The sequence below is a fragment of the Mesorhizobium sp. M0152 genome (assembly GCF_040322415.1).
Taxonomy (GTDB): Bacteria; Pseudomonadota; Alphaproteobacteria; order Rhizobiales; family Rhizobiaceae; genus Mesorhizobium.
This window is the reverse complement of the sequence record NZ_JAMYTH010000010.1, coordinates 53,661-107,931: the sequence shown is the minus strand read 5'-3', so window position 1 is coordinate 107,931 and position 54,271 is coordinate 53,661. Positions and strand designations below refer to the sequence as shown.

The window sequence follows — 54,271 nt, the reverse complement described above, 5'->3', positions numbered from 1 at the left end:
CATGCGGCTTGCTCATCGCCGCGTCGTTGCATTCCTTCTTCATGGCTTCCTGCTTCTCCTTCGGCATGGCCATGAAAGCGGTCTTGAATTCCGCCATCGGCTTCATGGTCTTCATGCTGGTATCCGTGAAGAACGGCGCCATGTTGTCGGGCTCATCGAGAGCGCCGGCAAATGCCACGCCGCCGACCATGGAAAGAGCGAGTGCCCCAAGGCAGATGGTCCTGAAGTTCATGAAAACGGTTCCTTCCCTGTTGTTCGTAACGAACGCCGGAATGGCGGTCGTTGCTCACAGTTCGGAACCGATGCGGTGAATGTTTCTTCCCAAAGGCCAATCACGCGAACGTGATTGCCCGACTGCCGGCATTGCCGGAACGTTTTGCCAAAAAAGAGGCCCGGAATGATCCGGGCCTCAATGCGTGAACTCCTTTCGAGAGCATCACGACGGGATCTTTTCAAAGCGATTCCGGGAAAAGTGTGCAGCGGTTTTCCGTTCGGAACTGCGTAGAGATAGGGAGCCGGTGGGAGGAGGGTCCACCGGCCCGTAGGCAGAGCTGGCCTTACGGCACCACTTCGCCATGCTGGGAGATGTCGAGGCCTTCGACCTCTTCCTGGGTGCTCGGACGCAAACCGACCAGCGCCTTGACGATGTAGAGGATCACGAAGGTGGCGATCGCCGTCCACAGGATGGTGAAGACAATGCCGTAGATCTGCTTGCCGATGGAAGCGCCCGCCCCGAGGCTGTTGATCGCCGGGTCGGCGAGCACGCCGGTCAGCAGAGCGCCGATCACACCGCCGACGCCATGGACGCCGAACGCATCCAGCGAGTCGTCATAGCCGAACATGTGCTTGATCTTGACCGCCGAGATGTAGCAGCCGACGCCGGCGACGATGCCGACGATGAAGGCGCCGGTCGGGTTGACGAAGCCGGAAGCCGGCGTCACCGCGACGAGACCGGCAACGGCGCCCGAGATGATGCCGAGGACCGAGGGTTTCTTGGCGACGATCCATTCGGCGAACATCCAGGCCAGTGCCGCCGCGGCGGTGGCTACCTGGGTGTTGAGCATGGCGGCGCCGGCAAGACCGTCAGCCGCCAGTTCCGAACCGGCGTTGAAGCCGAACCAGCCGACCCACAGCAGCGAAGCGCCGATCACCGAATAGACCAGGTTGTGCGGCGCCATGTTGGTGGTGCCGTAGCCTTCGCGCTTGCCGAGAACCAGCGCGCAGACCAGCCCCGCGACACCGGCGTTGATGTGGACGACCGTGCCGCCGGCGAAGTCGAGCACACCGGCCGCGCCAAGGAAGCCGCCGCCCCAGACCCAATGCGCGATCGGCGCATAGACGACCAGCAGCCATAGCGCCATGAAGATCAGCAGCGCCGAGAACTTCATGCGCTCGGCGAAGGCGCCGGCGATGAGGGCAGGCGTGATGATGGCGAAGGTCATCTGGAACATCGAGAAGACGAATTCAGGAATGTTCGCCACGCCTGGCGCCCACAGCGTCGAGGTGGTGATGCCCTGATGGAAGAATTTCGAGAAACCGCCGAGATAGGCGTTCATGCCGCCGCCGTCGGAGAAGGCCAGCGAATAGCCGAACATGAACCACAGCACCGTCACCAGGCAGGTGATGGCAAAGCTCTGCATGACGGTGGCGAGCACGTTCTTGTTGCGCACCATGCCGCCGTAGAACAGCGCCAGGCCCGGGATGGTCATCATCAGCACCAACGCCGTCGAGGTCAGCATCCAGGCGGTGTTGCCGGTGTCGAGCACCGGAGTGGGGGCCGGAGCGGCCGCGGCCGGCGCCGCTTCCTGCGCGAAGGCGGCGACCGTGCCCAACGCTGCGAGAGCGAGCGAGCCCAAAAGGGCGGCGCGTCCCGTCGTCTTCAAGGTGGAAGGAATATTCATTGAACTCTCCATTGGAATACGTGTTCGCCGCTCAAAGCGCGTCGGTGTCTGTTTCGCCGGTGCGGATGCGCACCGCCTGGTCGATGCCGAAGACGAAGATCTTGCCGTCGCCGATCTGGCCGGTCTTGGCGGCAGCGGTGATGGCTTCCACGGCCTTGTCGACCATGTCCGCGCTGACCGCGACCTCGATCTTGATCTTTGGCAGGAAACTGACCGCGTATTCCGCCCCGCGATAGATTTCCGTATGCCCTTTCTGACGCCCGTAGCCTTTGACTTCGGTGACGGTCAGGCCCTGGATGCCGACTGCGGTAAGCGCCTCGCGTACCTCGTCGAGCTTGAACGGCTTGATGATTGCCATCACGATTTTCATAAGGTTTCACCCTTTTGCTGTTGCGGTCCCCCGCGTTTGCACGACTTCACCGATCCCAAGGAGAGCCGGAGAGTGCCCGGCACAATTCAAGCTCCGTGCCAATTGCCGAGGCAGGGTGTTAACTGATTGTAAACAATGGATTTGATGCCGCTGCAGCCATCAGATGTCTGGATCAGCGGCCAGGCAGTTGCCTAAAAAAGATGCAATTTTTAAAAAACGCCCATTTTACGGGCGTCCGGGCTGGGATCTCAAAACGCTCGTGCTCAAACAAGGAGCTGCGGCGAACAATCTCCATCCTGGGCCGCCTCAGCGCCGGAGCCGGATCAGCCCTTCCTGCGCCATCGAGGCGATCAGCGTGCCGTCGCGCGCATAGAGAGTGCCGCGGCTGAAACCACGCGATCCCGAGCTCGACGGGCTGTCCTGCGCATAGAGCAGCCAGCCGTCGAGCGCATGCGGCCGATGGAACCACATGGAGTGGTCGAGGCTGGCCGCCTGGATATCGGGGTCGAACAGCCCGCGCCCATGCGCGAAGGTCGACGTGTCGAGCAGCGTCATGTCCGAGAGATAGGCGAGCAGCGCCGATTGCAGCGCGCGGTCGTCCGGAACCGGTCCGGCAAGGCGGATCCAGACATTCTGCCGGGGCGGCAGCTTATCACGGCTTTCATAGTGCTGGAGATTGACCGGCCTGAGCTCCAGTGGCCGCTCCCGCGCCCAGAAGCGGCGCACCGCCTCCGGTACCCGCTCGGCCTTCTCGAGCAGCTGCCGCTGCGTCTGCAAGCCTTCCGGCGGTGGCACGTCGTCGGGCAGGGCGAACTGATGTTCGAGCCCCTTTTCGTCGACCTGGAACGAGGCTTCCAGCGAAAAGATCGCCTGCCCGTGCTGGATCGCCAGCACGCGGCGGGTGGTGAAGGAGCCACCATCGCGGATGCGGTCGACCTCATAGACGATCGGCACCTTGATGTCGCCGGGCCGCATGAAATAGCCGTGCAGCGAATGCACGAACCGGTCGGGCTGTACGGTGCGTTGCGCCGCAACCAGGGCCTGGGCGATGGTCTGGCCGCCGAAAACGCGCTGCCATTCCACCTGGGGGCTGCGACCACGATACAGATTGTGCTCCAGCCTCTCGAGGTCGAGAATGCCGAGAAGCTCGTCCATGGCCGCCGTCATGTTTTGTGACCTCGCCTCAAAATTGCTATGGCGGTTTCCGACAGGAACAACGAGCCGTCAAGGGCGCAGGCCCAGGCTGGCGCGCAAGGAGCAACGACAATGGAACGCAAGACGGACGCCAAGACCAGATCCGGGCTCGATGTTCTCGTCGCTGGCGCAGGCTATGTCGGCCTCGCCGCCGCCGTCTCGCTGAAGCAGGCCCGGCCGGGCCTTGCCGTCGCCCTTGTCGATGCCGCGCCCGCTGGCGCCTGGCAAAGGGATGGCCGCGCTTCCGCCATTGCCGCGGCCGCCTGCCGCATGCTCGACCAACTCGGCGTGTGGGCCGAGATGGCGCCGCAGGCACAGGCGATCACCGAGATGATCATCACCGATTCGCGCAGCGCCGATCCGGTCCGTCCGGTCTTCCTGACGTTCGACGGCGAGGTGGCGCCGGGCGAACCTTTCGCGCATATGGTCGCCAACAAGGTCTTGAACGGCGCCTTGCGGGCCAGCGCCGAAAAACTCGGCATCGACATCATCGAAGGCGTCGCGGTGCAAAGCTTCGAGACCAACGGCACCGGCATCACAATGCATCTTGCCGACGGTGCGACGCTGAAGGCAAGGCTGCTGGTCGCCGCCGACGGCGTCAACTCGAAGCTGCGCGACATGGCCGGCATCAAGACCGTGAAGTGGGAATATGGGCAGTCCGGCATCGTCTGCACCGTGGCGCATGAACGTCCGCACAATGGCCGCGCCGAGGAGCATTTCCTCCCCGCCGGCCCCTTTGCCACGCTGCCGCTCAAACCGGACGATGACGGCACCAACCGCTCGTCGATCGTCTGGGTCGAACGCGCGGAAGATGCGAAAACGCTCGTGGAAGGCGACGATCTCGTCTTCGAGCACGAACTTGAACAGCGCTTCGGCCTGAAGCTCGGCGAGATACGGGTCGCCGACAAACCGCGCGCCTGGCCGCTCGGCCTGACCCTTGCCCGCGCCTTCGTCGCGCCGCGCATCGCGCTTGCCGGCGACGCCGCCCACGGCATCCACCCGATCGCCGGCCAGGGCCTTAACCTCGGCTTCAAGGATGTCGCCGCTTTGGCTGAAGTGATCGTCGAGGCCGACCGGCTCGGCCAGGACATCGGCGCGCTCGACGTGCTCGAACGCTACCAGCAGTGGCGCCGTTTCGACACGGTACAGATGGGCATCACCACCGATGTGCTGAACCGTTTGTTTTCCAACGACATCGGTCCGCTGCGGGCCGCACGCGACATCGGCCTTGGCCTCGTCGAACGGATGCCGAGGCTGAAGGATTTTTTCATCCGGCAGGCGTCTGGACTTTCCGCCGGGACGCCCAGGCTGCTGAAAGGCGAGGCGATCTAAGGCAATCCCGGCCGGGAAGAGCGTGAACGGTTCTCCGTCTAGAGTTACCTAAAAGAACGAGATAACGCGGTTCGGCGTTTGAACGCCCCGAGTGTTGTCGCTCAATTCACTTCGAAGCCGAGCTTCTGCCGCAGCCGCAATATTCTCTGATCGGATATAACAAGGCGTTTCTCTCCGCCCTGGGCCGCGCGATTGACCATCCGCAGGAGATCGTTCCGCTCCGCCACGTCGAGACGCTCGCGCAGGAACGGCGCCAGCTTGTCGATGACGACAGTCGTGTCATCGATCTGTGAGGCCGCCCATTTGGCGTAGACCACCGCTTCGTCGGTCTTCTTCTTGTCGGCGATCTCGGAGATCACAGCGCGGATGACGGCTTCGCGCTGTGGCAGGATCGGCCCATCTTCGGAGACGATGGATGCAATCAGCGTCGCAGCGGCCACCACCGGATCGTCGATCGCCGTCAGCGGCGACAGGGCCGCCTGCCTGCGCAATTTCTTGCGGCGCACGGAGCCCTGGACCCGGCCGATGACGTCGGCGACGTCACGCGCGGCCTCGTTCATGGCCTTCATCCGATACCACCACAACGCCGCCGCCCCCACGATTCCAAGGGCAGCAATCAGGAAAGGCATGTCGAAATCCCCCAAAGCCCCGGCGACGATAGGAGAACTCTTGCCTTGCTTCAACACGCAAGAGTTCTCCCGGCGAAGAAACCTCGCCTCGCTCCGTCAGCGCTCCGACGGGCGGCGCCGTCGCAAACGGCGAGGGCGAACGCGTCTATGATCCCGGCACGTTGTAGACCGCCCGCACTTCGATGGTGCCGATTTCAGCCAGCGGAATCTCGTCGGCGATCTCCAGCGCCTTGTCGAGATCCTCCGCCTCGATCATGACGAAACCGAGCAACTGCTCCTTGGTCTCGGCGAACGGGCCGTCGGTAACCAGCCTCTTGCCCTTGCGTCTGCGAACGGTTTTCGACGTTTTCACCGATTGCAGCGCCTGCGCGATGATCAGTATCCCGCGTTGGTCCAGTGACCGGTCATGAGCCATCGAATCGGCGTCGAGCTTGGCCAATCGCTCCGGTGTCATTGCATGGAGGTCTTTTTCCTCGCCGTAGACCAGGCAAACATATTTCATGTCTATATCCCTTGTGATGACGAAACATAGGATGAGGCGATCAAGCTGTCAGCCGGGCCTTTGCCCGCCGCATGATCGAGAAGGCATACCGCAATCCCGATGACGACGATCGCCACCAGCAGCCGGCCGAAGCCGGAGGGCGGCAGGTGCGACCAGTCGATTTCGCGTTCACCGGCCTTTCGGCCGGTGCTTGTCCAATGGGCAGAAAACAGGTTGTTCATACGAGCCTCCATCCGGCCATCACTAGCGTGGCCGCCCGCAGGACGGCCGGGGCGGATCGAAGTCGACATTTTTGCACCCGCATTTTTTTAAAGAAATTAGGGCCACCGCCGCGCCACCATGCAGTTGCCCAAAGAGCGCGGTGGCCTTCGTGTCCGCGCGCGCTATAGTTGACCGGACGCCGGGCTCACCCAGGACAAAGTCACGACAACCAAGGAGGACTTCATGGACCGCACCGCAAATGCCGTCTGGAAAGGCAATTTGAAAGAGGGCAACGGCACGATCGACAGCCAGAGCGGGACGCTGAAGGGCACGCCCTATTCGTTCAAGGCGCGCTTCGAGGACGAGAGCGGCAAATCCGGCACCAATCCGGAAGAGCTGATCGCCGCTGCGCATGCCGGCTGCTACGCCATGCAGCTTTCGCACTTCCTGGCCGAGAACGGCACGCCCGCGACCGAACTCGACGCCAAGGCCGTGGTGACACTGGTTCCCGGCACCGGCATCACCGGCAGCGCCATTACGCTGGTCGGCAAGGTGCCCGGCATCGATGCGGCCAAGTTCAAGGAATTGGCCGAGAAGGCCAAGGCCGAGTGCCCGGTCTCAAAGGCGCTCGGCGCCATCAAGGTGTCGCTCGACGCCAAGCTGGGCTGAAGAGGCCTCTTCAAACGAAAGATTAGGTGCGCGCTTCGCCGGTGAGCGCCTCGATGCGCTCGCGCAGCCAGGCGACCTCCTCTTCAAGAGCGCTGATGCGCTCTTCGAGACCGGAGGTCGATGAGGCGGCCGACGGGATATGGTGCATGGCGCTGGCCGCGATCTGTGGTGTCCCGCTCAGCAGGTGCATGAAGCGCTCCTCGCGCTGGCCAGGTCCGCGCTCGATCAGCATGACCAGCGGCGGTTTGCGGCCGATCAGCAGGTCGAGATCGGTGCGCAGCGCGTCGATCGACGAAAACCGTGCCATGCGCTCGGCCCGCGCCAGCAGTTCATGCGCCGTCTGCGGTCCACGCAACAGCATCAGGCCGATCAGCGCGATCTGCGCCGAAGTCAGTGAGAAACGCTGTGCCACCAGATGCTCGTAGCGCTCGACGCGCGAAGCGAAGGCCTGCCGGACCAGACCCTTCTGCTCGAGTTGGCTCAGCGCCCGCCTGACCTCGACAAGCTCGACCGACATCACCGGCTCTCGCGCCGTCTTCTGGTTGGCCGCGGCATGCGCGCCGTTGAGCGTCATCGGGTAGACGTCCGGCGTCAGCTCCTTCTTCTCGATCAGGCAGCCGAGCACGCGGGCTTCGATGGGGGAAAGGATGGGAAGGTCATCACTCATTGGATCGGCTACTCAACTCCAGGAAATCGGTTTTCTGCGTACACTGCCGCAATGTCTCACGGTTACCGAAGCCTTCCGCCCATCGTCAGTTGCCTGTCGCTAAACCCTTCTCTCCACCATCATCTTCTTGATCTCCGCGATCGCCTTTGCCGGATTCAGCCCCTTGGGGCAGGTTTGCGCACAGTTCATGATGGTGTGGCAGCGATAGAGCCGGAACGGGTCTTCGAGATTGTCGAGCCGCTCGCCCTTGGCCTCGTCGCGGGAATCGATCAGCCAGCGATAGGCCTGCAACAGCGTTGCCGGGCCCAGATAACGGTCGCCGTTCCACCAGTAGCTCGGGCACGAGGTCGAGCAGCAGGCGCACAATATGCACTCGTAGAGCCCGTCGAGCTTCTCGCGGTCCTCATGGCTCTGCAGCCACTCCTTGGCGGGCTCCGGCGACACCGTCTTCAGCCACGGCTCGATCGAGGCGTGCTGGGCGTAGAAATTGGTGAGGTCGGGCACCAGGTCCTTGACCACTTGCATATGTGGCAGCGGGTAGACCTTGACGGCGCCGGAAATGTCGTCGCAGCCCTTGGTGCAGGCGAGCGTGTTGGAGCCATCGATGTTCATGGCGCAGGAACCGCAAATGCCTTCGCGGCAGGAGCGGCGCAAGGTCAGCGTCGGGTCGATCTTGTTCTTGATCCACAGCAGCGCGTCGAGCACCATCGGCCCGCAATCGTCCATGTCGACGAAATAGGTGTCCATGCGCGGGTTCTCGTCATCGTCCGGCGACCAGCGGTAGATGCGGTATTCGCGCAGGTTGGTGGCGCCGTCCGGCTTCGGCCAGGACTTGCCTTGCTGGATTTTCGAGTTCTTGGGGAGCGTCAGTTCGACCATGTTCGATCCTCAATACACCCGGGCCTTGGGCGCGATCTTGGCGAGGCTGATGCCGCCGTCCTTTTCCGCCAGCTGCGGCTCGGTGTGCACCGGGCGATAGGAGAGCGTCACCTTGCCGTCTTCGCTCACCCTGGCCAGCGTGTGCTTGCGCCAGCCGGCGTCGTCGCGGGCGGAGAAATCTTCGCGCGCATGCGCGCCACGGCTCTCCTTGCGAGCCTCGGCGCTGTAGACCGTGGTGATGGCGTTGGCCATCAGGTTTTCCAGTTCCAGCGTCTCCACCAGGTCGGAGTTCCAGATCATCGAGCGGTCGAAGACTTTTACGTCCTTCAGTTCGGTCCAGATTTCCGAAACGCGCTTGCAGCCGTTTTCCAGCGATTCCTGCGTGCGGAACACCGCCGCGTCTTCCTGCATCGCCTTCTGCATCTTCTCGCGCAGGCTTGCCGTCGGCGTCGAGCCATTGGCGTGGCGCAGCCGGTCGAAGCGATCCATGATCTTTTCGACCGAGGCTTCGTTGGGTGACGGGATTTGCGACTTGCGGTCGATGACCTGGCCGGCGCGGATCGCCGCCGCGCGGCCGAACACGACGAGATCGATCAGCGAGTTGGAGCCCAGCCGGTTGGCGCCATGCACGGAGGCGCAGCTCGCCTCGCCCACCACCATCAGCCCAGGCGATATCCGGTCGGGGGCTTCCGGCGTCGGACTGAGCGCCTCGCCCCAATAATTGGTCGGCACACCGCCCATGTTGTAGTGCACCGTCGGCAGCACCGGGATCGGCTCCTTGGTCAGGTCGACGCCGGCGAAGATCTTGGCCGATTCCGAAATGCCGGGCAGCCGCTCGTGCAGCACGGCCGGGTCGAGATGGTCGAGATGCAGGAAGATATGGTCCTTCTTCGGGCCGACGCCGCGGCCTTCGCGTATTTCCAGCGTCATGCAGCGCGACACCACATCGCGTGAAGCAAGGTCCTTGGCCGACGGCGCATAGCGCTCCATGAAGCGCTCACCCTCGGAATTGACGAGATAGCCGCCCTCGCCGCGCGCGCCTTCGGTAATCAGGCAGCCGGCACCGTAGATGCCGGTCGGGTGGAACTGCACGAACTCCATGTCTTGCAGCGGAAAACCGGCGCGAGCGGCCATCCCGCCGCCGTCGCCGGTGCAGGTATGCGCCGAGGTGGCCGAGAAATAGGCGCGGCCGTAGCCGCCTGTCGCCAGCACCACCATTTTTGCCGAGAAGCGGTGGATGGTGCCGTCATCCAGATTCCAGGCAACGACGCCCGTGCAGGTGCCGTCCGGCTCCATGATCAGGTCGAGCGCGAAATACTCGATGAAGAACTGCGCGTTGTTCTTCAGCGACTGGCCGTAGAGCGTGTGCAGCATGGCGTGGCCGGTCCGGTCGGCGGCGGCGCATGTGCGTTGCACAGGCGGACCCTCGCCGAAATTCATCATCATGCCGCCGAACGGCCGCTGGTAGATCTTGCCCTCTTCGGTGCGCGAGAATGGCACGCCGTAATGTTCGAGTTCGTAGACGGCGGCGGGCGCCTGCTGGACCATGTATTCCTGCGCGTCGATATCGCCCAGCCAGTCCGAACCCTTGACCGTATCGAAGAGATGCCATTGCCAATTATCGGGCCCCATATTCGCAAGCGAAGCGGCGATGCCGCCTTGCGCGGCCACCGTGTGCGAGCGCGTCGGGAACACCTTGGTGATGCAGGCGGTGCGCAGGCCCTGTTCGGCCATGCCAAGCGTGGCACGCAGGCCCGCACCGCCGGCGCCGACGACCACCACGTCGAACTTGTGGTCGACAAAGGTATAGCCCGCCGTGTTGGCTGATTTCGCGTCCTTGGCCAACTCAGCCTCCGAATGCCAGTTTGAGCAGGGCGAAGATCGAGGCGACGCCGACCGCTACCGTGAAAAATGTATTGAGCGCGATCAGCGCCAGCTTCGTGCCTTCGCCGTGCACGTAGTCCTCGATGATCGCCTGCATGCCGATCCGCATATGGGTGAGACCGGAGACCAGCACCAAGGCCAGCACCAGAGCCACCAAGGGATTGGCAAGCGCTGCCCGAACCTGGACGTAGCCGGTGCCGTTGAGCGCGATCAGGAATCCGACGAAGAACAGGATGAGCGGGATGTTGGCGATCGCCGTCAGCCGCTGACGCCAGAAATGTCCGGTCCCTTCGCGGGCGGAGCCCAGGCCGCGAACCTTCGCCAGCGGCGTGCGCATGTCGGTCTTGCCAGCGCTCATGGTCAGGCTCCCCGCGCCATATAGCCGGCGATCCAGATCAGCAGTGTGAGCAGGATCGAGCCGACCAGCGTTGCCCAAGCTATTCTCGAGGCGGTGTGCTTCTCGAGGCCGGCGCCGGTATCCCAGATCAGATGACGCACGCCGCCCAGCATGTGATGCATCAGCGCCCAGGTGTAGCCGAACAGGATAAGCCGGCCGAGCCAGCTGCCGAACGCCCAATTGACCCAATCGAAGGTCGCCTGAGAGCTTGCCGCCGCCATCAGCCAGACGGCGACCAGCAGCGTGCCGAAGTAAAGCGCGCCACCGGTGATGCGATGGATGATCGACATCGTCATCGTGATCGGCGGCCTGTACACGGTGAGGTGCGGCGAAAGCGGCCGTTCACGTCTGGCGAAATCGCGGGTGGCTGGTGATTTGCTCATGGCTCCCCCAGTTCGGCGTCTCCTGCCTCAGGTGGAAATGCGGCATCACCGCTTCCGGTTGCGACTTCGGACAGCCGGTTTCTAATGCTCTTTTTGCACCGCGTCAAAGCCGGAAAACCGTTTCGAAAACGTAATTTAGTCTGACTAAAAGGCAGGCTTGAGCTTCAATCGATTAGCGGCTGGCGGCCCGAAGCCGGCTCGATATCGCTGCAGTGCAGCATGTGCATGGCATCTGCCATTCCGGCCTGGCGGTTCCAGGTAACCGGTGTCGATCCAGCCTCCGTCACCAGCGCTTCGCCGCCATCGATCACAATCGCGTCATGCACTCGCTCGAAACGGTTGTTCTGGTTGGCGGCGGGGCCGGCAGATCCTTGCTGGCGCCCGTCGGGCAAGGGTGGTCGAAAAGGGCTTCCCCAGTCGAATATTAACCATGTTTGTCAAGACATCGCCGGGCGGCGCGCAAGCCTCTTAACAAAGGTTAAGAAAAGGTTAATTTCCGATTCGAGGAGGCATGCATGTCGCCCAAAAAGCAGGGCGGCGGTTTTGGGCCAACGACATGCATCCAACCAGGGACCAAAAACGCGTCGTGACGCGCTTTGGCCTAACACGGAGGACGCTATGCGTTCGAATTCGGGCAGATCGCGCCTTGCGGCGCTCATAGTGGCGGCTTCGGTCGCGGGCCTGGCGGCACCCGCGCTCGCCGGAGCGCGCCATCAGGACCGGGTCTACGCCGATTCTTTCGGCAATCTCGTCATCGACAGCGCCGCCGGCTACAAACGCATCCTCGTCGGCAAAGGCAGGCTGGCCAAGCAGCTGTCCGACTATACCGGTGCCGGCCAGCCCAAGGTGATCTACGAGAACGAAGCCGACGAGATATCGGGTTACGGCGATTGCTACCGCCCGCCGGTGTTCGTCAAGGGGCGCAGCTACATGTACGGGCTTTCCGACGGCGAGATGCCGGACCTCAGTCCCTGCCGCTAGAGCAATTCCAGGAAGTGTGAGACGGTTTCCCGGGAAAAGCGCGTAGCGCTTTCCCAAGGGAATTGTGTAAAACAAAGAGATAGAGCGGCTCGGCGTTGCCGTGAACAGGTGAAGCGCTCTGGCGCGGTTCAACGTCGAAGGCTTTTCTATCGGGTGTTTGCAGCCGTGATCTCGCGGGCGGCAGGTCCGGTGGAAACGCGAACGCAGTCGCGCCCGCGATTCTTCGCCTGGTAGAGCGCTTCATCCGCGCGCCGCATGAGGTCGGAAAAATTCTCGCCGGCATGGAGTTCGGCGACGCCGAAGCTTGCCGTGCAGCGATTGTCGAGCGGCAGCCCGTCGATGGGCAATGTGCCGAAGGCACTGCGTGTTCCCTCAGCGAACAGCCGGGCGGCGGCAAGGTTGGTTCCCGGCAGGATAATGGCGAACTCTTCGCCACCGATACGGCCCGTGACTTGGTGGCCGGCGGCGGCCTCGCGCAGCAGGCCGGCGAAGGTCTCGATGACCCGGTCGCCGGAGGCATGGCCAAAGCTGTCGTTGACGCTCTTGAAATGATCGAGATCGGCGATGACCAGGGTGACCGGCACGCATTGCCGCGTGGCGCCAAGCATTGCCAGCTCGGCATGGCGTGCGAAACCGCCCCGGTTGAGCAACCCGGAAAGCGTGTCCATCTCCGACTTCGACATCACTTCGGCGAGCACGTCGCGAACCAGTATGGCCAGCATCAGCAGCGCCAGCGCCAGGCCGAAGACGGTGCCGAGCGACTGCGAGACCAGCGCGTAACTGCTTTGCAGATAGGCCTGTGGGTTACCGCCCCAGCCGCCCAGCGCGTGCGCTATGAACGGCTTTGAGGCAAACTGGGCACCGCTGGCGGCCAGCACGGCCATCAAGATGCGGTCGAGCCGGCCGCGCCTTTGCCTGGATGAACAGACGATCGCCAGTCCGACGACCTGCATGGCGGCATAGGGAAGCTGGTAGGCCATCATGCGGGCCAGCGACTGGCGCGGCAGATCCTGCACGAAATGGACGGCAATGGTGGTGGCCAACAGAAAGAACAGCATCGGTGCCCACGGCGGAGCCATGCCGTATTTCCGCGCAAGCCCGCCATTGAAGGCGATTGTGGCGCCAAGAAACACCGCGAAGGCGGCAACGACCACGGGCCGTGCGTTGTCGAAAGCGGGAATGCTGAATTCGATGGCGAAATAGGCCATGCCCAGGAGATAGCCGAAGGCCAGCCACCGCGCAGGCACGCGGCTGGCATCCTGGAACGCAACAGCCATGAAGGACGCCGCCAGCAGGCCGGCGACCGACAGGTTGATCAGCAGGATGAAGTTGGCACCGCTCATGTCTTTTCGCACCCCGTGTCTCACCTAACATCGACGGGCGAAAAAGATGTTAACGCCGGCCGCGGTGCGGGATCAGCCGGTCTTGAACGGCTCCGGCACGAACGCCGTTTCCGGCCGTTCGTAGGACAGGCGCACGCCGTCGCGGCCGTTCTTCTTGGCCTTGTACAGCGCATCGTCGGCGCGGCGCGTCAATGGCTCCAGCGCCTCGTCGCCGCTGCGGGCCGCAACGCCGAAGCTGGCCGTGACCTTGGTGCCGGCGGGAAGCCCGTCGACGTTGCCGGCCGAATAGAGCGTGCGCACGGCTTCCGCGAACAATCGCGCCGCGGCAAGATCGCTCCAGGGCAGCAGCACCGCAAACTCCTCGCCGCCGATACGCCCGGCGACGCCGCGCGCACCGGCGGCCGATCGGAGCTTGGCGGCGAAGTCGGCGATCACGCGATCGCCCGCTGGGTGCCCGTGCAGGTCGTTGAGCGCCTTGAAATGGTCGAGGTCGGCCAGCACCAGCGCCACCGGGAATTTCGCCGCCGCGCAGCGTTGCAGGAGATGGATCGCGCGCTCCTCGAAACCGCGCCGGTTAAGCAGACCCGAAAGCGGATCGGTATGCGTCTCGGTCTTCAGCGCCTTCATCACATCCAGTGCCGCGGCGGTGAACAGGCAAAGCGCGATCAGCAATGACAGAAGCGCGTGCGACAGCAGCGCCGTCGTCCAGTAGGATGAGCCGTAGAACCCATCGTAGCTGGTGAAGGGTCCGTGCGCGATGACGACGACGAGGGTGCGCACGAAGAAGTTGAGCACCGACAGCAGCGACAGCACGAACAGGATCTTTTCCGTCGGGCCGTTGTCGCGCACCGGTCGCAGTTCGGCGGCGACCAGAAGGCTGAGGCCGCCGAATCCAAAATTCATCGCCAGGATGCGCCAGGTGAGATCGGGTTCGACGAAGAGAAACCAGCAAAATGATGCCAGGCCACCGCCTGCCAACACGCCTATTCCCGCATAAGGCACCTTGCGGCCATAGCGGGCAACGATGGCGCTGGACAGGCAACAGCCGGCGATGGTGAAGAAGGTGTTGGACACCAGCTTGGTAAGCGCCATGCCGATGGGCAAGGTGAAATACTGGAACAGAAAACCGAGTGCCGAAACACAGTAGCTGAGCGCCAGCACGGCGAGATACGGGCGATGGCGCTGATGGAACCACAGCACCAGGAACGCCGCGCCGAGCGCCAGCGCGATCGTCGGATTGAGCAGCGCTATCAGCAGACCGGTGTCCAATGGACCGTGACTTCCCCTCGTTTGACGTCAGGGGAGACCTTAGGGCGCAAGCCCAAACAAGCGGTTAAGCACCTCGGGTGCCGCGATATGTTGTCAGGGAACCCGGACCTTCCGCCAGCGTTCCTCAGTGCACAAGCAGGAGCAGCCCATGGCCGACACGATCCCACTGACCGACCACGATGCAATCCGCTCGTGGGTCGCCGCGCGCGCCGGCTTTCCGGCAATTGTCGATGTGTCGCCGGAGGCGGGAACGCAGCCCATGCTGAGGCTAGTCTTCGACCAGCGCGCCTATCAGGATCAGGACGAGCCGGAACGGCCGATCAACGCGGGCGGCTATGAACTCGTGGAATGGGACGAATGGTTCAGGCTCTTTGAAGAGCAGCAGCTGGCGCTCGTGGTCGCGGCCGACCAGCCTGGACGCCGCGAGGATTTCCACGAGCTCGTCCGGCGCGACGACAAGGTTTGACCCGGGCCGCGTGCGGCCCGGGTTCTATTCGACCTTAGAGCAATTCCAGGAAAAGTGTGAAACGGTTTTCCGTCCGGAATTGCGTAAAAACAAAGAGTTAGAGCGGTTCGTCTTTTCCGTGAAACGGTGAACCGCTCTAGGTTATTTCCAATCGCGGATGTCGACGAAGTGGCCGGCGATCGCGGCCGCCGCCGCCATTGCCGGCGATACCAGATGGGTGCGGCCCTTGAAGCCTTGCCGGCCCTCGAAATTGCGGTTCGAGGTAGAGGCGCAGCGTTCATGCGGCTTCAGCCGGTCGTCGTTCATGGCCAGGCACATCGAGCAGCCCGGCTCGCGCCAGTCGAAACCGGCGGCGAGGAAGATCTTGTCGAGACCTTCGGCTTCCGCCTGTTCCTTGACCAGGCCGGAACCCGGCACGATCATGGCATCGACATGCGGGCTGACCGTCTTGCCTTCAACCACCTTGGCGACGGCACGCAGATCCTCGATACGGCCATTGGTGCAGGAACCGATGAAGACGCGGTCGAGCGCGATGTCGGTGATCTTGGTCCCCGGCGTAAGCCCCATATAGTCGAGTGCGCGCTGCTTGGAGGTGCGCTTGTTCTCGTCGGCGATGTCGTTCGGGTTCGGCACGATGCCTTGCACCGACACGACATCCTCGGGCGACGAGCCCCAGGACACGATCGGCGGCAATTTCGCCGCGTCGAGCACGATCACCTTGTCGAAATGCGCACCCTCGTCGGACCGCAGCGTCTTCCAGTATTCGAGGGCCGCATCCCAGCCCGCGCCCTTCGGGGCCCGCGGCTTATCCTTGACATAGGCGAAGGTGGTCTCGTCGGCGGCGATCAGGCCGGCGCGGGCGCCGCCCTCGATCGACATGTTGCAGATCGTCATGCGGCCTTCCATCGACAGCGAACGGATCGCCTCGCCGGCATATTCGATGACGTAGCCGGTGCCGCCGGCGGTGCCGATCTCGCCGATGATGGCGAGGATGATATCCTTGGCGGTGACGCCTGCCGGCAGTTGGCCGTCGACGCGCACCAGCATGTTCTTGGCCTTGCGCTGGATCAGCGTCTGGGTCGCCAGCACATGCTCGACCTCCGACGTGCCGATGCCATGCGCCAGTGCGCCGAAGGCGCCGTGCGTCGAGGTGTGGCTGTCGCCGCAGACGATGGTCATGCCGGGCAGCGTGAAGCCCTGCTCCGGTCCGATGATGTGGACGATGCCCTGGCGGATATCGTTCTCGGAATAATATTCGACGCCGAAATCCTTGGCGTTCTTGGCCAGCGCCTCGACCTGGATGCGGCTTTCCTCGTTCTTGATGCCGAATTTGCGTTCGGGCGAGGTCGAGACATTGTGGTCGACCACGGCCAGCGTCTTTTCCGGATGACGAACTTTGCGGCCGCTCAAGCGCAGGCCTTCGAAGGCCTGCGGGCTGGTCACTTCATGGACAAGGTGGCGGTCGATGTAGAGCAAGCAGGTGCCGTCGTCCTGGCGGTCGACGACGTGATCGTCGAAAATCTTGTCGTAGAGGGTGCGCGGTGCGCTCATGTGCGTAAATCCGTCGATATGAGAATGGGAAGAGCAGAAGCCGGCAATTTCGGGCCGGCGAACGAGCTGGATCAGTCGGCCTGGCTAAGTCGGCTGGTCAGCGCACCGGACACCCGCGCGGAGAAGCGCGACGGCAGGCGTTTTCTGTCCTGCAGCACGAACCCCTTGTAAGCCGGATCGCCAAAAAGCTCTTCCATGGCGTGGCTCATACCAATGTTTTGGGTTTTCGGCAATTGCGGTGTGTCTTCGTAGCACTTGGGTACCTCGTCCTCACTTCCACACCTTCAGGGGAGAGGAAGGGTAACAAGGTGGGGGAACTCGCGCCTTCCTCTCCCCCGTCGATCGGGGTAGAGGTGTCGAGCGAAGCTCGACGGAGTGGGGGTCGATCTTTCATCGAAGCATGCTTCCACCTGACTGCCACTGCCTGAGTCTTCTTGCCTGGTCGTGTCTGTCTTTGCGGCGGCGCGTCTGGCGAATGGCTTCCCCCACTCCGTCGCTGCTGCGCAGCGCCACCTCTCCCCCCTCCGGAGGGAGAGGAAGCGCACCAAGGTCGGGGAACGCGCCGCTCAGATCACCTCGAACACGAACGTCTTCACCAGAGCGTTGGGCTCGGCGATCGCATAGCAGCGGAACCATGGGCCTTGCTCGATCTGCCGCCATTTCTTCGCCTGTTCCAGTTCATCGAACACGGCCTGAAATCCGCCGCTTTCGAAAACCTGGTCGCGCACGGTGAAGATGGCATGGCCGCCCTTCTTGGTGATGCGCACCAACTCGTGCAGGCTAGAAGCCGGCGCATGGCTGATGGTGAACACGCCGGTCGAGAAGAAGGCACGGAAATGGCCGTCCGGCCACGGCAGCGGCCGGCCCAGCATCGCCTGTTTCAGGTCGTTATAGGCGTTTCGGCTACCGGCGATCTTCAGCATGTCGCCCGAGAGATCGAGCCCAGCGATGTCGCCATAGCCCAGCGCTTTCAACGACGGGCCCGACAGGCCGGTGCCGCAGCCGGCGTCGAGCAACGGTCCGTCGCCCGCCGGCACATGGCGCGCCACCCAGGCGGTGATCAGGAACGGCAAGAGATAACCAAGCGAGGCGGTCTCGCTGTCATAGGTCGCGGCCCACGCGGCGTAAGCATCCGCCAGCGCTTCCGGCGTGTCGGCGCCATAGACGGAATCCAGCGCCGCATTGGCTTTGTCGATGATCATGAACCGACCCTCCGAGACTGTGTTGCAATCGTAACGCTGTCTGCGACTCAGGGCTATTCCTGGTGCTGATTTCGCAGCCTCCGCTCCAACGCCCTGAGCGCCAGCGATAGGCCGACCGTCAGGATGAGGTAGATGTAGGCGACGATCGAATAGGTCTCGAAGAAGCGGAACGAGCCGGCGGCATAGACCTTGCCCATCTGGGTGATGTCGGCGACGCCAAGCACCGAGACCAGCGAGGAATCCTTGACCAAGGCGACGAAATCATTGCCGAGCGGCGGCAGGATGGTGCGGATCGCCTGAGGGAAGACGACCAGCCGGAAGCGCTGCGCGCGCGTCAGCCCGAGTGCCTTCGCCGCTTCGATCTGGCCCTTCTCCACCGCCTGGATCCCAGCCCGGAAAACCTCGGAGATGAAAGCCGAATAGCCGATGGTCAGCGCCATGATGGCGCGCCACAACAGCGAGACGTCGCGCACCAGCAATTCACCGAGCAGGCCGGCACTTTGCAGCGGCGCGGTCAATGCGTTCCACGCCGCCACGAAAGCCGGTGCGCCGACGAAAGCGATCCAGAACAACAGCACCAGGATGGGCACGCCGCGGATGATCTCGACATAGAAACGGGCGACCTGCCGCAGCCAGCGCGAGCCCGACAGTCCCATCAGCGCGACGCCGAGACCAATCATCGACGCCAGCGCGAAGGCGATCACCGTGACGAAGATGGTGATGCCGATCCCCTTGGCGACGGTGGCGAAGACCTGGGCATAGAGATCGCTGGCGGCGATCGAAAGCGCGGCGACCAAGGCAAAGACAAGCGCGGCGGCCAGCCACCACGGGAAGTCGGGTTTGGCGGTGGACGGTGGGGGTGCCATCAGGCGTGGCCGGCCAGGTAGGTAGTGCGCAAGGCGGGCGCCAAGGCGTTCAAGCGCAAAGTCAGCGTGACTTCGCGCGCATCACCCCACATCGGCATCAAGACGAACTACTGTCCCATCTTGTAGTCGAGAAACCACTTCTTGTTCAGCGCATCGAACGTACCGTCCGCCTTCAACGCCGCGATCGCCGCGTTGACAGGCTTCACCAGATCCGACCCCTTCGGGAAGATGAACCCGAAATCCTCGGTGCCGAGCGGTCCGCCGATCAGCTTCAGCTTGCCGTCGGAAGCGTCGACATAGCCCTTGCCGGCGGTGCCGTCGGTCAGCACCACATCGACGTCGCCCGACTTCAGCGCCTGCACCGTCGCGCCGAACGTCTCGAACAGTTTGATGCGCGGGTTCTGCTCGTTGCCGTCGAGCACGCTGTAGACGGCGGTGTAGAAGGGCGTGGTTCCGGCCTGCGCGCCGACCAGCCCGTCCTTGAAGGCACCGAAGGTCTTGGCGTCGGTGAAGCGGCTCTCGTCGCCGCGCACCAGCATGAATTGCTCAGAACGCATATAGGGGTCGGAGAAATCCACCTTCTCCTTGCGGTCGTCCTTGATGGTGATGCCGGTCATGCCGATGTTGTACTGGTTGTCGGAAACCGCCTGGATCATCGCGTCCCAGGAGGTGTTCTGATACTCGACGGTGAAATTCAGCCGCTTGGCGATTTCGTTCATCGCGTCATATTCCCAGCCGATCTGCTTGCCGGTCTTGGCATCGATGAACTGCAGCGGCGGATAGGCGTTCTCGGTCACCACCACCACCTTCTTGCCGCCGAGATCGGGCAGCGCCTGAGCGAAGGCGGCAACGGGCGCCAGGACAAGGGCAAGCAGGCCTGCCAACAGCAGCTTCGATTTGGTCATGACACATTCCCCAAGGATTGAAGGCGCCCGGCTAAAGACCGAGCTTGCAGGAAAATCCGGCGCCGACTTTAGCTTTCCGCAAGCGGCATGCAAGACGGTCCGCCGCGTCAGGACGGGTGAAAACGGATTCCAATGCCCTCCTTCCCAGGATTCCGGAACGACTTTTGCGATCCCCGGTCAATCTCGGCCCGGCGCATCGGTGCCGGCCTGACGCAATCCGTCGATCAGCCGCGTCAAGGTTTGATGCAGGGAGTTCAGTTCATCGCCATCGAGCGGTGAGTGGCAACGCATCGCCGTCGACACCTTTTTTGCGCCTTCCCGCAGTGCCCGGCCCTGCTGTGTCGGCTCGACCAACACCCGGCGTTCATCGGCGGCATCGCGCCGGCGCGTGACCAGGCCGTTCGCTTCCAGGCGCTTGAGCAGCGGCGTCAGCGTCGCCGAATCCAACCCCAGCGTCTCGCCGAGCTCACCGACGGTGCGCGGTGCGTGCTCCCACAGCGCCAGCATGGTCAGATACTGCGGATAGGTCAGGCCGAGCGGCTCGAGCAACGGCCGGTAGAGCCGGGTCATCAGCCCGCTCGCGGTGTAGAGCGCGAAGCATAGATGCTGCTCGAGCTTCGGTATCCCGGCGAAGTCCGCCAGGACGTCCGGAGGCGAATTTGTGGTTTTGGCGATCATGCTGCCTTTGCCGAAAGCGCCACTTCGACATTGCCCTTGATGGCGTTGGAATAGGGGCAGATCTGGTGCGCCGCCGATACAAGCGCTTCCGCCGCCGCCTGATCAAGGCCTTTCGTCTCTGCCGCGAGCGCGACGCCGAGCTTGAAACCCTCGCCATTGGGAAGAAGGCTTACGGTGGCGGTTACCGCGGCATCCTCGAGCGGCAGTTTCTGTTTGCGCGCGACGAAGCGAATGGCGCTTTCGAAGCAGGCGGCGTAGCCGATGGCGAAAAGCTGCTCGGGATTGGTGGCCCCGCCTGGCCCGCCGAGCTCTTTGGGCATCGCCAGATCGACCTTGAGCAAACCGTCGCTGGTCTCGCCATGGCCGGCGCGGCCACCGGTGACGTGAGCCTGTGTCGTGTAAAGTGCCATATCATGCGTCTCCAATTATCTTGTACACGATTATTTAGTGTACAGTATAATTCCCCGTCAACACCCGACCGCCGCTCGTGAGGACGGAAGCGTTCACAGTCTGGTGAAAACAAAAAAGGCGGCCGAAGCCGCCTTTTTCGAAATCCTTCGTCGAAAGCTTATTCGGCGGGGGTCGCTTCCGCCGCAGCCTTAGCGGCTTCGTCGGCGGCCTTCTTCTCGGCGGCTTCCTTGGCGGCCGTCTCGGCGGCCAGAGCCTGGGCAGCAGCGACCTTCTCGGCCTCGATGCGGGCCTTCTCGGCGTTCAGCGCGTCGCGCTCCTCATCGTTGAGCTTGCGGGCGCGCACGCCGGTGTTTTCCGAAATGCGGGCCGACTTGCCGCGACGGTCGCGCAGGTAATAGAGCTTGGCGCGGCGCACCTTGCCGCGGCGAACGATCTCGACGCCCTCGACCATCGGCGAATACACCGGGAACACGCGTTCCACGCCTTCGCCGTAGGAGATCTTGCGGACGGTGAAATTTTCCTGGAAGCCGGAACCGGCGCGGGCGATGACGACGCCCTCATAGGCCTGGACGCGGGTGCGGGTGCCTTCGGTCACGCGGACCTGGACGCGCACGGTGTCGCCGGGCTGGAATTCGGGAAGCTTGCGCTTGGCCTCGATCTTGGCGGCCTGCTCGGCCTCGAGTTGACGGATAAGATCCATCTCAAAAATCCACTTCTTGTTCTTTCGACAGTCAGAGCGCCCTGCGCTCGCCTTGCAGTTCCATCGACCGCTCGGCTATGCCTTTTGTCCAAAAGACATCGGGCAGGGGCGACTACACCGTCATTGTTGACGGGTCCGGCAAGTTTTCTCGCCAGTACGGCGGGCACATACAGCTATTTCACCAGTTTGTCACGCCTGCGCCCGAGTCTTTTTTGCCGGGGCATGGCCCCATGGTAATCCCGCCGTGCCGGTTGCGTGCATTCTTCAGGCTCCCTAAGGCTGACATAGCACATTTCTCCGTGGCGGCCTTCCATGTCAGTCTTCGATGCCATCCTGCTTTTCGTCGCGGGCTTTCTTTCAGGCGCCGCCAACGCGGTCGCCGGCGGCGGCACCTTCATCACCTTCGGCGCCATGACATTGGTCGGCCTGCCGCCGATCGTCGCCAACGCAACCTCCTCGGTCACGCAGTTTCCGGGCTACATCACCTCGACGCTCGCCTATTGGGGTGACATCCGGCATTTCTGGCGCGGCGCCCTGCTGCTCTGCCTGATCTCGGCGATCGGCGCGCTGGCCGGCGCGCTGATCCTGCTGGCGCTCGACAATCCGTCGTTTCGCGTCCTGGTGCCGTGGCTGCTGCTCGGCGCAACCGGCCTGTTCGCCGCCGGGCCATGGCTGAAGCCGTCGCCGAAGCCGGGGCACGAGGCGCCCGTCGGGTCGCTCGCCGGTTCGCTGGCGCAGTTCGTCACCGCCATCTATGGCGGCTTCTTCGGCGCCGGCATGGGTGTCATGATGCTGGCAACGCTCGGCCTCACCCAAGCCGGCGACTACCACCGGCTGAACGCCTTGAAGAACATGCTGGCCGTGGTTATCGCCGCTGTCGCGATCGTCGTCTTCGTCTCGGGCGGCGTGGTCGCCTGGCCGCAGGCGATCATCATGATCCCGGGCGGCGCGCTGGGCGGCTATGCCGGCGTCTGGATCGCCAAGCGCGTGCCGCAAAATCTGGTGCGCGGCTTCGTCGTCGCGGTCGGCCTGTTCCTCGCCTTCTATTATTTCACCAAGGGCTGAGCAGCCAGCAGGTCCGGCCGCCTCTGCTTGGTCAGCTTCTCCGACTCGGCCCGCCGCCACGCGGCGATCTTCTTGTGATTGCCCGAGATCAGCACCTCAGGGATCTCTCGCCCTTCGAACTCCTGCGGCCGGGTGTAGTGCGGATGTTCGAGGAGGCCGTTTTCGAAGCTCTCTTCCTCGCCCGACACGGCATTGCCCATGACGCCGGGCAGCAGCCGCACCACGGCGTCGAGCAGCACAAGAGCGGCCGGCTCGCCGCCGGAGAGAATGAAATCGCCGACCGAGACTTCCTCTAAATTCCGCGCATCGATCACCCGCTGGTCGACGCCTTCGAAGCGGCCGCACAGGATGACGGCGCCCGGCCCGGCGGCCAGTTCGCGCACGCGGGCTTGTGTCAGCGGCCTGCCGCGCGGGCTCATCAGCAGCCGTGGCCGCAAATCGCCTTCGGGCGAGGCATGGTCGATGGCTTTGGCCAGCACGTCGGCGCGCATCACCATGCCGGCGCCGCCGCCGGCCGGGGTATCGTCGACGGTGCGGTGGCGGTCGGTGGCGAAGTCGCGGATCTGGATCGCTTCCAGCGACCATGTGCCGGCTTCCAGCGCTCGCCCGGCCAGCGACAGGCCGAGTGCGCCCGGAAACATCTCGGGATAGAGCGTCAACACGGAAGCGGAGAAACTCACCGGTTGCCACCGGCGTCCCGCGGTCCTCGCGGCCTGCCCTTCGGATCGAAATCGCCTTCGCGCGGCGGCTCGCCATCCTCGTCCTCGACGAGCCCAGCCGATGCCGGATCGACGCGGACGAAGCCTTCGGCGATCGACACGTCTGGCACGGCCGCCTGTGTGAACGGGATCAGCACGCCCTTGCGCCCGCCCAACGTCACATCGAGGATATCGCCACCGCCGAAATTGTGAACCGCGACGACCTTGCCGATGGCAACACCCGTGTCGTCCCTGACTTCCAGTCCAATCAGGTCGGCATGGTAGAACTCGTCCTCCTCGCCGTCGTCGGGCAGCATCGAGCGGTCGACGAAAAGCTCGGTGCCGGCGAGCGCCTCGGCGGCATTGCGGTCGCTTATGCCCTTGAAACGCACCACGACGACCGTGTTGGCGGGCCTGATGTCGATGATCTGGAAGGCACGGCCGTCCCTGGCGTAGAGCGGGCCATAGTCGGCCAGCGCCATCGGCTCGCCGGTGAAGGTTTTCACCCTGAGTTCACCCTTGATGCCGTGGGCGGCGCCGATCACGGCCATCTGGACAGGGTTTTGGGGCTTGCTCATGATTTACCTTCGTCATCCACGGGCGGAGCAGGCACGAAGCGACTGCGCAGACCCGAGGATCCATTCCGTTACGGTGACCGAAACCCACGGCATTTCAGAAAGGTCCCGTTCCTGCAAACTCTCTATTGCGGACACTCCACGCGGTCTCCGCTGCAAAGTTACCAGTCGACTCCTAGCCCCAGCCGGTCGTCATTTCAATGACGCGCTCTTCACCGCTTCCTAACCTGAATCCCCGAAAATGCCGCCATGCAGGAATTCCTCATCCCGGCAAAGCCTGATCTCCAGGCGGCGCGTGAAAGCTGGCTGAAGATGCTGGCGCGCGAACGCCGGCTGTCGCCCGAGACAGTCGAAGCCTATGAGCGCGACACCAGGCAGTTCCTGCATTTCCTCACCGGCCATTGCGGCGGCTCGCCCGGCATTTCCGACATCGCCGATCTGCGGCCGGCCGACCTGCGCGGCTTCCTCGCCGCCCGCCGCAACGCCGGCGCAGGCGCCCGCACGCTTGGCCGTGGGCTGGCGGGCATCCGCTCGCTGCTGCGCTTTCTCGAACGGCGCGGCTTGGCCAACGCGGCAGGTGCGGCAGCCCTGCGCGCACCGCGTCAGCCCAAATCCCTGCCCAAGCCGCTGACGGCGAGCGACGCCAAACACGTCGTCTCCGTCGAGGGCCAGCTGGCGGAGGAACCCTGGATTGCCGCCCGCAACGCCGCCGTCCTGACGCTGCTTTACGGCTCCGGCCTGCGCATTTCGGAAGCGCTCGGCCTCACCGGCGCCGATCTGGCATCGGAAACGGACACCGTGCTCCGCGTCACCGGCAAGGGCGGCAAGACGCGGCTGGTGCCGGTGCTGCCGGTGGCGCTGCGGGCGATCGCCGAATATCGCCGGCTGTGCCCGTATCATCTCGACCCGAAGGGGCTGCTGTTTCGCGGTGCGCGCGGCGGTCCGCTCAACCCGGCCATCATCCAGCGCGACATGGCCAAGCTGCGCTCGGTGCTTAACTTGCCCGACACCGCGACGCCACATGCGCTGCGCCATTCCTTTGCCACCCATCTGCTCGGCCGCGGCGGCGACCTGCGCACCATCCAGGAACTGCTCGGCCACGCCAGTCTCTCGACGACGCAAATTTACACCGGCGTCGACACGGCGAGGCTGCTGGAAATCTATGAATCGGCTCACCCAAGGGCGTGAAGCATTTGGGGTTATGCGAGGCTTCCGGACTTCGTCATGCCAGGGCGGAGCAGGAGCGAAGCGACGTCGCGGAGACCCCGGCATCCATGCCGCGAACTGGGGCGAAGAGCGCAACGGAGGAGAATTCGGCACCGTAGCATCGCCCCCGGAGGTAGCGGCACAGGATCCCATGGTCTGCGCCGCGTCGCTTCGCTCCTTGCTGCGCCATAGGAGGACGATGGGATGGGCGGCTCAACTAACCATCAAAAACATTCGATCCAGCAACTCAAGCGATGGTCAAAACTGACTGAACCGGAGACAATTTCATTCTCCCGATTAACCGTTTTGCCGCTTTTCGGTCGTAGGAAAGCATGATGAAACGCGTCATTGCCATTGCCGACCGCGCAGCTTCCTTATCGCTGAAGCTGCTGGTTGCGCTCAACGTGCTGTTTTTCCTGTCCTTCCTTGCCGTCCTGCTTTTTTTAGCCGGCAGGGCTCATGCCGAAATCCCGTCCTGCACCGGCGCCGACATGCTGTCTGCCCTGCAGAAGAACGATGCGGCCGCGTATCGCAAGATCGAGGCGGATGCTGCCGCTACGCCAAACGGCAAGGGGCTGCTGTGGAAACTGGAAAAACCTGGCGAGACGCCATCATTCCTGTTTGGCACGATGCACATGACGGATCCGCGCGTCACCGTGCTGTCCCTGGCCGCGCAGAAGGCTTATGACGCCGCCGGCACCATCATCATCGAGACCACCGACGTGCTCGACAAGCAGAAGATGATGGCGGCGATGCTCAAGGAGCCGGACCTTATGATGTTCACCGACTCCACGACACTGTCGTCATTGCTGTCGCCGGACGACGCAGCGGCCATGAATGCCGCGCTCGACGCGCGCGGCATTCCGCCGGCAACCGTGGCCAAGATGAAGCCGTGGATGCTCTCGGCCATGATGGCGCTTCCGGCTTGCGAACTTGCCCGCCAGTCGGGCGGAGCTCCGGTGCTCGACGTCAAGCTGGCCGAAGGCGCCAAGGCCGCCGGCAAAGCGGTGGAAGGATTGGAAACGGCCGAGAGCCAGTTGCGGGCCATGGCCTCGCTGCCGCTGTCGTTTCACATGAAGGGGCTGGTCGACACATTGAAGCTGGGCGACAAGGTCAACGACATCAACGAGACCATGATCGTCCTCTACCAGCGCGGCGACACTGGCATGTTCTGGCCGCTGTTCCGTGCCGCCATGCCTGAAGAGCAGAATGACCCCTCGGGTTATGCGGCATTCGAGCAAACCATGATCACCAGCCGCAACAAGGTGATGGTCGACCATGCCGGGCCGATCCTGGCCAAGGGCAATGCCTTCATGGCGGTCGGCGCCCTCCACCTTCCAGGTCCCGAGGGACTGGTCGAGGATTTCCGCAAAGCCGGCTATACTGTCACTGCTGTCGATTGAGTCGCGTGGCAGCGGAGGACCCGGGCGCCGCGTTTTCGGCGTTTTTCTCCCTTAGCGTAAGGCTATTCAACGGTTGCGCGTTGATGGCGTTGATTGATCATTTTCATCCACGGAGGACACTTTTATGGCGAATCCATCAAACGACACCCCCAGGTCGAGTGGCGGCGGCAGCCCATGGCTGATTGCGCTGGTCGTCGTTATTCTGGCGGTTGTCGCGTATTATGTTTTCGGAAGAAGTGGCGAACATCCGGCACCTGCCGAGCCGCCGGCCGCCAGCACTCCGGCCCCGGCGCCTGCCGAACCGATGAAGCCGGCAGCTCCCGCGGCGCCTGCACCCGCAACTCCGGCTCCTGCAACGCCTGCACCGGCGCCCGCGCCTGCACCGGCGCCTGCTCCCGCGCCTGCCCCTGCGCCTGCCGCACCGGCCCAGTGATAGGCTCGATATCAAAGACGAACGGCCCGCTGAAGAGCGGGCCGTTTTGCTTTTGCGCTCTGAACGCTTTTAGATGTGGATCGGCTTGAAGAAGGTGGCCAGCGCCGCCTCCTTGACCGCTTCCGACATCGTCGGATGCGCGTGGCAGGTGCGGGCGAGATCCTCGGACGAGCCACCGAACTCCATTAGCACCGCCGCCTCGTGGATCATCTCGCCGGCGCCGAAGCCGACGATGTGGACCCCGAGCACGCGGTCGCTTTGCTTGTCGGCGAGTATCTTCACGAAGCCGTCCGTGTGCAGCATGGCGCGTGCCCGGCCATTGGCGCTGAACGGGAATTTCCCGACCTTGTAATCGATGCCGGCCTTCTTCAGCTCTTCCTCCGTCTTGCCGACAGAGGCGATTTCCGGGGTGGTGTAGACGACACTCGGAATGACATCGTAGTTCACATGGCCGGCTTGGCCGGCGATTGTCTCGGCCACCGCCACGCCCTCGTCTTCGGCCTTGTGCGCCAGCATCGGCCCGGCAATGACGTCGCCGATGGCATAGATGCCTGACACGTTGGTCCGCAGATGGCCGTCGGTCTTGACCCGGCCGCGCTCGTCGACCTCGACGCCGGCTTCCTTCAAGCCAAGACTGTCGGAAAAGGCGCGGCGCCCGGTGGCGATCAGCACGACATCCGCATCGATGGTTTCGGCGGCACCGCCCTTGACCGGCTCGAAGGTGATGGTCGCACCTTTTTTTGCCTTGGCGACACCGGTCACCTTAGCACCGAGCTTGAACTCGAAACCCTGCTTGGACAGCAACCGCTGGAACTGCTTGGAGACCTCGCCGTCCATGCCGCCCAGGATGGTGTCGAGGAATTCGACCACCGTGACCTTGGCGCCGAGCCGCGCCCAGACCGAGCCAAGCTCCAGCCCGATGACGCCGCCGCCGACCACCACCAGATGGCCGGGAACCTTCTCCAGCGACAACGCGCCGGTCGACGACACGATGACATTCTCGTCGATATCGACCTTGACGCCGGGAATGCCTGCGACATCCGAGCCGGTGGCGATGACGATGTTCTTGGTCTCGATCTCCTCGACCTTGCCGTCCTCGCCGGTCACCGAGACCTTGCCGGCCGCGACTACCTTGCCGGTGCCACGGAAGCTGTCGATCTTGTTCTTCTTGAACAGGAAGGCGACGCCGTTGACGTTGGAGGCCACGGTCGCATCCTTGTGCGCCATCATCTTTTTCAAGTTCAATTTCGGCGCTGATATTTCGACGCCGAGCGTATCGAAGGAATGGCCGGCCTCGGCGAACATCTCGGAGGCATGGAGCAGCGCTTTGGACGGGATGCAGCCGATGTTGAGGCAGGTGCCGCCGAAGGTAGCGTTCTTCTCGACCACCGCGACCTTCAGCCCAAGCTGTGCCGCCTTGATGGCGCAGACATAGCCGCCCGGTCCCGACCCGATGATAACGACGTCATAAGCCATGATACTGTCCTTCTCGATTGGGGCTCAGCGGCCGCCGCTTACATTCAGGATCGCGCCGGTCGTATAGGACGCGGCGTCGGATAAGAAATAGAGAACAGCACCCGCGACCTCATCCACGGTGCCGGCTCTTTTCATCGGCAACATGTCGCGGACCCGCTCCACCCTGTCCGGCTGCCCGCCGGAGGCGTGGATCTCGGTGTCGATGATACCAGGCCGCACCGCGTTGACGCGGATGCCCTCCAGCGCCACCTCGCGGGCAAGCCCGATGGTGAAGGTGTCGATGGCGCCCTTGGAGGCGGCGTAGTCGACATATTCGCCCGGCGATCCCAGCATCGCCGCGGCCGACGAGATGTTGACGATCGATCCGCCCGACCCGCCGTGACGGGTCGACATCCGTTTCACCGCTTCGCGGGCGCACAGAAACGGACCCACGACATTGATACGCATCATGCGCTCGAGCCTGGAGACATCCATCTCGTCGACGCGCGCCTTGATATCGACAATGCCGGCATTGTTGACGAAAGCGTCGAGCCGGCCATAGGCGCGATCGACGGCGCCGAACATGGCGACGATATCGGATTCGACGCCGACATCGCCCCTGACCGCAAACGCCTCGCCGCCGGCGGCCTTGATTTCGCCGACCAGCGCGGCGGCGGCGGTCTGGTTGGAGGCGTAGTTGACCGCGACGCGATAGCCGGCCTTCGACCCGAGCCGGCAGATGGCGGCGCCGATGCCGCGGCTGCCGCCGGTGACCAGCAACACCTTCTGTGTCCCGCTCATTCCTGGCATCCCTTCAAGGCGAACACATCCCACGGCACTTTGGAAAATCCGCCGCTTCCATAGGCCGTCGATTGACGCAGCGCCGGACCGAGATCGGGCAGGATCAGTGTCTTCGGCGCCTCCACGCCTTCGGCCGGCAGCAGCCCGATGCGGCCCCCGTTGGCGCCCTTGTCGTCCGACGTGTAGATGACACCGTGCCAGGACGTGCAGGCCGCAAGCTCCTCGCCGGTGACGTCGCCCTCCGGGCATTTGTACATCAGCGCGCCGTTCGGCCGCGACACGCCCTCGTTCCACATGACGATGCCGTTCAGCACCACATTGTTGTCGAGGATCATGCGGAAGCTGTTGGTGACCGTGACGGACGTGCCGGTCGGAGTGAACTCGATCTCGGTGCCGCTCTGGGGCTCGCCGTAGACGGCAAGCTCGATCGGGCAGGCTGCGTGGGCACTAGAATTCGCCGCCGTGAGAGCGACCAAACATCCGATCACGGGCGAAGCGACCACAGGCAAATCGGAGAAAAGCCAGACGAATCCGCGAAACAATCGGGGTACGGTATCTGGCCAACCAATCATTGCGGATCAGCTCCGCTCAGAGATCAAGTACCAGCCGTTCCGGATCCTCCAGGCTTTCCTTGACGCGGACCAGGAAGGTCACCGCTTCCTTGCCGTCGACGATGCGGTGATCGTAGCTGAGCGCCAGATACATCATCGGCCGGATCACGATCTGGCCGCCGACCACGACAGGCCGGTCCTGGATCTTGTGCATGCCGAGAATGCCCGACTGCGGCGCGTTGAGGATCGGCGTCGACATCAGCGACCCGTAAACGCCACCGTTGGAAATCGTAAACGTGCCGCCTTGCATATCCGCCACCGACAGCTTGCCGTCGCGGGCGGCGATGCCGAGCCGGCCGATATCCTTCTCGATCTCGGCGATCGACATCTGGTCGGCATCGCGCACGACCGGTACGACCAGGCCCTTTTCGGTGCCGACCGCGACGCCGATGTGGGCGTAGTTCTTGAAGATGATGTCCGTGCCATCGATCTCGGCATTGACCGAAGGGATTTCCTTCAGCGCATGCGTCACCGCCTTGGTGAAGAAGCCCATGAAGCCGAGCTTCACGCCATGCTTCTTCTCGAACACGTCCTTGTATTTGGCCCGCAGCGCCATCACCGCGCTCATGTCGACCTCGTTGAAGGTGGTCAGCATGGCGGCGGTCGACTGCGCTTCCTTCAGTCGGCGCGCGATGGTCTGGCGCAATTTGGTCATGCGCACGCGCTCCTCGCGCGACGCGTCGTCGCCCGAGGACGGCGCCCGCACGACAATTGGTGCCGGCGCTGTCTTGGGGGTCTCGGCCGGCTGCGACGGCGCGCCTTTGGAGATGGCGTCGAGCACGTCGCCCTTCAGCACCTGGCCGCGCTTGCCTGAACCGGAAACCTGGTCGACCGACAGATTGTGCTCGGCTATCAGCTTTGCCGCTGCCGGTGCCGGCGGCATGGTGCGCGGCTCGACCGCGCCGGCGTCGCCGGCGATCTTGGCGGTCTCGGCCGCGGCCTGCTTGCCAGTCGATGCCGCATTCGGCGACGAAGCCTGCGATACCGCTTGCGGTTTGGTCGCCGGGGCAGCGGCACCACCGCCGGCCGCGATCGACCCGAGAAGCGCGCCGACATTGACCGTGTCGCCCTCATTGGCGGTGATTTCGCTCAGCGTGCCCGCGGCGGCGGCCGGGACCTCCACGGTCACCTTGTCGGTTTCGAGCTCGACCAGCGGCTCGTCGGCGGCAATGGCGTCGCCGACCTTCTTGAACCATTTGCCGATAGTCGCCTCGGTGACGGATTCGCCGAGAGTGGGAACGCGGATTTCGGTAGCCATTGTGCCTGTCCGTTCTTTCGGTTCTGTTTTGTCAGCCCGGTTCTGTTTTATTCGCCAAGCGCGTCTTCGAGCAGGGCGGCGAGTTGGGCGAGGTGCTTGGACATCAATCCGGTCGCCGGCGACGCGGCCGCCGGCCGGCCGGTATAGCGCACCCGCTGATGCTTGGCGTCGATATGCGCCAGCACCCATTCCAGATAGGGGTCGATGAACGACCAGGCGCCCATATTCTTGGGCTCCTCCTGGCACCACACCATCTCGGCGTTGCGGAAGCGCGACAGTTCCGTGATCAGCGCCTTGGCCGGGAACGGGTAGAGCTGTTCGACGCGCAGCAGATAGATGTCGTTGATGCCGCGCTTCTCGCGCTCCTCGTAGAGGTCGTAATAGACCTTGCCCGAGCACAGCACGACGCGGCGGATCTTGGAATCCTTGGTCAGCTTGATCGGCTGGTTGGGCAACAGCTGGGCATCGTCCCACAGCAGCCGGTGGAACGAGCTTTCGCCAGAGATTTCCGGCAGCGTCGACACCGCCCGCTTGTGGCGCAGCAGCGACTTCGGCGTCATCAGGATCAGCGGCTTGCGGAAGTCCCGCTTCAGCTGCCGGCGCAATATGTGGAAGTAATTGGCCGGCGTGGTGCAGTTGGCCACTTGCATGTTGTCTTCGGCGCAAAGTTGCAGGAAGCGCTCGAGCCGGGCCGAGGAATGTTCCGGACCCTGGCCTTCATAGCCATGCGGCAACAGGCAGACGAGACCCGACATTCTGAGCCACTTGCGCTCGCCCGACGAGATGAACTGGTCGAACACCACCTGGGCGCCGTTGGCGAAGTCGCCAAACTGTGCTTCCCATAGCGTCAGCGCCTTCGGCTCGGCCAGGCTGTAGCCATATTCGAAGCCGAGCACCGCCTCTTCCGACAGCATCGAGTTGATGACTTCGTAGCCGGCTTGCGCGGCCGACAGATTGTTGAGCGGGATGTAGCGGGTCTCGTCGCGCTGGTCATAGAGCACCGAGTGGCGCTGCGAGAAGGTGCCGCGTTCGGAATCCTGCCCAGACAGTCGGATCGGGTTGCCGTCGAGCAGGATGGCGCCGAAGGCCAGCGCCTCGGCGGTCGACCAGTCGATGCCTTCGCCGGATTCGATAGCCTGGCGACGGTTTTCGAGGAAGCGGATGATCGTCTTGTGCGCCTCGAAATCCTTCGGCACCTCGGTCAGCTTCTTGCCGATTTCCTTCAGCGTCTTGACCGGGACGGCGGTCTTGCCCCGCCTTTGTTCGTCCTGGTTGTCGGCCGTGCGCAGGCCCGACCAGGCGCCGTCGAGCCAATCCGCCTTGTTGGGCTTGTAGTGTTGGCCGACTTCCCACTCGGATTCCAGATGCGTGCGCCAGTCGGCCTTCATCTGGTCGAGCTCGGCCTGGCTGATGTGGCCCTCGGCGATCAGCCGGTCGCCATAGATCTGCACCGTCGTTTTGTGGGTGCGGATGTTGCGGTACATGATCGGCTGGGTGAACGCCGGTTCGTCGCCCTCATTGTGGCCGAAGCGGCGGTAGCAGAACATGTCGACCACAACAGGCTTGTGGAACTTCATGCGGAATTCGATCGCCACCTTGGTGGCGTGGACCACCGCTTCCGGGTCGTCGCCGTTGACGTGGAAGATCGGCGCCTCGATCATCTTGGCGACATCGGACGGATAGGGCGACGAGCGCGAGAAGCGCGGATTGGTGGTGAAACCGATCTGGTTGTTGATGATGAAATGCAGCGTGCCGGCGACGCGGTGGCCGCGCAGGCCGGACAGGCCGAGGATTTCGGCGATCACGCCCTGGCCGGCGAAGGCGGCGTCGCCGTGCAGCAACAGCGGCAGCACCTTGGCGCGTTCTTCCAGCGGCACGATCTCCTCGCGGCCGCGGCCGAAAAGATAGTCCTGCTTGGCGCGTGCCTTGCCCATCACCACCGGGTCGACGATCTCGAGATGGGAAGGGTTTGCGGTTAGCGACAAATGCACCTTGTTGCCGTCGAACTCGCGATCCGACGAGGCGCCGAGATGGTACTTGACGTCGCCCGAGCCCTCGACCTCGTCGGGTGCGGCCGAGCCGCCCTTGAACTCGTGGAAGATGGCGCGGTGCGGCTTGGCCATCACCTGTGACAGCACGTTCAGCCGGCCGCGATGCGCCATGCCGAGAACGATCTCCTTCATGCCGAGCTGACCGCCGCGCTTGACGATCTGCTCCAGCGCCGGGATCAGCGCTTCGCTGCCGTCGAGGCCGAAACGCTTGGTGCCCTTGTACTTGACGTCGATGAACTGCTCGAAGCCTTCCGCCTCGACCAGCTTTTGCAGGATCGCCTTCTTGCCGGTGGCGGTGAAGGAGATCTCCTTGTCGGCGCCCTCGATGCGCGCTTGGATCCAGGCCTTTTCCTCGGGGTCGGAGATATGCATGAATTCGACGCCCAGCGTCGAGCAGTAGGTGCGGGTCAGGATCTCCAGCATCTGCCGGATGGTGCCAAATTCCAGTCCGAGCACATTGTCGAGGAAGATCGGCCGGTCGTAGTCGGCTTCGGTGAAGCCGTAATTCTCCGGCGACAATTCATTGTAGTCCTCGAGCGGCTTGGCGATGCCGAGCGGGTCGAGATTGGCGTGCAGATGGCCGCGCATGCGGTAGGCGCGGATCATCATGATGGCGCGCACGGAATCGCGTGTCGCCTGGTGCACGTCGGCGTCGGAAAGCACGACGCCGTTGGTGACCGCCTTGTCCTTGACCTTCTTTTCCAGATGCTTCTCGACAATGCCCCAATTGCCGTCGAGCGCCGACACCAGTTCGCCATTGGCCTGCATCGGCCAGGAGGGCTTCGCCCATGAGGCGCCCTTGGCATTGTTGCGCACGTCGCCGGCATCGTCCTTCAGCCCGGCGAAGAACTCCTGCCACTCGGGATTGACCGAAGCAGGATCATCCTCATAGGCGGCATAGAGCGCGTCGATGTAATCGGCGTTGCCGCCATAGAGGAAAGAGGTGAGCGAAAACTGGTCGTTGGCCTGATCTTGTCTTGCCATTTTTTGTGCGGAGCCTGGCTCCGTCTCCTGTTTTTGGAAGGGAGTAGGGGAATAAGGCAGTAAGGGAGTAGGGCATTTTTGCCGCTGCTATTTCCCTACTGCCCTACTCCCTTACTCCCCTACTCCCTTAACCTTTGATCGCCTCGACCAGCGTCGTACCCAGCCGCGCCGGCGAGGGCGAAACCTTTATCCCGGCCGATTCCATTGCCGCGATCTTGTCCTCGGCGCCGCCCTTGCCGCCGGAGATGACCGCGCCCGCGTGGCCCATGGTGCGGCCGGCCGGCGCCGTGCGTCCGGCGATGAAGCCGGCCATCGGCTTGCTTCGGCCACGCTTGGCTTCATCCTTGAGGAACTGCGCGGCGTCTTCCTCGGCCGAACCGCCGATCTCGCCGATCATGATGATCGACTTGGTCTCGTCATCGGCGAGGAACATCTCGAGCACGTCGATGAACTCGGTGCCCTTGACGGGATCGCCGCCAATGCCGACGGCGGTCGTCTGGCCGAGGCCGACATTGGTGGTCTGGAACACTGCCTCATAGGTAAGCGTTCCCGAGCGCGAAACAACGCCGACCGAGCCCTTGCGGAAGATGTTTCCCGGCATGATGCCGATCTTGCATTCGTTGGGGGTAAGCACGCCGGGGCAGTTCGGGCCGATAAGCCGCGAAGCCGAGCGGTCGAGCCGCGCCTTGACCTTGATCATGTCCATCACCGGGATGCCTTCAGTGATGCAGATGATCAGCGGGATCTCGGCCTCGATCGCTTCCAGGATGGCTTCGGCCGCACCCGCCGGCGGCACATAGACGACGGATGCGTTGGCGCCGGTCTTCTCCTTGCCTTCGGCGACGGTGGCGAAGATCGGCAGGCTTTCGCCCTTCGAGCCGGTCCAGGTCTCGCCCCCCTTCTTGGGATGGATGCCGCCGATCATCTTGGTGCCATGATAGGCCAGCGCCTGCTCGGTGTGGAACGTGCCGGTCTTGCCGGTCAGGCCCTGCACCAGCACCTTGGTGTTCTTGTCGACGAGAATGGACATGGATGATAACGCCTCTGAATTCAGCGATTACAAGAAAGGATTGACGGCTCGTACTGAGCCATAAACCTGGTTGTGGTTAAGGTCCTCGGTGTAGAAAATCGGCGCGCCGAGATACCCGGCCGCGGCGAGAAGCGCGGCGTCGTAGTAGTGAATTCCGTAACGGCGCGCGAGGTCCAGCCCAGAGCGGACATAGCTTTCATCGACGGGCACCAAAGGACAGGTCCCGAGGAGAACCAGCCACTGGTCGAGCAGATCATCGCCCAGAAGGGATTTCGCTCGCGACACTGCTGCGAATTCGGCCAAAGTTTGCCCCGACACGCCAAAGACGGTGCTCGATACCAGTTCTTCGGCGATTGGCGCGCGCCGTGGGTCACGATTCTTCTCCGAAGCCGCGTAGATCAGGACGTTCGTGTCGAGAAAGCAGTCGATCTTCCCGGTCGGCATAGGCGTCCCTTCGATCCCACTTGTAAGGGGTGTCGGCGCTGTCGCTCCGTTTCGCGGCCTCGTCCATGAGGCGCTTCATTCCCGCCTTGGCCCAGGCAATCCGGTCTTCCTGCTCGACCTCATGCGCAAGCAGCGAACGAATAAGGGCGTTGAGCGTGGTCTTGCGACGTCCGGCAAGGCCTCGCGCCTTTTCGAGCAGAGCCTCGTCCATGGCCAGGGTGACGTTCTTCATCGCTCGTCTCCACATAAATACACAGCCATTATATGTGTGATTATGTGTATTCCTTCAACCACCTTGCCCACGATCTCCATCAATCAGCCTTCCCCGAGGAAGGCGAGATGCGCTTGTAGACGCCGCTCACCATGCCTTGCCAAATGTCGCTGCCGGCGGATTTGAATTGCAGCCGCATGCGATAGGCATCGGCATCGTCGAAAACATACGTCACGCGCGCCGAGCCGCGCGGCGAGGACCGCTCCAGAACCAACTCGCTCCCGTTCCATGAGCCCGCGGCCGGCGACGCCGGTACAAAGCCCATCGAATCGAACTGATACATGGTGACGACGCTGTTTTGCTGGTCGAAGCCGAACACGCTGTGCGCGCCGAAGGAAATCGTGCCGTCGCGGCGCTGGCGGTAGCGCTGCACCACGAACAGACCGCCGAACTGTGCCTCTGCCAGTACTTCCGACGTCGCTGTGCCGCCATCGGCCCATTGCGTGTCCGCCACCTCTTCCTCGCCGCGCCACGCGCCGACCAGCGCCTGCAGGCGCTGGTGATCGGCTGAGAGCGAGGAGAAGGAAGCCGCGTTCATGGTCAGAGCCGCTTCAGATCGGCGACGGTGAGGTCGCTCTTGGCGTTGCCGGTGTTGAGCGTCGTCGCCGGCTCGAACATCAGCACCACAGGCTCGGCGGTCAGCGAGCGCGGCCGATGCTCGACGCCGCGCGGCACGACGATGAAGTCGCCCTCGCCGAGTTCGACCGGACCGTCACGGAAATCGATGGCAATGCGCCCGCGCAGCACGAGAAAGGCTTCATCCTCGTTCTCATGCGCGTGCCAGTCGAAGACCTCGCCGAACTTGGCGACTTTCGCCTGGCTGTCGTTCACGTCGCCGGCAATGTGCGGATCAAAGACCTTTGTGATCTTCGCGTCCGCGGCCTCGACCAGGTTTATCTTGCGCGGAGGCATCCGCTCAGCCCTTCACCGCCGCCACGATCTTCTTGGCTGCGTCGTCGAGATCGTCGGCCGAAACCACGTTCAGGCCGCTATCGTTGATGATCTTCTTGCCGAGTTCGGCATTGGTGCCTTCCAGGCGCACCACCAGCGGCACTTTCAGGCCGACTTCCTTGACCGCGGCGATGACGCCCTCGGCGATGATGTCGCACTTCATGATGCCGCCGAAGATGTTGATCAGGATGCCCTTGACCGCCGGATCCTTGGTGATGATCTTGAACGCCGCCGTCACCTTCTCCTTCGATGCGCCGCCGCCGACATCGAGGAAGTTAGCCGGCTCGGCACCGTAGAGTTTGATGATGTCCATCGTCGCCATGGCGAGGCCGGCGCCGTTGACCATGCAACCGATATTGCCGTCGAGCGCGACATAGGCGAGGTCGTATTTCGACGCCTCGATCTCCTTCTCGTCCTCTTCGGTGGTGTCGCGCAGTTCGAGCACATCGGGATGGCGGAACAGCGCGTTGTTGTCGAACGACACTTTTGCGTCGAGCACGCGCAGCCGGCCGTTCTTCATGACGATCAGCGGATTGACCTCGAGCAGGCTCATGTCCTTCTCGACAAAGGCCTTGTAGAGGATCGGGAACAGCGTATCGCCATCCTTGGCCGCGTCGCCGTCGAGCTTCAGCGCGCCGTTGAGCGCCTTCAGGTCAGCAGATGTGACGCCCTTTTCCGGATCGATGGCGACGGTGATGATCTTTTCCGGCGTGTCATGCGCGACCGCCTCGATGTCCATGCCACCTTCGGTCGAAACGACGAAGGCGACGCGGCCGACCGAACGGTCGACCAGGATCGATAGATACAGCTCACGCTCGATATCGGCGCCGTCCTCGATGTAGAGGCGGTTGACCTGTTTGCCGGCCGGGCCGGTCTGTTTGGTGACCAGCGTGTTGCCGAGCATTTCGTTGGCGTTGGCAACGACTTCCGCCACCGACTTCGCCAGCCGCACGCCGCGCTTGGCGTCCGGGCCAAGTTCAGTGAATTTGCCCTTGCCGCGGCCGCCGGCATGGATCTGGCTCTTCACCACATAGAGCGGACCCGGCAGCGCCTTGGCGGCGGCTTCCGCCTCGCTCGCCTTGAACACCGGCACGCCTTCGGCCACCGGTGCGCCAAAACCCTTCAGCAGCGCCTTGCCTTGATACTCATGGATATTCATATGGATCGTCTCCAGATCGGCTGCTGGGTTTACTTCGAGGCGAGCTGCGGCGCGATCTTGACGCAGGCCTCGGTCAGGCCCTGCACCGTCGCCACCGAGGAGTCGAACATCTTCTGTTCGCTCTTGTTGAGCTCGATCTCGATGATGCGCTCGACGCCGCCGGCGCCGATCACCACGGGAACGCCAACATAGGTGTTCTTGACGCCATATTGGCCGGAGAGGTGCGCGGCGCAGGGCAGCACGCGCTTCTTGTCCTTGAGATAGGCTTCCGCCATCGAGATGGCCGAGGCCGCAGGCGCATAGTAGGCCGAGCCGGTCTTGAGCAGGCCGACGATCTCGGCGCCGCCGTCGCGGGTGCGCTGCACGATTTGGTCGAGCTTTTCCTTCGAGGTCCAGCCCATCTTCACGAGGTCGGGCAGCGGAATGCCCGATACCGTGGAATAGCGGATCATCGGCACCATCGAATCGCCATGGCCGCCGAGCACGAAAGCAGTAACGTCCTCGACCGAGACCTTGAACTCCTCGGCCAGGAAATAGCGGAAGCGCGCGCTGTCGAGCACGCCGGCCATGCCGACGACATGGCTGTTGGGCAGCCCGGAAAACTTCTGCAGCGCCCAGACCATGGCGTCGAGCGGATTGGTGATGCAGATGACGAAGGCCTTCGGCGCATACTTCTTCAGGCCGGCACCGACCTGTTCCATGACCTTCAAGTTGATGCCCAGAAGGTCGTCGCGGCTCATGCCCGGCTTGCGCGGCACGCCGGCGGTGACGATGCAGACGTCCGCACCCTCGATGCCGGCATAGTCATTGACGCCGGTCAGCCGGGAATCGAAACCATCGACCGGCGACGACTGCGCGATATCAAGCCCCTTGCCTTGCGGAATACCCTCGGCAATATCGAACAGCACCACGTCGCCGAGGTCCTTGAGCCCGATCATGTGGGCTAGCGTGCCGCCGATCATGCCCGAGCCGATAAGCGCTATCTTGTTGCGTGCCATGTGAGGATGTTTTCCCTTTGTCTGTGACTGCGCCCAAATCTTTGACGACTTGATGACGGGGCCGAGGAAGAGGCCGGAATGCTGCGGGAGACCGTGAGATTTCGCCGCACCCAATAGCTCCAGCGCAAAGTAAATTCAAACGATTATTTTGGGGTGAGCATTTTCAATCGGTTAGAGGCATTTGGAGTTACGTAAACGTCAAAGTTTGTGAGCCGACTGAAGAGAACTTACACAACCAAGATGGAGATAAGAAGGCTCTTTGCGGCGATGACGCCCTTGTGATGCCGGTTGCCGGGAAATTCTTCGGCTGTCAGGCCGATCGAACGCACCGAAGCTGACCTGTCTTCAGGCCTGTGCCTGCTGAGCATCCGCCCTGGCCATCCGCCGCTCCGCCCAGTCTTCCAGCCAGTCGCGACTCTGCATCTCAACGAGTCGCGACGCCGTGCGTTCGAACTCGAAGACCTCGACGCCCCGCTTGGCCGCGTAAAGGGCCTGCGGCGCCGCCTCGGCGCTCATCACCAGCCGCGCATGATGATCGTAGAGCGTGTCGATCAAAAGGATGAAGCGCTTGGCCTCGTTGCGCTTGCCTTCGCCCAGCACCGGCACATGGTCGATGAAAACGGTCGAAAAGCGCCCGGCAATCGCCAGATAGTCTCGCGCGCCGAGCGGCTTTTCGCACAGATCGGCGAAGGAAAACCGCGCCGCTTCGCCGGCAGCAGCCGGCACGGCGACCTGCCGCCCCTTGAGGGTCAGCGACGTCCCGACCGTCGGCGCGCCTCGCGTCATCGTTTGCCAGGCCTGGTCGAGCGCCTGGTCCGCCGCGGCGTCGGCCGGTGTGACATAGACCGGCATGCGGGCAAGCTTTTCCAGCCGGTAATCCTTGTCGGCGTCGAGCGACAGCACATGCGCGTGGCGTTCCAGTATGGCAATGAACGGCAGGAAGAGCTGGCGGTTGAGCCCGTCTCGATAGAGATTTTCCGGCGCCACGTTCGAGGTGGCGACCAGCACCACACCGCTGGCGAACAGCGCTGAGAACAGCCTGGACAGGATCATCGCATCGGCAATGTCGGTGACCGAGAATTCGTCGAAGCACAGTACCCAAGCCTGCTCGGCCAGCGCCTTGGCTACCGGCGGGATCGGATCGTCCCCCTTGACCGTGCCATCCTTGCGCGCCTGCCGGTGCTTCTGGATACGGTCCTGCACCTCGGCCATGAAATCGTTGAAGTGGACGCGGCGCTTGCGCCTGACCGGCACCAGCTCGAAGAACATGTCCATCAGCATGGTCTTGCCGCGGCCGACGCCGCCGTGGATATAGAGACCCTTGACGGCTTCATGCGTCTCGCGCTTGCGGGCGAACAGCCAGCCAAGCGCGCTGGACTTATGCGCCAGCCGTTTGGCCGAGATCTCGTCGATCAGCCGGTCGAGCGCGAACGCGATCCGTTCCTGTGCCGGATCGCGTTCGATGGCGGCGCCTTCCACCAGATGGTCGTAGCGCTGCCTGACGGTCGCATGGGTCTGGAGGCCGTCACGCAGATGCATCTGTCACGTCGTTCTGGAGCAATTCCAGGAAAAGTGTGTAGCGGTTTTCCGTCCGGAATTTTGTAAAAACAAACAAGAGGAAGGTCGGTCTATCTTGTAAGCGAAATCGGCTGACCGTTGGAAATCTGGCCGTCGAACTTCGAGCCGCCCGAGGAATAAAGCCGCGCCAACGAACCGCCATTCTCGTCATAGAGCGTCAGCTGCTTGCCGGCGACGTTCCACGACTTGATGCCGTCGATCGGCGGCGGGCAATGCAGCGGCCCGGCGCGGAAGCCGGCGCCGAACTTGGTCTGCGGCGTCGCCACCTTGCAGCTCTGGCCCGAAACACTGGCGTTCCAGACGCCGGCGACGCTGGCGGCGTTGAGATCCGAGGCTCCGGCGGGCGCCGAACCGTCCGGCGGCAACGACGCTACCTGCGTATTCGCCGGTGCGGTCGGGAACTGCGATGGGTCGGTGGTGCCGGGCGAAGCTGGCGGCGGCAGCTGATTCGCGGTCACCTTGCCGGCGGGCGCGGCCTCCAGCGGTGCCGGCTGCTGGTCGTCCATCGACGAGAATCGTGAGGTCGAGCAGCCGCTTGCAACGAGCGCCGCCAGCGATACGGCCACCAGGCCGCTTTTCGAAAAAGTCATACCAACCTCCGTCGGATCCGGCTGGGGGGAAGCCGTCCGCGCAATATCACCTCCACCAAGATGGAGAAGGTGGCGAAATTTCAACCTGATATGGTTAAAATAGGGTTTGCGGCAAGAATGTTGCAAATTTATCGCACTCACCGCACCAGCAGCGCTGGGCACGAACACATATTCGCTGGATCCGACGACATAGCCCTTGCGGCTTGTCGATCGCTCCGGCCAGCACGATGTGGTGGTGAGCCAGCGCGGCTGCCTCTGCCGCATCGGGATCCGCGCCGGCAAACGCTTGCGCCAGCAAGAACACGGCTTATGTCTAGCAAACGCAACCCGCCGGAGCTTGAAATTGGCAGCGAGAAAGAAAGCCGCCAATCGCTATTACAGCGGCCCGCCGAGCGATCATTTCGACGGCAACCTGTTCTTCAACCCCGATGGCCAGATGCCAGGGCGTTTTTCCGACCTGCTGAAATGGCAGTTGAGCGGCCAACGCTCGAAGTGGCCGGCCACCGACCCGAGCCCCTTGCCGCAGGCAAAGCCGGCCAGGCGGGTGGACGGTTCCGACCTGAAGGTGACCATGGTCGGCCATTCCACCTTGCTGATCCAGACGGCCGGCCTGAACTTCCTCACCGATCCGGTATGGTCGCTGCGCACGTCGCCGTTTTCCTTCGCCGGACCAAAACGTGTCGCTCCGCCAGGTATTGCCTTCGCCGATCTGCCGCCGATCGATCTCGTATTGGTCAGCCACAACCACTACGACCATCTCGACCTCGCCACGCTCAAGCAGCTGAAGGCCGGCCACGATCCGCTGGTGATCACACCGTTCGGCAACGACACCATCATCGATGCCGCCGTGCCCGGCATGCGGCTGTCGGCGCATGACTGGGGCGACAGGGTCGAGCTCGGCAACGGCGTTTTCGTCCATGTCGAGCCGGCGCATCATTGGTCGGCGCGCGGCGCCCGCGACCGGCGCATGGCCTTGTGGGCCGGATTCGTCATCGGCACGCCGGCCGGCAATATCTATTTCGCCGGCGATACGGGTTTCCACGATGGCATCAACTATCGACTGATGGCCGAAAAGCACGGCGGCTTCCGCTTCGCCATCCTGCCGATTGGTGCCTACGAGCCGCGCTGGTTCATGGCGCCGCAGCACCAGAACCCGCAAGAGGCCGTGGAAGGCATGAGGCTGTGCAATGCTGCCCATGCCGCCGGCTGCCACTGGGGCACCTTCCAGCTCACCGACGAACCGTTCGACGAGCCGGTCCGCAAATTGGCCGAGGCGCTTGACGGGCAAGGCATCCCGCGAGAGCACTTTCGCGCCTTGCGGCCGGGAGAAGTCTGGGACGTGCCGGAAACGGCGACATCCTGAATTGAATCGGCCCGCGGTCAACGGAACCGAAAGCGCGACAGCCGCGTTTGTCATACGATTTCGAATCTGTCGATTGCGAGGCATTCCAATGATCAGATGGATCGTCATTCTTCTTATCATCGCCGCCGCGGCGAGCCTGCTTGGCATGCCGGCGCTGGCCGGAGCCGCCGCCACTGGCGCGCGCATTCTCATCGGCATCGTCCTGATCATCTTCCTGCTGGTGGTGCTTGGGGTCTTCGCGGTGACCTGAGAGAGACCGTTTGGAAAATCTGCACTTCGACCATCTGGAGGCGTCTCCAGCGCCTCTGATGCCCACCGATCGAACGTCCGCTGCGCTCCGGTTTTGGAAACCGCCACCATATGGCTAGCCGGAGTGAATTTCGAAGCCCTCTCCAAGGCGGCTGCGCACTGGTAATTCCTGCCCGTTTCCGCCATATAGCGCCAAACGGACACGGAATTCGCGGAGCAATGGCAAGCACGGCCCCTTTCGCCAAGATGAACGGCATCGGCAACGAGATCATCGTCGCCGATATGCGCAGCCGTGCCGATCGGGTGACGGCGGCGGCGGCCATTGCGCTGAACGCCGATGCCGCGACCCGCTTCGACCAGATCATGGCGATCCATGACGCGAAGACGCCGGGCACCGCCTTTTTCATCGATATATTGAATTCCGACGGTTCCGGTGCGCAGGCCTGCGGCAACGGCATGCGCTGCGTCGTCCAGGCGCTCGCCGCCGAAACCGGCCAGAAGACCTTCACCTTCGAGACCGTGGCCGGCATCCTCAACGCGCGCGAGCATGTCGACGGGTCGATCTCGGTCGACATGGGCACGCCGCGCTTCGGCTGGCAGGACATCCCGCTGGCCGAGGAGTTTCGCGACACCCGCATGATCGAGTTGCAGATCGGTCCGATCGACGCGCCGGTACTGCATTCGCCATCGGTCGTCTCGATGGGCAATCCGCACGCCATCTTCTGGGTCGACCGCGACGTCTGGTCCTATGAGCTCGACCGCTTCGGCCCGCTGCTCGAGAACCACCCGATCTTCCCCGAACGCGCCAACATCACCATTGCCCAGGTCACGTCGCCCGAAACCATGGTCATCCGCACCTGGGAGCGCGGCGCCGGCCTGACCAAGGCCTGCGGCACAGCCTCCTGCGCCGCCGTGGTTGCTGCCGCCCGTACCAAGCGGACCGGCCGCGGCGTCAGCCTGCTGACCCCCGGCGGCGGCACGCTGCATGTCGAATGGCGCGAGGACGATCACGTCATCCTCACCGGTGCCGCCGAATGGGAGTTTTCCGGCAGCTTCGACCCATCGACCGGGACATGGGCTCGCGATAACGAAAGCGCGGCCTGATGTCGGCTCTGTCCAAGGGTGTCGACATCGTGACCTTCGGCTGCCGGCTGAATACCTATGAATCCGAGGTGATGCGGCGCGAGGCCGAAACCGCCGGCCTCGGCGCGCTGGATGGCGGCGCGGTGATCTTCAACACCTGCGCCGTCACCGGCGAGGCCGTGCGCCAGGCCAAGCAAGCGATCCGCAAGGCGCGCCGTGACAACCCGCTAGCGCGCATCATCGTCACCGGCTGCGCCGCGCAGACCGAGCCGCAGAATTTCGCCGCGATGGACGAGGTCGATCTGGTCCTCGGCAATGAGGAGAAGCTAAAGGCGAATTCTTACCGCGCTCTGCCGGATTTCGGCGTCAACGACACCGAGAAGGCGCGCGTCAACGACATCTTTTCGGTGCGTGAGACCGCCGGCCACATGGTCGACGCCATCGAAGGCCGCGCGCGCGCCTTCGTCCAGGTGCAGAATGGCTGCGACCACCGCTGCACCTTCTGCATCATCCCATACGGCCGTGGCAATTCTCGCTCGGTGCCGATGGGCGCCGTGGTCGAACAGGTCAAGCGGCTCACTGGCAACGGTTATGCCGAGATCGTGCTGACCGGTGTCGACATGACCAGCTTCGGTGCCGACCTCCCGGGCGCGCCGAAACTCGGCAAGCTGGTGAAGACCATCCTGAAGCAGGTGCCCGACGTGAGGCGCCTGCGGCTGTCGTCGATCGACTCGATCGAGGCCGACGACGACCTGCTCGACGCCATCGCCACCGAGCCACGGCTGATGCCGCATCTGCATCTGTCGCTGCAATCGGGCGACGACATGATCCTGAAGCGCATGAAGCGCCGGCATCTGCGCGACCAGTCGATCCGCTTCTGCGAGGATGTGCGCAAGCTGCGCCCCGGCATCGTCTTCGGCGCCGACATCATCGCCGGCTTTCCGACCGAGACCGACGAAATGTTCGAGAACTCGGAAAAAATCGTTGGGGAGTGCGGCCTGACCCATCTCCACGTCTTCCCGTTCAGCCCCCGCGAAGGCACACCCGCCGCGCGCATGCCGCAGGTCCGCCGCGAACTGGTCAAGCAGCGCGCCGCCCGACTGCGCGCTGCCGGCGAGGCCGCCTATGGCAGGCATCTGTCGTCGCTCGCCGGAACGCGCCAGTCTATCCTGATCGAGCGTGACGGCCTCGGCCGCACCGAAGGGTTTACCCTGACCGCACTCGGCGCCGGCGTGCCGGGCGAAATCGTCGAGGCCGAGATCACCGGTCACGATGACGGCCGCCTGATCGCGGCGCCTGTTGCCCGCGCCGCCTGAGAACGCAAAGCATGGCTGGTTTTTTCAAGAAGATATTTTCGTTCGGCAAGAAAGAGGTTGTCGAGGAGCCCGTCGACGAGACCGCCCCGCTGCCGCCGATCAAATGGGATGCGCTGGATTCGCTGAAGCCGGCGGCCGAGCAGACCGTTCCGGAATTCCTGAAGCGCGAGGCGGAAGCCGCCCCCCATCCTGCGCCCGAGGAGCCGAAGCCCGAGCCCGCTCCAACGACCCCGCCGACAGCGGAGCCGACCGCTCCGGCCGAGCCGGAGCCTCTGCCGGCACCAGAGCCTTTGGAGGAGCCTACTCCCGAGACACCCGCCGAAGCGCCGGTAGTCGAAGAGATTCCTGCCGTTCCTGCGGTTCCGGAGCCCGCACCGGCTGAGCCGGAGATCGTTCCGCCCCCTCCTGAGCCCGAGCCGGTCGAAGTGCCGACGCCGCCGGCCACGCAGCCATCTTCAGAGGCTGGCGCTGCCCCTCATCCGCCTGCCGGCACCGTCTCCGCGTATAGTGACGGGGAGAAGAACGCTGAACGCGACGCCGCGACGCCTCTCGCGGATACCGAAGAAGAAGCCTCGACGCCGACGCCCCCCTCTCCCCGTCCTTCACGGGGAGAGGGTAAGGGTGAGGGGCAGCGCCGACGCGCGCAGAGTGCCGCTGCGATTGCCAAAGCCGAGTCAGCGCCCGAGGAAGCTCCGGCAGCGGAAATCGCGCCGGCCATCCGCCAGCCATCGCCGGTTGAAGCACATCCGATCATCGCCGAAATCGCGCCGGAACTCGAACCCGCGCCGGCCCCTCACCCTCCCCTCGATGGGGAGGGTCGCCGCGAAGCGGCGGGGCGGGGCGATGGCGCAGACGCCGATCACCCCCGAGCTGCGCTCGAGACCTCCCCTATCGAGGGAGAGGTAAAGCCCGAACCACAACCCCTGCCCGAGCCACAACCCGTGCCTGGCAAGGTGACCGTCACCAAGAAGGTCGAGCAGAAGGCCGCACCGCAGAAGGCGGCAGAACCGGCACCGAGGCGCTCCTGGTTCCAGCGCATGAAGGAGGGGCTTGCCCGTTCTTCCCGCGAACTCACCGGCAACATTGCCGGCGTCTTCACCAAGCGCAAGCTGGACGAAGACACGCTGCAGGACCTGGAGGATGTGCTGATCCGCGCCGATCTCGGCATGGAGACGGCCTTGCGCGTCACCGACGCGCTGGCCGCCAGCCGTTACGGCAAGGACGTCTCCGACATGGAAGTGCGCGCCATCATGGCAGCCGAGGTGGAAAAGGTGCTGACCCCTGTCGCCATGCCCCTGGAGCTCGATCTCTCGCACAAGCCGCATGTCATCCTGGTGGTCGGCGTCAACGGCACCGGCAAGACCACGACAATCGGCAAGCTGGCGGCCAAGCTCACCGATGGCGGCCTGTCGGTAATGCTCGCCGCCGGCGACACCTTTCGCGCTGCCGCCATTGAACAGCTGAAGATCTGGGGCGAGCGGACGAAATCGCCGGTTATCGCCTCCAAGCTCGGCGCCGATGCCGCCGGCCTCGCCTACGACGCCTTCGAACGGGCAAAGGAGGCCGGCTCCGACGTGCTGATCATCGACACCGCCGGCCGCCTGCAGAACAAAACCGAACTGATGGCGGAGCTTGAGAAGATCGTCCGTGTCCTCGGCAAGCTGGATCCGGAAGCGCCGCACACCGTTTTGCAGACGGTCGATGCCACCACCGGCCAGAACGCGCTGAACCAGGTCGAGATCTTCCGCAATGTCGCTGGCGTCAACGGCCTGGTTATGACCAAGCTGGACGGCACGGCGCGCGGCGGTATTCTGGTGGCGATCGCGGCAAAGCACAGGCTGCCGGTCTATTTCATCGGCGTCGGCGAACAGGTCGACGACCTCGAACCTTTCTCGGCAAGCGAATTCGCCAGGGCGATCGCTGGAGTTGCGTAACGGCATGATCCCGAAGGTTGCAGACCTTCGATTGGATCGTGCGTAAGAAGGAAGATCATGAACCCACCCATTCTCGAACGCGATCCGTCCGACCCGCAGAAAGAGAAGAAGGAAGGCGTCAATCCGCTGCTCAAGCTGGTGCTGGAGCTCGGGCCGTTGATGGTGTTCTTCTTCGCCAATGCGCGCGGTGGATGGCTGGTGCAGAAATTCCCGGCCCTCGGCGAATTCGGCGGTCCGATCTTCGTCGCCACCGGCCTGTTCATGGCCGCCACCGCCATCGCGCTGATCGCCTCGTGGCTGCTGATCCGCACCTTGCCGATCATGCCGATGGTATCGGGCGTCGTCGTCTTCATCTTCGGCGCGCTGACGCTCTATCTGCAGGACGACATCTTCATCAAGATGAAGCCAACCATCGTCAACACGCTGTTCGGCGGTGTGCTGCTCGGCGGCCTTTTCTTCGGCAAGTCGCTGCTCGGCTATGTCTTCGATTCCGCCTTCAGGCTCGATGCCGAAGGCTGGAGGAAGCTAACCTTCCGCTGGGGCCTGTTCTTTCTGTTCCTGGCCCTCGTCAATGAGGTGGTTTGGCGGAATTTCTCCACCGATGCCTGGGTTACCTTCAAGGTCTGGGGCATCATGCCGATCACGCTTCTGTTCACCTTCAGCCAGATGCCGCTGATCCTGCGCCATTCGCTGGACGACAAGGCTGGCGGACAAGAGAAGGCCGGCAAGTAGGGAGAGGGCCATGGAATTCGTCACCACGCGCGACGAGCTGAGGACGATCTACAAGACGCCACGGCCGACCGACGGCTCGATCCGCAAGGAACTGAAGGCACTGGACGGCCACTGCCGCTCGTTCATCGGCAAAAGCCCCTTCGTGCTGATCGGCTCGTCCGACGGCGCCGGCAATGCCGACGTGACGCCGAAGGGCGACAGACCTGGCTTCGCCACCGTGCTCGACGACAGGACCATCGCCATTCCCGACCGGCCCGGCAACAATCGGCTGGATACGCTGGAGAACATCCTCCTCAACTCGTCGATCGGGCTGCTCTTCCTCATTCCCGGCATGAGCGAGACGCTGCGCGTCAATGGCGACGCCCGCATCACCGTCGACGCCGGATTGCGCGAGCGCCTCGCTGTCGATGGCAAGGAGCCGCAAAGCGTCGTCGTGGTCGCCGTCAAGGCTGCCTACATGCATTGTGCCAAGGCCTTCATGCGCTCCGATCTGTGGAAGCCGGAAACCTGGTACGACCGCGCGACGCTGCCAACGCTCGGCCAGATCCTGCGCGACCAGTTGGCGCTGGCCGATACCGCCGAGGCGACCGACCGCTGGCTGGACGACAGCTACAAGCAGAGCATGTGGTAAACTTCGCGGACACGATTCGTCCGGATTTCCCTTGCTGAACATCCTCGCCATTTCGGGCAGCCTGCGCGCCGCCTCCACCAATTCCGCCCTGGTCGCGGCACTGGCGCGCAACGCGCCATCCCGTTGCCGCGTAACCGTCTATGACGGGCTGGGTCGCTTGCCGATCTTCAACCCCGACGAGGAGGGCGAACGGACACCGCTCGAACCAGCCGAGCTGATCGACGCGGTCACCCGCGCCGACGGCGTGATCGTTTCCTGCCCGGAATATGCCCATGGCGTGCCGGGCGGGCTGAAGAATGCCCTCGACTGGCTGGTGTCGCGCGACGCCGCCGTCGACAAACCGGCCATGCTGGTGCATGCCTCGCCGCGCTCGCTGTTTGCCCGCGCCGCCCTGGCCGAGATCATGCGCACCATGTCGTTCGCGCTTTATGACGGAGTCCCGCTCGAGATCGCCCTGCTCGGCAACAAGCCACCGGACGTGGAAGCCGTCCTGCGGGAAAACCAGCTGGCGATGCGCGACGCGCTGTCCGCTTTCGCGGATTTCATCGCCAGCCGCTGAGCGGCCGCCAGGACGTCCTGTTCGTCGCCTCTGCCCGAACCCGGCTATCCGATCGTCTCCAGCCGTCGCGGCAGGCGGTTCATGGCGACAGGTCCGTCCGGCGTGATCAGGAATTGGTCCTCGAGGTTGAAGCTGGCGAGGCCGTCCATGTAGAGCGGGATCTCGAAGGCCAGCACCATGCCGGCCTCGATCGCGACATCGCTGCCGGCCGCGATGAACGGCCACTGTTCGGAGAACACCGATTGGCCGACGCCGTGCCCGAAATGGCCGCGGCGATAGGAGCGCAGGCCTTGGCGCGCCAGGCTTTCGGTGGCGACGCGGTGCACATGGCCGAGCGAATTTCCCGGCACAAGTGCCGCCAGCCCGTCCTCGAAGGCGCGCTCGGCCATGGCGTGCAGGTCGGCCTGGTCGGCGGATGGCGGACCGAAGGTGAAGTTGCGCGACATGTCGGAGGCGTAGCCGCCGACGGTGCAGACCATGTCGCATTTCAGCGGATCGCCGGGCATTGCCTTTGCATCCGCACCCTTGGCCCGGGCGCCTAGCGTCACATATTCGGCCGTCGAGACAGGATGCGACAGCCCTGCCGGGCCGCGGCGACGCCTTCGCGATAGAGCGCGATGAGGTCGGCCTGGCGCATGCCGGCCATGGCATCCACCCGCAGCCGGTCGAGCCCGGCTTCCGACAAGATGATACCTTGCTGAAGGAGCTCGATCTCGCGTTGCGACTTGATGGCGCGCAGCCTGTCGAGGACCGCCGAGCCGTCGACCATCGAAGAGTCCGGCAGCAACGCCTGCATGGCGGCAAAATCGGCGGCCGGGATGAAGTCGAGGTCGATGCCGAGCGTTGCGCGCCCCAGTCCGAATTCGGCAAGCATGGCTTGCAGCTGGCGCACCGAACTCGCGAGATCGAAGGTGGCGGGACGCGCGAAATCCGGCGCGCGGGCAAGCGTGGCCAGGCCTGCCTCGATGCGTTCCGCCAAGGGAATCCCTGGGCTTGCCATCTCAACCGGTGCCGATTCGATCCAGATCGGGTGCGCGCGCACGACTGCCTCGGGCGCGACGGTTCGCAATTGAGCTGCATTGAAGTCCGCCACCACGACCCCGATCGGCAGGTCGTGCCGGGCGGGGATGACGACAAAGCCGGCGCCCGCGCGCCGGAACAGCCCCGCCGGCCCGATCCATGACCCGGTCGCATAATGGAACGCCTCGGGCGCGCACAGGATTAGCGCCTCGATGCCGGCGCGGTTCATCAGCTGCGTGGCGCGCTCGCGGTCGACAAAGCCCGTCATGGTTTTCTCCGAATGTCCAAAGCGGCAACGGAGCATTCCGGGTATGGACAATCAAGCGGCAAGATGACGAGCCGCCGCGGGACGCAAGGGCAATCACTTCAGGCTTCGAATTGCCCCCCGTCAGCTTCTCCCGAGCATCGGCGCTTCGAAAGCTCGCCCCCGGTATGCGGCAGGACGGTTCGGTAGGTGGCGCCCGCGCGCCGGATTTATCTAAAGCTACCTCTTGGGCGCGGTTTGGCGAGAATGGGAGCCGTTAGCGGCTCATCCAAGACATCTCGATCGCCCCGAACGATACAACGATTCCGAGGGCTATTAACGCAATGCCCAAAGCACCTTCGAAGCGGCGGCTACGCTGCATCAGCTTCTCGACGAAGACGATCAGCGTTAAAAGCAGCATCCAGGCGACGCTCATGACGCCCGCCGAGACCAGAACGGCAAACAGCGCCCAGCAGCAGCCAAAGCAATAGAGCCCGTGGCGCAGCCCCATCTTGAGCGCGCCAACCCGCCCGTCGCGCCAGTGCTGCGCAACGAAAGCGAGCGGCGAACGGCAATGGCTGAGGCAAATGTGCTTAAGGGTCGTGAATTGATAGAGGCCGGCGACGCCAAGCGTGGCACCGAGCGCGAGCGGCGCCCATTTCGAACGTTGAGGCGGATCGAGGGTCGTCGCAAACTCGCTGCCGAACTGGACCAGGACATACACGAGAAGGCCCGCCGCCGACCAGACCAGCATGTAGCCTGCGACGAACACCCATGTCGGGATGGCCACGTGCCGTTCGCGCGTGGCTTGCGCCGCCGCGAACATGAAGATCATGGGCGCCGCGGCCGGCAGCATCATAGCCGCCATCATCACCGTCCATACAGCGAGAAAGACGGCTGCGCCGGCGAGTGACCAGCCGTCTGCGGCAATTCCGGCCATCGCCATGCCGGCCATGCCTTCCATGCCCTCCATCCCGCCGCGCACCGCAATGCCCATGGGCATATCCATGCTGAAGGTCTGGTAGAGGGTAAGCGCCCACGCCGCCGCTGTCAGCACGACGAACGATGCGAGAAGGCCGAGCGGCATGCCACTCAAATTCCGGAGCCGCCACGATTTCCTGGGCAACGCATCAGGCATCGGCACGCCCTAGTTGGGGCCGGTCCAGTCGAACGGAATGTGCTTGCTTGAGCGGGCCGTACCCGTCCAGTCAAGCCCGAAGCCTTTGGTGCTCGCCTCGACAGAACGCCCCCAAGTGGCAACCTGGCCCGGGCCGACCTTCGAGCCTGGCGGGTTAATCGTCTGCACCCGCTTGCCGGGTGGTGTTGTGGGACCGGAAAGCGCTTCCGCGCGCCCGACGACGAGGCCAGGAATCTCGACCCGCCAAGTGGCGAGGTCGCCCGCCACCTCGAAGGTGATGGGCACGAACTCCATGCCACGCATCTCGCCGATATTGGCGGCAAAGCCCGCCGGCCAGCCGCCGGCCTGGCCGCCGAAGATCGCCCGCAGGGCTTCGCGCTGCCGCTCGTTCGCCTTCTCGTCGAGGTACATGCCCATCACGGCCTTTGCCTCGCCGGCCCATAGATTGCCCTCGAACTCGCCGAGCGCCACCAGCGTCAGGCCGTCGAGCTTCACGTCGCCGTACTGACCCTCGCGCACATGCCAGGCGAGCACGCCCTGGCAGTGATTGCCGGTCGGCCGCTGGGCGAACTCGCAAGGGCAAGGGATGTCGCAGCTGCAGATGTCGAACCAGTCGCCTGCGAGCCGCCATTGAGGAACTGCATTCATGGCTCTTCCTCCTGGAAATCCAGGGCCATTTATACATCGAAGGCTGGACGCACTCCAGAAGTTCGTGCGTCGCTCGCCGATCCCCCGCTGAATCCGGAACCCCAGCCCCGCGATTGCGTGGCACGGTTCTTGCTGTCGTAGTTTCAGGCACGCCGGGCGCAAAGACGCTGTTCCAGATCGACACCGGCATGTGAGGTTGGGAATGTCGCGCAGTGGGCGGAAAAGCATCGTGGCGCAGTTGGCATCAGCGTTTCGAAAGTTTGCGGCGCCATGCGACACGGCAAGAGATCAGGAGGGATAAGGGACGGCTTCACCGCGCGCTCACGCGGCGCACGGTGGGTCGAAACGCATTCAAGTTGCCGACTACCCAGGTTGGCTACACAATGCTCCCCGGCACTCCCCCGGACCCAGACAGCAAAAAGGCCCGGTTACCCGGGCCCTTTATGCTTTTCAAATCTAAAGAAGATTTGGAGCGGGTGAAGCGATTCGAACGCTCGACCCCAACCTTGGCAACCCGTTGATTCGGCGACACTTCTCGCCGCAAGCCGTAACCTATTCAGCCAGAAAATGATTGTCCAACCCTCCGGGGAGCGGAACACTCTGTCCCACGGAGTTCCGTCGAAAACCGCGCCTTGCGGCTCCCCTCGGAAACCCGGCAAACAATCGACTCAAGCAACCCGAACGATCGGGGGAGCAAATGGCTATGACGAGTAAGAGACGGCTGACGAACCAGGTACTTGAACGCATGACGGCCCCCAAAACAGGGCGACTGGAGATCGGTGACGATTTATGCCCCGGCTTAATCCTGCGCGTCTCTGAGCACGGCGCGAAATCGTTCTCGGTGATCTATAGGGTTCTCGGCGAGGGCGGTGGGACCGAAACAGGTCGCTTGCTGACAGGCAAGCAACATCGGATTACGCTTGGCCAATGGCCGGTAGTCAGCCTGGGAGAGGCGAGAGAGCGGGCCCGGGCGGTCTTGGGGAAGGCCGGTGCCGGCGCAGACCCGCGAGCCGAGGCAGCGTCCAGCGTTCGAGAGCGCCGAGCGAATACATTCTCGGCAGTGTTGGAGCGACACATCAGGCAAGACGCAGCAAGGACGATATCGAGCTGGCAGAACGTGGAGAGAGTACTTCGCCTCCATGTCGTTCCGCGCTTGGGCGACATGCCGATGGCAGACATTCGCCGTGCCGATGTCCACGAGATAATCGATGACCTTGTGACCAGCGGCCGGATCGGCACAGCCCGCGAAGTGCGGAAGCGAATGTCGCGCATTTTTAACTGGGCAACGGATCGCGAGATCATCTCCTTGAATCCGCTGAGCGGCATGAGGCGTGTTGACCTGGCCCGCAACACAGAGGCCGGGCGCGCCCTGACCGATGTGGAGCTTCGATCCATATGGTCGGCGGCCGAAGAAATGCGGTATCCGTTCGGTTCGCTCTACCAATTCCTGATGCTTACGGGTCAACGACGAGCGGAGTGGGCATTCAGCCAGCGCTCCGAAATCGACACGGCAAACCACTGGCTGGACCTTGGGAAGGAGAGGTTCAAAAGCCGTCGCGAGCACATCGTGCCGATGTCGGACAACCTATGGGCCCTGTTCGAGCGGTTGCCGGTCTGGGCCGGCGCCAACGATTATTTTGTGTTCTCGTCCCGCCATGGTCGAGTCCCTGTGGCCGGCTTCTCGCAAGGCAAGCGAACATTGGACGAGCTGGCCCAGGAATACATGCGGAAGGAGCTGGGTAAGCCTGATGCAGTCCTTCAGCACTACCGGATCCATGATTTTCGGGTGACTTGCGAAACACGGCTGGCCCACCTCGGCTTCAACCAGGAAATCCGGGACGCAGTCCTCGGTCATCATGCCAAGCCGGGCCTGCAGAAAACCTATAACAAGCATGATTACCTGGAGGAGAAGCGGCGGGCGTTGCAAGCCTATGCGGAGCATCTGCTGGCAATCGTGCGCATAAACAAGTCTCACCAAGCTATCGCTGCCTAGGGTTGGAAGGCGGTAGCGACAGCTCGACCGTGGTCTTGAACTTCGGGAACTGAGTCCGTCCAGGTCGCAAGCCACTCCCTGTAGCTGCATGCTGCAAATGCCACGGCGGACCCCGCTACTTCGGTGCCAAATCTGGCTATCTCTTCGCGATGATGGCGGAACAACTCTCCCGCCTTCATGGCCGTCGACGAGGGCTCGGCATATAGGTAAAGCAATATCGGACGTTTTCGCCGTCGCTTTGATTCAGTGATGAGGCCGAAGGCGTGTTTCACCAGCTGGGTGGCATCAAGCTGGACGAAACCTGTGTCGCCGCTGCGAAGTTGGTCGCGCATACGCTCGTCATGCATTTCGTCGCCCCACACGGGGCGGTCATAAGCACTGGAGAGTTTGACTCGCTTTCGGTCTCGGTAAGGTTCGTGT

60 protein-coding genes (2 of these 60 only partly in view) are annotated in these 54,271 nt (G+C 63.5%); 16 read left to right on the top strand and 44 right to left on the bottom strand.

What is annotated here, in order from left to right; all coding sequences use genetic code 11:
* The 4 genes from NKJ26_RS13325 to tesB all read right to left on the bottom strand — a co-directional run.
* Positions 1-232, bottom strand: partial view of a hypothetical protein gene (locus NKJ26_RS13325; RefSeq protein WP_352695646.1) — the 5' portion only. The gene continues 44 nt to the left of window position 1, outside the view; the window shows 232 of its 276 coding nt (coding positions 1-232); the start codon lies at positions 230-232; its stop codon lies off the left edge, out of view.
* A 325-nt stretch (positions 233-557) separates the two neighbouring features.
* Positions 558-1,883 carry an ammonium transporter gene (locus tag NKJ26_RS13320; protein WP_502903107.1) on the bottom strand — a complete coding sequence of 442 codons (1,326 nt, stop codon included), beginning with the start codon at positions 1,881-1,883 and terminating at the stop codon, positions 558-560.
* 49 nt (positions 1,884-1,932) lie between these two features.
* Positions 1,933-2,271 carry a P-II family nitrogen regulator gene (locus tag NKJ26_RS13315; protein WP_013528889.1) on the bottom strand — a complete coding sequence of 113 codons (339 nt, stop codon included), beginning with the start codon at positions 2,269-2,271 and terminating at the stop codon, positions 1,933-1,935.
* Between the two features lie 306 nt (positions 2,272-2,577).
* Complete coding sequence (tesB, locus tag NKJ26_RS13310) at positions 2,578-3,438, bottom strand: acyl-CoA thioesterase II (RefSeq protein ID WP_352602919.1); 861 nt, start codon at positions 3,436-3,438, stop codon at positions 2,578-2,580.
* A 99-nt stretch (positions 3,439-3,537) separates the two neighbouring features.
* Between tesB and NKJ26_RS13305 the strand changes: the two genes are divergently transcribed.
* Positions 3,538-4,797 (top strand): ubiquinone biosynthesis hydroxylase, encoded by a 1,260-nt coding sequence (locus NKJ26_RS13305; protein WP_352602921.1) that lies wholly within the window; start codon positions 3,538-3,540, stop codon positions 4,795-4,797.
* Between the two features lie 101 nt (positions 4,798-4,898).
* Here NKJ26_RS13305 and NKJ26_RS13300 read toward each other — a convergent pair whose 3' ends face one another.
* The 3 genes from NKJ26_RS13300 to NKJ26_RS13290 all read right to left on the bottom strand — a co-directional run bounded on the left by NKJ26_RS13300 (position 4,899) and on the right by NKJ26_RS13290 (position 6,149).
* Positions 4,899-5,426, bottom strand: coding sequence for a hypothetical protein (locus NKJ26_RS13300; protein ID WP_352695727.1), 528 nt, complete (start codon positions 5,424-5,426; stop codon positions 4,899-4,901).
* A gap of 145 nt (positions 5,427-5,571) precedes the next feature.
* A complete protein-coding gene (locus tag NKJ26_RS13295; RefSeq protein ID WP_352695644.1) occupies positions 5,572-5,928 on the bottom strand; it encodes a YciI family protein in 357 nt (118 codons plus the stop codon).
* 2 nt (positions 5,929-5,930) lie between these two features.
* Positions 5,931-6,149, bottom strand: a complete 219-nt coding sequence (locus NKJ26_RS13290; RefSeq protein ID WP_352695643.1) for a hypothetical protein — start codon at positions 6,147-6,149, stop codon at positions 5,931-5,933.
* Between the two features lie 223 nt (positions 6,150-6,372).
* Here NKJ26_RS13290 and NKJ26_RS13285 point away from each other — a divergent pair, with 223 nt between their 5' ends.
* Positions 6,373-6,798 carry an OsmC family protein gene (locus NKJ26_RS13285; RefSeq protein WP_352602927.1) on the top strand — a complete coding sequence of 142 codons (426 nt, stop codon included), beginning with the start codon at positions 6,373-6,375 and terminating at the stop codon, positions 6,796-6,798.
* Positions 6,799-6,820: 22 nt separating this feature from the next.
* Here NKJ26_RS13285 and NKJ26_RS13280 read toward each other — a convergent pair whose 3' ends face one another.
* The 6 genes from NKJ26_RS13280 to NKJ26_RS13255 all read right to left on the bottom strand — a co-directional run bounded on the left by NKJ26_RS13280 (position 6,821) and on the right by NKJ26_RS13255 (position 11,400).
* Positions 6,821-7,465 (bottom strand): YceH family protein, encoded by a 645-nt coding sequence (locus NKJ26_RS13280; RefSeq protein ID WP_352695641.1) that lies wholly within the window; start codon positions 7,463-7,465, stop codon positions 6,821-6,823.
* A gap of 99 nt (positions 7,466-7,564) precedes the next feature.
* Positions 7,565-8,344, bottom strand: a complete 780-nt coding sequence (locus NKJ26_RS13275; protein WP_352602931.1) for a succinate dehydrogenase iron-sulfur subunit — start codon at positions 8,342-8,344, stop codon at positions 7,565-7,567.
* Between the two features lie 9 nt (positions 8,345-8,353).
* A complete protein-coding gene (gene sdhA, locus NKJ26_RS13270) occupies positions 8,354-10,189 on the bottom strand; it encodes a succinate dehydrogenase flavoprotein subunit (protein WP_352695640.1) in 1,836 nt (611 codons plus the stop codon).
* Position 10,190: 1 nt separating this feature from the next.
* Complete coding sequence (sdhD, locus tag NKJ26_RS13265; protein WP_352602935.1) at positions 10,191-10,586, bottom strand: succinate dehydrogenase, hydrophobic membrane anchor protein; 396 nt, start codon at positions 10,584-10,586, stop codon at positions 10,191-10,193.
* A gap of 2 nt (positions 10,587-10,588) precedes the next feature.
* Positions 10,589-11,008 carry a succinate dehydrogenase, cytochrome b556 subunit gene (gene sdhC / locus NKJ26_RS13260; RefSeq protein WP_352602937.1) on the bottom strand — a complete coding sequence of 140 codons (420 nt, stop codon included), beginning with the start codon at positions 11,006-11,008 and terminating at the stop codon, positions 10,589-10,591.
* A 164-nt stretch (positions 11,009-11,172) separates the two neighbouring features.
* Positions 11,173-11,400 carry a hypothetical protein gene (locus tag NKJ26_RS13255; protein WP_352695638.1) on the bottom strand — a complete coding sequence of 76 codons (228 nt, stop codon included), beginning with the start codon at positions 11,398-11,400 and terminating at the stop codon, positions 11,173-11,175.
* A 226-nt stretch (positions 11,401-11,626) separates the two neighbouring features.
* Between NKJ26_RS13255 and NKJ26_RS13250 the strand changes: the two genes are divergently transcribed.
* Positions 11,627-11,989, top strand: coding sequence for a hypothetical protein (locus NKJ26_RS13250; protein WP_352695637.1), 363 nt, complete (start codon positions 11,627-11,629; stop codon positions 11,987-11,989).
* A gap of 146 nt (positions 11,990-12,135) precedes the next feature.
* Here NKJ26_RS13250 and NKJ26_RS13245 read toward each other — a convergent pair whose 3' ends face one another.
* Positions 12,136-13,332 (bottom strand): GGDEF domain-containing protein, encoded by a 1,197-nt coding sequence (locus tag NKJ26_RS13245; protein WP_352695636.1) that lies wholly within the window; start codon positions 13,330-13,332, stop codon positions 12,136-12,138.
* A gap of 72 nt (positions 13,333-13,404) precedes the next feature.
* Entirely contained in the window at positions 13,405-14,601 is a 1,197-nt protein-coding gene (locus tag NKJ26_RS13240) for a GGDEF domain-containing protein (RefSeq protein ID WP_352695634.1), read from the bottom strand.
* Between the two features lie 148 nt (positions 14,602-14,749).
* Here NKJ26_RS13240 and NKJ26_RS13235 point away from each other — a divergent pair, with 148 nt between their 5' ends.
* A complete protein-coding gene (locus NKJ26_RS13235) occupies positions 14,750-15,067 on the top strand; it encodes a hypothetical protein (RefSeq protein WP_352602947.1) in 318 nt (105 codons plus the stop codon).
* Between the two features lie 141 nt (positions 15,068-15,208).
* Here the strand turns inward: NKJ26_RS13235 and leuC are convergent, their stop codons facing one another.
* The 8 genes from leuC to rplS form a co-directional block, all read right to left on the bottom strand.
* The gene (leuC, locus tag NKJ26_RS13230; protein WP_352695632.1) at positions 15,209-16,618 is read right to left on the bottom strand and encodes a 3-isopropylmalate dehydratase large subunit; all 1,410 of its coding nucleotides are present in this window, start codon (positions 16,616-16,618) and stop codon (positions 15,209-15,211) included.
* A gap of 71 nt (positions 16,619-16,689) precedes the next feature.
* Entirely contained in the window at positions 16,690-16,815 is a 126-nt protein-coding gene (locus NKJ26_RS13225) for a hypothetical protein (protein WP_352602949.1), read from the bottom strand.
* A gap of 369 nt (positions 16,816-17,184) precedes the next feature.
* Positions 17,185-17,820 carry a class I SAM-dependent DNA methyltransferase gene (locus NKJ26_RS13220; protein WP_352695630.1) on the bottom strand — a complete coding sequence of 212 codons (636 nt, stop codon included), beginning with the start codon at positions 17,818-17,820 and terminating at the stop codon, positions 17,185-17,187.
* Positions 17,821-17,873: 53 nt separating this feature from the next.
* Positions 17,874-18,686 (bottom strand): amino acid ABC transporter permease, encoded by an 813-nt coding sequence (locus NKJ26_RS13215; protein WP_352695629.1) that lies wholly within the window; start codon positions 18,684-18,686, stop codon positions 17,874-17,876.
* Between the two features lie 107 nt (positions 18,687-18,793).
* Positions 18,794-19,591, bottom strand: coding sequence for a transporter substrate-binding domain-containing protein (locus NKJ26_RS13210; RefSeq protein ID WP_027025588.1), 798 nt, complete (start codon positions 19,589-19,591; stop codon positions 18,794-18,796).
* Between the two features lie 177 nt (positions 19,592-19,768).
* Positions 19,769-20,269 carry a MarR family winged helix-turn-helix transcriptional regulator gene (locus NKJ26_RS13205; protein WP_352695627.1) on the bottom strand — a complete coding sequence of 167 codons (501 nt, stop codon included), beginning with the start codon at positions 20,267-20,269 and terminating at the stop codon, positions 19,769-19,771.
* Positions 20,266-20,679 carry an organic hydroperoxide resistance protein gene (locus NKJ26_RS13200; protein WP_027025586.1) on the bottom strand — a complete coding sequence of 138 codons (414 nt, stop codon included), beginning with the start codon at positions 20,677-20,679 and terminating at the stop codon, positions 20,266-20,268. Before NKJ26_RS13200 ends, NKJ26_RS13205 begins: the two co-directional genes overlap by 4 nt.
* Positions 20,680-20,837: 158 nt before the next feature.
* Positions 20,838-21,380: a 50S ribosomal protein L19 gene (rplS, locus tag NKJ26_RS13195; protein WP_352695626.1), complete on the bottom strand. Its 543-nt coding sequence runs from the start codon at positions 21,378-21,380 to the stop codon at positions 20,838-20,840.
* Positions 21,381-21,692: 312 nt separating this feature from the next.
* Here rplS and NKJ26_RS13190 point away from each other — a divergent pair, with 312 nt between their 5' ends.
* The gene (locus tag NKJ26_RS13190; protein WP_352695625.1) at positions 21,693-22,445 is read left to right on the top strand and encodes a sulfite exporter TauE/SafE family protein; all 753 of its coding nucleotides are present in this window, start codon (positions 21,693-21,695) and stop codon (positions 22,443-22,445) included.
* On the opposite strand, the gene trmD is transcribed toward NKJ26_RS13190, so the two are convergent.
* Complete coding sequence (trmD, locus tag NKJ26_RS13185; RefSeq protein WP_352695623.1) at positions 22,427-23,125, bottom strand: tRNA (guanosine(37)-N1)-methyltransferase TrmD; 699 nt, start codon at positions 23,123-23,125, stop codon at positions 22,427-22,429. The genes NKJ26_RS13190 and trmD overlap by 19 nt on opposite strands.
* On the bottom strand, positions 23,122-23,721 hold the full coding sequence (rimM, locus tag NKJ26_RS13180) for a ribosome maturation factor RimM (RefSeq protein WP_352695621.1): 600 nt from the start codon (positions 23,719-23,721) through the stop codon (positions 23,122-23,124). Before rimM ends, trmD begins: the two co-directional genes overlap by 4 nt.
* A gap of 246 nt (positions 23,722-23,967) precedes the next feature.
* Here rimM and NKJ26_RS13175 point away from each other — a divergent pair, with 246 nt between their 5' ends.
* Together NKJ26_RS13175 and NKJ26_RS13170 are read left to right on the top strand one after the other, a co-directional pair.
* On the top strand, positions 23,968-24,906 hold the full coding sequence (locus tag NKJ26_RS13175) for a tyrosine recombinase XerC (protein ID WP_352695619.1): 939 nt from the start codon (positions 23,968-23,970) through the stop codon (positions 24,904-24,906).
* Positions 24,907-25,259: 353 nt separating this feature from the next.
* A complete protein-coding gene (locus NKJ26_RS13170) occupies positions 25,260-26,327 on the top strand; it encodes a TraB/GumN family protein (protein ID WP_352695617.1) in 1,068 nt (355 codons plus the stop codon).
* 502 nt (positions 26,328-26,829) lie between these two features.
* On the opposite strand, the gene lpdA is transcribed toward NKJ26_RS13170, so the two are convergent.
* From lpdA to NKJ26_RS13100, 14 genes are all read right to left on the bottom strand, one after another.
* Positions 26,830-28,236 (bottom strand): dihydrolipoyl dehydrogenase, encoded by a 1,407-nt coding sequence (gene lpdA, locus NKJ26_RS13165; protein ID WP_352695615.1) that lies wholly within the window; start codon positions 28,234-28,236, stop codon positions 26,830-26,832.
* A 24-nt stretch (positions 28,237-28,260) separates the two neighbouring features.
* Positions 28,261-29,016 carry an SDR family oxidoreductase gene (locus tag NKJ26_RS13160; RefSeq protein WP_352695614.1) on the bottom strand — a complete coding sequence of 252 codons (756 nt, stop codon included), beginning with the start codon at positions 29,014-29,016 and terminating at the stop codon, positions 28,261-28,263.
* Positions 29,013-29,492, bottom strand: a complete 480-nt coding sequence (locus NKJ26_RS13155; protein ID WP_352695613.1) for a hypothetical protein — start codon at positions 29,490-29,492, stop codon at positions 29,013-29,015. Before NKJ26_RS13155 ends, NKJ26_RS13160 begins: the two co-directional genes overlap by 4 nt.
* Positions 29,493-29,604: 112 nt before the next feature.
* Positions 29,605-30,885, bottom strand: coding sequence for a 2-oxoglutarate dehydrogenase complex dihydrolipoyllysine-residue succinyltransferase (gene odhB / locus NKJ26_RS13150; protein ID WP_352695612.1), 1,281 nt, complete (start codon positions 30,883-30,885; stop codon positions 29,605-29,607).
* Positions 30,886-30,932: 47 nt separating this feature from the next.
* Positions 30,933-33,920 carry a 2-oxoglutarate dehydrogenase E1 component gene (locus NKJ26_RS13145; RefSeq protein ID WP_352695610.1) on the bottom strand — a complete coding sequence of 996 codons (2,988 nt, stop codon included), beginning with the start codon at positions 33,918-33,920 and terminating at the stop codon, positions 30,933-30,935.
* A gap of 127 nt (positions 33,921-34,047) precedes the next feature.
* Positions 34,048-34,950 carry a succinate--CoA ligase subunit alpha gene (gene sucD / locus NKJ26_RS13140; protein WP_027025573.1) on the bottom strand — a complete coding sequence of 301 codons (903 nt, stop codon included), beginning with the start codon at positions 34,948-34,950 and terminating at the stop codon, positions 34,048-34,050.
* Between the two features lie 27 nt (positions 34,951-34,977).
* Positions 34,978-35,394, bottom strand: a complete 417-nt coding sequence (locus tag NKJ26_RS13135; RefSeq protein ID WP_352602979.1) for a PIN domain-containing protein — start codon at positions 35,392-35,394, stop codon at positions 34,978-34,980.
* Positions 35,321-35,626, bottom strand: a complete 306-nt coding sequence (locus NKJ26_RS13130; protein WP_140492797.1) for a hypothetical protein — start codon at positions 35,624-35,626, stop codon at positions 35,321-35,323. Before NKJ26_RS13130 ends, NKJ26_RS13135 begins: the two co-directional genes overlap by 74 nt.
* A 79-nt stretch (positions 35,627-35,705) precedes the next feature.
* Positions 35,706-36,203, bottom strand: coding sequence for a DUF1579 family protein (locus tag NKJ26_RS13125; protein ID WP_352602981.1), 498 nt, complete (start codon positions 36,201-36,203; stop codon positions 35,706-35,708).
* A 2-nt stretch (positions 36,204-36,205) separates the two neighbouring features.
* A complete protein-coding gene (locus NKJ26_RS13120) occupies positions 36,206-36,577 on the bottom strand; it encodes a cupin domain-containing protein (protein WP_352602983.1) in 372 nt (123 codons plus the stop codon).
* Positions 36,578-36,581: 4 nt separating this feature from the next.
* The gene (gene sucC / locus NKJ26_RS13115; protein WP_352695607.1) at positions 36,582-37,775 is read right to left on the bottom strand and encodes an ADP-forming succinate--CoA ligase subunit beta; all 1,194 of its coding nucleotides are present in this window, start codon (positions 37,773-37,775) and stop codon (positions 36,582-36,584) included.
* A 29-nt stretch (positions 37,776-37,804) separates the two neighbouring features.
* Complete coding sequence (mdh, locus tag NKJ26_RS13110) at positions 37,805-38,773, bottom strand: malate dehydrogenase (RefSeq protein ID WP_352602987.1); 969 nt, start codon at positions 38,771-38,773, stop codon at positions 37,805-37,807.
* 345 nt (positions 38,774-39,118) lie between these two features.
* Entirely contained in the window at positions 39,119-40,312 is a 1,194-nt protein-coding gene (zapE, locus tag NKJ26_RS13105; protein ID WP_352695606.1) for a cell division protein ZapE, read from the bottom strand.
* An 89-nt stretch (positions 40,313-40,401) separates the two neighbouring features.
* Positions 40,402-40,941 (bottom strand): protease inhibitor Inh/omp19 family protein, encoded by a 540-nt coding sequence (locus tag NKJ26_RS13100; protein ID WP_352695605.1) that lies wholly within the window; start codon positions 40,939-40,941, stop codon positions 40,402-40,404.
* A gap of 343 nt (positions 40,942-41,284) precedes the next feature.
* Here NKJ26_RS13100 and NKJ26_RS13095 point away from each other — a divergent pair, with 343 nt between their 5' ends.
* From NKJ26_RS13095 to NKJ26_RS13060, 8 genes are all read left to right on the top strand, one after another.
* Positions 41,285-42,304, top strand: a complete 1,020-nt coding sequence (locus NKJ26_RS13095; RefSeq protein WP_352695603.1) for an MBL fold metallo-hydrolase — start codon at positions 41,285-41,287, stop codon at positions 42,302-42,304.
* Positions 42,305-42,392: 88 nt separating this feature from the next.
* Positions 42,393-42,554, top strand: a complete 162-nt coding sequence (locus tag NKJ26_RS13090; protein WP_027025692.1) for a DUF1328 family protein — start codon at positions 42,393-42,395, stop codon at positions 42,552-42,554.
* 218 nt (positions 42,555-42,772) lie between these two features.
* Positions 42,773-43,657, top strand: coding sequence for a diaminopimelate epimerase (dapF, locus tag NKJ26_RS13085; RefSeq protein ID WP_352695601.1), 885 nt, complete (start codon positions 42,773-42,775; stop codon positions 43,655-43,657).
* On the top strand, positions 43,657-44,952 hold the full coding sequence (gene mtaB, locus NKJ26_RS13080) for a tRNA (N(6)-L-threonylcarbamoyladenosine(37)-C(2))-methylthiotransferase MtaB (protein WP_352695599.1): 1,296 nt from the start codon (positions 43,657-43,659) through the stop codon (positions 44,950-44,952). The genes dapF and mtaB overlap by 1 nt, the downstream gene beginning before the upstream one ends.
* Positions 44,953-44,963: 11 nt before the next feature.
* Positions 44,964-46,886: a signal recognition particle-docking protein FtsY gene (gene ftsY, locus NKJ26_RS13075; protein ID WP_352695597.1), complete on the top strand. Its 1,923-nt coding sequence runs from the start codon at positions 44,964-44,966 to the stop codon at positions 46,884-46,886.
* Between the two features lie 57 nt (positions 46,887-46,943).
* On the top strand, positions 46,944-47,618 hold the full coding sequence (locus NKJ26_RS13070) for a septation protein A (RefSeq protein WP_352603001.1): 675 nt from the start codon (positions 46,944-46,946) through the stop codon (positions 47,616-47,618).
* A gap of 10 nt (positions 47,619-47,628) precedes the next feature.
* Positions 47,629-48,249, top strand: a complete 621-nt coding sequence (locus tag NKJ26_RS13065; protein ID WP_352695596.1) for a pyridoxamine 5'-phosphate oxidase family protein — start codon at positions 47,629-47,631, stop codon at positions 48,247-48,249.
* Positions 48,250-48,280: 31 nt separating this feature from the next.
* Entirely contained in the window at positions 48,281-48,808 is a 528-nt protein-coding gene (locus NKJ26_RS13060) for an NADPH-dependent FMN reductase (protein ID WP_352603005.1), read from the top strand.
* Positions 48,809-48,852: 44 nt separating this feature from the next.
* On the opposite strand, the gene NKJ26_RS13055 is transcribed toward NKJ26_RS13060, so the two are convergent.
* From NKJ26_RS13055 to NKJ26_RS13040, 4 genes are all read right to left on the bottom strand, one after another.
* Complete coding sequence (locus NKJ26_RS13055; RefSeq protein ID WP_352695594.1) at positions 48,853-49,314, bottom strand: M24 family metallopeptidase; 462 nt, start codon at positions 49,312-49,314, stop codon at positions 48,853-48,855.
* Between the two features lie 38 nt (positions 49,315-49,352).
* On the bottom strand, positions 49,353-50,096 hold the full coding sequence (locus tag NKJ26_RS13050) for an aminopeptidase P family N-terminal domain-containing protein (RefSeq protein ID WP_352695593.1): 744 nt from the start codon (positions 50,094-50,096) through the stop codon (positions 49,353-49,355).
* Between the two features lie 253 nt (positions 50,097-50,349).
* On the bottom strand, positions 50,350-51,159 hold the full coding sequence (locus NKJ26_RS13045) for a DUF2182 domain-containing protein (protein WP_352695591.1): 810 nt from the start codon (positions 51,157-51,159) through the stop codon (positions 50,350-50,352).
* A gap of 60 nt (positions 51,160-51,219) precedes the next feature.
* On the bottom strand, positions 51,220-51,858 hold the full coding sequence (locus tag NKJ26_RS13040) for a DUF1326 domain-containing protein (RefSeq protein ID WP_352695590.1): 639 nt from the start codon (positions 51,856-51,858) through the stop codon (positions 51,220-51,222).
* Positions 51,859-52,555: 697 nt separating this feature from the next.
* Between NKJ26_RS13040 and NKJ26_RS13035 the strand changes: the two genes are divergently transcribed.
* Entirely contained in the window at positions 52,556-53,851 is a 1,296-nt protein-coding gene (locus NKJ26_RS13035) for a tyrosine-type recombinase/integrase (protein ID WP_352695589.1), read from the top strand.
* Here the strand turns inward: NKJ26_RS13035 and NKJ26_RS13030 are convergent.
* Positions 53,848-54,271: the 3' portion of a PGN_0703 family putative restriction endonuclease gene (locus tag NKJ26_RS13030; protein WP_352695588.1), read on the bottom strand. It continues 326 nt past the right edge of the window; 424 of the gene's 750 nt are visible here — the last part of the coding sequence; its start codon lies beyond the right edge, outside the window — the gene reads right to left on this strand; the stop codon is at positions 53,848-53,850. The genes NKJ26_RS13035 and NKJ26_RS13030 overlap by 4 nt on opposite strands.

Excerpts from the sequence above, each read along its gene's own strand:
- NKJ26_RS13315 (WP_013528889.1), bottom strand. The coding sequence starts at position 2,271 with ATGAAAATCGTGATGGCAATCATCAAGCCGTTCAAGCTCGACGAGGTA.
- tesB (WP_352602919.1), bottom strand. The coding sequence starts at position 3,438 with ATGACGGCGGCCATGGACGAGCTTCTCGGCATTCTCGACCTCGAGAGG.
- NKJ26_RS13305 (WP_352602921.1), top strand. The coding sequence starts at position 3,538 with ATGGAACGCAAGACGGACGCCAAGACCAGATCCGGGCTCGATGTTCTC.
- NKJ26_RS13300 (WP_352695727.1), bottom strand. The coding sequence starts at position 5,426 with ATGCCTTTCCTGATTGCTGCCCTTGGAATCGTGGGGGCGGCGGCGTTG.
- NKJ26_RS13295 (WP_352695644.1), bottom strand. The coding sequence starts at position 5,928 with ATGAAATATGTTTGCCTGGTCTACGGCGAGGAAAAAGACCTCCATGCA.
- NKJ26_RS13290 (WP_352695643.1), bottom strand. The coding sequence starts at position 6,149 with ATGAACAACCTGTTTTCTGCCCATTGGACAAGCACCGGCCGAAAGGCC.
- NKJ26_RS13285 (WP_352602927.1), top strand. The coding sequence starts at position 6,373 with ATGGACCGCACCGCAAATGCCGTCTGGAAAGGCAATTTGAAAGAGGGC.
- NKJ26_RS13280 (WP_352695641.1), bottom strand. The coding sequence starts at position 7,465 with ATGAGTGATGACCTTCCCATCCTTTCCCCCATCGAAGCCCGCGTGCTC.
- NKJ26_RS13275 (WP_352602931.1), bottom strand. The coding sequence starts at position 8,344 with ATGGTCGAACTGACGCTCCCCAAGAACTCGAAAATCCAGCAAGGCAAG.
- sdhD (WP_352602935.1), bottom strand. The coding sequence starts at position 10,586 with ATGAGCGCTGGCAAGACCGACATGCGCACGCCGCTGGCGAAGGTTCGC.
- sdhC (WP_352602937.1), bottom strand. The coding sequence starts at position 11,008 with ATGAGCAAATCACCAGCCACCCGCGATTTCGCCAGACGTGAACGGCCG.
- NKJ26_RS13250 (WP_352695637.1), top strand. The coding sequence starts at position 11,627 with ATGCGTTCGAATTCGGGCAGATCGCGCCTTGCGGCGCTCATAGTGGCG.
- NKJ26_RS13245 (WP_352695636.1), bottom strand. The coding sequence starts at position 13,332 with ATGAGCGGTGCCAACTTCATCCTGCTGATCAACCTGTCGGTCGCCGGC.
- NKJ26_RS13235 (WP_352602947.1), top strand. The coding sequence starts at position 14,750 with ATGGCCGACACGATCCCACTGACCGACCACGATGCAATCCGCTCGTGG.
- leuC (WP_352695632.1), bottom strand. The coding sequence starts at position 16,618 with ATGAGCGCACCGCGCACCCTCTACGACAAGATTTTCGACGATCACGTC.
- NKJ26_RS13225 (WP_352602949.1), bottom strand. The coding sequence starts at position 16,815 with ATGGAAGAGCTTTTTGGCGATCCGGCTTACAAGGGGTTCGTGCTGCAG.
- NKJ26_RS13220 (WP_352695630.1), bottom strand. The coding sequence starts at position 17,820 with ATGATCATCGACAAAGCCAATGCGGCGCTGGATTCCGTCTATGGCGCC.
- NKJ26_RS13215 (WP_352695629.1), bottom strand. The coding sequence starts at position 18,686 with ATGGCACCCCCACCGTCCACCGCCAAACCCGACTTCCCGTGGTGGCTG.
- NKJ26_RS13210 (WP_027025588.1), bottom strand. The coding sequence starts at position 19,591 with ATGACCAAATCGAAGCTGCTGTTGGCAGGCCTGCTTGCCCTTGTCCTG.
- NKJ26_RS13205 (WP_352695627.1), bottom strand. The coding sequence starts at position 20,269 with ATGATCGCCAAAACCACAAATTCGCCTCCGGACGTCCTGGCGGACTTC.
- NKJ26_RS13200 (WP_027025586.1), bottom strand. The coding sequence starts at position 20,679 with ATGGCACTTTACACGACACAGGCTCACGTCACCGGTGGCCGCGCCGGC.
- rplS (WP_352695626.1), bottom strand. The coding sequence starts at position 21,380 with ATGGATCTTATCCGTCAACTCGAGGCCGAGCAGGCCGCCAAGATCGAG.
- NKJ26_RS13190 (WP_352695625.1), top strand. The coding sequence starts at position 21,693 with ATGTCAGTCTTCGATGCCATCCTGCTTTTCGTCGCGGGCTTTCTTTCA.
- rimM (WP_352695621.1), bottom strand. The coding sequence starts at position 23,721 with ATGAGCAAGCCCCAAAACCCTGTCCAGATGGCCGTGATCGGCGCCGCC.
- NKJ26_RS13175 (WP_352695619.1), top strand. The coding sequence starts at position 23,968 with ATGCAGGAATTCCTCATCCCGGCAAAGCCTGATCTCCAGGCGGCGCGT.
- NKJ26_RS13170 (WP_352695617.1), top strand. The coding sequence starts at position 25,260 with ATGAAACGCGTCATTGCCATTGCCGACCGCGCAGCTTCCTTATCGCTG.
- lpdA (WP_352695615.1), bottom strand. The coding sequence starts at position 28,236 with ATGGCTTATGACGTCGTTATCATCGGGTCGGGACCGGGCGGCTATGTC.
- NKJ26_RS13160 (WP_352695614.1), bottom strand. The coding sequence starts at position 29,016 with ATGAGCGGGACACAGAAGGTGTTGCTGGTCACCGGCGGCAGCCGCGGC.
- odhB (WP_352695612.1), bottom strand. The coding sequence starts at position 30,885 with ATGGCTACCGAAATCCGCGTTCCCACTCTCGGCGAATCCGTCACCGAG.
- NKJ26_RS13145 (WP_352695610.1), bottom strand. The coding sequence starts at position 33,920 with ATGGCAAGACAAGATCAGGCCAACGACCAGTTTTCGCTCACCTCTTTC.
- sucD (WP_027025573.1), bottom strand. The coding sequence starts at position 34,950 with ATGTCCATTCTCGTCGACAAGAACACCAAGGTGCTGGTGCAGGGCCTG.
- NKJ26_RS13135 (WP_352602979.1), bottom strand. The coding sequence starts at position 35,394 with ATGCCGACCGGGAAGATCGACTGCTTTCTCGACACGAACGTCCTGATC.
- NKJ26_RS13130 (WP_140492797.1), bottom strand. The coding sequence starts at position 35,626 with ATGAAGAACGTCACCCTGGCCATGGACGAGGCTCTGCTCGAAAAGGCG.
- NKJ26_RS13125 (WP_352602981.1), bottom strand. The coding sequence starts at position 36,203 with ATGAACGCGGCTTCCTTCTCCTCGCTCTCAGCCGATCACCAGCGCCTG.
- NKJ26_RS13120 (WP_352602983.1), bottom strand. The coding sequence starts at position 36,577 with ATGCCTCCGCGCAAGATAAACCTGGTCGAGGCCGCGGACGCGAAGATC.
- sucC (WP_352695607.1), bottom strand. The coding sequence starts at position 37,775 with ATGAATATCCATGAGTATCAAGGCAAGGCGCTGCTGAAGGGTTTTGGC.
- mdh (WP_352602987.1), bottom strand. The coding sequence starts at position 38,773 with ATGGCACGCAACAAGATAGCGCTTATCGGCTCGGGCATGATCGGCGGC.
- zapE (WP_352695606.1), bottom strand. The coding sequence starts at position 40,312 with ATGCATCTGCGTGACGGCCTCCAGACCCATGCGACCGTCAGGCAGCGC.
- NKJ26_RS13100 (WP_352695605.1), bottom strand. The coding sequence starts at position 40,941 with ATGACTTTTTCGAAAAGCGGCCTGGTGGCCGTATCGCTGGCGGCGCTC.
- NKJ26_RS13090 (WP_027025692.1), top strand. The coding sequence starts at position 42,393 with ATGATCAGATGGATCGTCATTCTTCTTATCATCGCCGCCGCGGCGAGC.
- dapF (WP_352695601.1), top strand. The coding sequence starts at position 42,773 with ATGGCAAGCACGGCCCCTTTCGCCAAGATGAACGGCATCGGCAACGAG.
- mtaB (WP_352695599.1), top strand. The coding sequence starts at position 43,657 with ATGTCGGCTCTGTCCAAGGGTGTCGACATCGTGACCTTCGGCTGCCGG.
- ftsY (WP_352695597.1), top strand. The coding sequence starts at position 44,964 with ATGGCTGGTTTTTTCAAGAAGATATTTTCGTTCGGCAAGAAAGAGGTT.
- NKJ26_RS13070 (WP_352603001.1), top strand. The coding sequence starts at position 46,944 with ATGAACCCACCCATTCTCGAACGCGATCCGTCCGACCCGCAGAAAGAG.
- NKJ26_RS13065 (WP_352695596.1), top strand. The coding sequence starts at position 47,629 with ATGGAATTCGTCACCACGCGCGACGAGCTGAGGACGATCTACAAGACG.
- NKJ26_RS13055 (WP_352695594.1), bottom strand. The coding sequence starts at position 49,314 with ATGCCCGGCGATCCGCTGAAATGCGACATGGTCTGCACCGTCGGCGGC.
- NKJ26_RS13050 (WP_352695593.1), bottom strand. The coding sequence starts at position 50,096 with ATGACGGGCTTTGTCGACCGCGAGCGCGCCACGCAGCTGATGAACCGC.
- NKJ26_RS13045 (WP_352695591.1), bottom strand. The coding sequence starts at position 51,159 with ATGCCGCTCGGCCTTCTCGCATCGTTCGTCGTGCTGACAGCGGCGGCG.
- NKJ26_RS13040 (WP_352695590.1), bottom strand. The coding sequence starts at position 51,858 with ATGAATGCAGTTCCTCAATGGCGGCTCGCAGGCGACTGGTTCGACATC.
- NKJ26_RS13035 (WP_352695589.1), top strand. The coding sequence starts at position 52,556 with ATGGCTATGACGAGTAAGAGACGGCTGACGAACCAGGTACTTGAACGC.